General features: G+C 35.2%; 57 protein-coding genes (1 of these 57 running past the window's edge). 30 read left to right on the top strand and 27 right to left on the bottom strand.

Annotated features, from left to right (window positions below):
- Both A0F92_RS14460 and A0F92_RS14455 read left to right on the top strand, forming a co-directional pair.
- Positions 1–1,252 carry the 3' portion of a TonB-dependent receptor gene (locus tag A0F92_RS14460; RefSeq protein ID WP_068247799.1) on the top strand. The gene continues 1,094 nt to the left of window position 1, outside the view, so only the last 1,252 of its 2,346 coding nucleotides appear in the window; the start codon falls outside the window, past its left edge; the stop codon is at positions 1,250–1,252.
- A gap of 4 nt (positions 1,253–1,256) precedes the next feature.
- Positions 1,257–2,033, top strand: a complete 777-nt coding sequence (locus tag A0F92_RS14455; protein WP_068247796.1) for a DUF4249 domain-containing protein — start codon at positions 1,257–1,259, stop codon at positions 2,031–2,033.
- An 11-nt stretch (positions 2,034–2,044) separates the two neighbouring features.
- On the opposite strand, the gene A0F92_RS14450 is transcribed toward A0F92_RS14455, so the two are convergent.
- Positions 2,045–2,749: an SAM-dependent methyltransferase gene (locus A0F92_RS14450; protein WP_068247792.1), complete on the bottom strand. Its 705-nt coding sequence runs from the start codon at positions 2,747–2,749 to the stop codon at positions 2,045–2,047.
- A gap of 23 nt (positions 2,750–2,772) precedes the next feature.
- Positions 2,773–3,591, bottom strand: coding sequence for an EI24 domain-containing protein (locus A0F92_RS14445; protein ID WP_068247790.1), 819 nt, complete (start codon positions 3,589–3,591; stop codon positions 2,773–2,775).
- A 137-nt stretch (positions 3,592–3,728) separates the two neighbouring features.
- Here A0F92_RS14445 and A0F92_RS14440 point away from each other — a divergent pair, with 137 nt between their 5' ends.
- Entirely contained in the window at positions 3,729–4,340 is a 612-nt protein-coding gene (locus A0F92_RS14440; RefSeq protein WP_068247868.1) for a DNA-3-methyladenine glycosylase, read from the top strand.
- Positions 4,341–4,368: 28 nt separating this feature from the next.
- Here A0F92_RS14440 and A0F92_RS14435 read toward each other — a convergent pair whose 3' ends face one another.
- The 3 genes from A0F92_RS14435 to A0F92_RS14420 all read right to left on the bottom strand — a co-directional run bounded on the left by A0F92_RS14435 (position 4,369) and on the right by A0F92_RS14420 (position 7,065).
- Positions 4,369–5,364 carry a PorP/SprF family type IX secretion system membrane protein gene (locus tag A0F92_RS14435; RefSeq protein WP_253810509.1) on the bottom strand — a complete coding sequence of 332 codons (996 nt, stop codon included), beginning with the start codon at positions 5,362–5,364 and terminating at the stop codon, positions 4,369–4,371.
- A gap of 174 nt (positions 5,365–5,538) precedes the next feature.
- Positions 5,539–6,192 carry a uracil phosphoribosyltransferase gene (gene upp, locus A0F92_RS14425; RefSeq protein ID WP_068247781.1) on the bottom strand — a complete coding sequence of 218 codons (654 nt, stop codon included), beginning with the start codon at positions 6,190–6,192 and terminating at the stop codon, positions 5,539–5,541.
- A 189-nt stretch (positions 6,193–6,381) separates the two neighbouring features.
- Positions 6,382–7,065, bottom strand: a complete 684-nt coding sequence (locus tag A0F92_RS14420) for a response regulator transcription factor (protein ID WP_068247778.1) — start codon at positions 7,063–7,065, stop codon at positions 6,382–6,384.
- 328 nt (positions 7,066–7,393) lie between these two features.
- On the opposite strand from A0F92_RS14420, the gene A0F92_RS14415 reads away from it, so the two are divergent.
- The 9 genes from A0F92_RS14415 (at position 7,394) to A0F92_RS14375 (ending at position 15,099) form a co-directional block, all read left to right on the top strand.
- On the top strand, positions 7,394–9,037 hold the full coding sequence (locus A0F92_RS14415; RefSeq protein WP_068247775.1) for a hypothetical protein: 1,644 nt from the start codon (positions 7,394–7,396) through the stop codon (positions 9,035–9,037).
- 10 nt (positions 9,038–9,047) lie between these two features.
- Positions 9,048–9,377 carry a hypothetical protein gene (locus A0F92_RS14410; RefSeq protein ID WP_068247772.1) on the top strand — a complete coding sequence of 110 codons (330 nt, stop codon included), beginning with the start codon at positions 9,048–9,050 and terminating at the stop codon, positions 9,375–9,377.
- A gap of 46 nt (positions 9,378–9,423) precedes the next feature.
- Positions 9,424–9,906: a hypothetical protein gene (locus A0F92_RS14405; protein WP_167517117.1), complete on the top strand. Its 483-nt coding sequence runs from the start codon at positions 9,424–9,426 to the stop codon at positions 9,904–9,906.
- Between the two features lie 21 nt (positions 9,907–9,927).
- Complete coding sequence (locus A0F92_RS14400) at positions 9,928–10,587, top strand: outer membrane beta-barrel protein (RefSeq protein WP_167517116.1); 660 nt, start codon at positions 9,928–9,930, stop codon at positions 10,585–10,587.
- Positions 10,588–10,775: 188 nt separating this feature from the next.
- A complete protein-coding gene (locus A0F92_RS14395) occupies positions 10,776–12,305 on the top strand; it encodes a hypothetical protein (protein ID WP_068247763.1) in 1,530 nt (509 codons plus the stop codon).
- Between the two features lie 11 nt (positions 12,306–12,316).
- Positions 12,317–12,661, top strand: coding sequence for a hypothetical protein (locus tag A0F92_RS14390; protein WP_068247759.1), 345 nt, complete (start codon positions 12,317–12,319; stop codon positions 12,659–12,661).
- 25 nt (positions 12,662–12,686) lie between these two features.
- Positions 12,687–13,199 (top strand): hypothetical protein, encoded by a 513-nt coding sequence (locus A0F92_RS14385; RefSeq protein WP_068247756.1) that lies wholly within the window; start codon positions 12,687–12,689, stop codon positions 13,197–13,199.
- On the top strand, positions 13,180–13,914 hold the full coding sequence (locus A0F92_RS14380; protein WP_068247753.1) for an outer membrane beta-barrel protein: 735 nt from the start codon (positions 13,180–13,182) through the stop codon (positions 13,912–13,914). Before A0F92_RS14385 ends, A0F92_RS14380 begins: the two co-directional genes overlap by 20 nt.
- Before the next feature lie 12 nt (positions 13,915–13,926).
- Positions 13,927–15,099: a S41 family peptidase gene (locus tag A0F92_RS14375; RefSeq protein ID WP_068247750.1), complete on the top strand. Its 1,173-nt coding sequence runs from the start codon at positions 13,927–13,929 to the stop codon at positions 15,097–15,099.
- Positions 15,100–15,105: 6 nt separating this feature from the next.
- On the opposite strand, the gene A0F92_RS14370 is transcribed toward A0F92_RS14375, so the two are convergent.
- Complete coding sequence (locus tag A0F92_RS14370) at positions 15,106–15,330, bottom strand: response regulator (RefSeq protein ID WP_068247747.1); 225 nt, start codon at positions 15,328–15,330, stop codon at positions 15,106–15,108.
- Between the two features lie 304 nt (positions 15,331–15,634).
- Here A0F92_RS14370 and A0F92_RS14365 point away from each other — a divergent pair, with 304 nt between their 5' ends.
- The 8 genes from A0F92_RS14365 to A0F92_RS14325 all read left to right on the top strand — a co-directional run bounded on the left by A0F92_RS14365 (position 15,635) and on the right by A0F92_RS14325 (position 27,112).
- Complete coding sequence (locus A0F92_RS14365; RefSeq protein WP_068247744.1) at positions 15,635–15,820, top strand: hypothetical protein; 186 nt, start codon at positions 15,635–15,637, stop codon at positions 15,818–15,820.
- A gap of 78 nt (positions 15,821–15,898) precedes the next feature.
- Positions 15,899–16,972, top strand: coding sequence for a hypothetical protein (locus tag A0F92_RS14360; RefSeq protein ID WP_068247741.1), 1,074 nt, complete (start codon positions 15,899–15,901; stop codon positions 16,970–16,972).
- Positions 16,950–17,369, top strand: a complete 420-nt coding sequence (locus tag A0F92_RS14355; protein ID WP_068247739.1) for a MauE/DoxX family redox-associated membrane protein — start codon at positions 16,950–16,952, stop codon at positions 17,367–17,369. The genes A0F92_RS14360 and A0F92_RS14355 overlap by 23 nt, the downstream gene beginning before the upstream one ends.
- A 2-nt stretch (positions 17,370–17,371) precedes the next feature.
- On the top strand, positions 17,372–19,825 hold the full coding sequence (locus A0F92_RS14350) for an outer membrane beta-barrel protein (RefSeq protein ID WP_167517115.1): 2,454 nt from the start codon (positions 17,372–17,374) through the stop codon (positions 19,823–19,825).
- A gap of 588 nt (positions 19,826–20,413) precedes the next feature.
- Entirely contained in the window at positions 20,414–20,647 is a 234-nt protein-coding gene (locus tag A0F92_RS14340; RefSeq protein ID WP_068247731.1) for a hypothetical protein, read from the top strand.
- A 64-nt stretch (positions 20,648–20,711) separates the two neighbouring features.
- Positions 20,712–21,533 (top strand): GLPGLI family protein, encoded by an 822-nt coding sequence (locus A0F92_RS14335; RefSeq protein WP_068247728.1) that lies wholly within the window; start codon positions 20,712–20,714, stop codon positions 21,531–21,533.
- Positions 21,534–21,570: 37 nt separating this feature from the next.
- Positions 21,571–24,246: a peptidase associated/transthyretin-like domain-containing protein gene (locus A0F92_RS14330; protein WP_068247725.1), complete on the top strand. Its 2,676-nt coding sequence runs from the start codon at positions 21,571–21,573 to the stop codon at positions 24,244–24,246.
- 430 nt (positions 24,247–24,676) lie between these two features.
- On the top strand, positions 24,677–27,112 hold the full coding sequence (locus A0F92_RS14325) for an outer membrane beta-barrel family protein (RefSeq protein ID WP_167517114.1): 2,436 nt from the start codon (positions 24,677–24,679) through the stop codon (positions 27,110–27,112).
- 437 nt (positions 27,113–27,549) lie between these two features.
- Here A0F92_RS14325 and ade read toward each other — a convergent pair whose 3' ends face one another.
- The 7 genes from ade to A0F92_RS14290 form a co-directional block, all read right to left on the bottom strand.
- A complete protein-coding gene (ade, locus tag A0F92_RS14320; protein WP_068247719.1) occupies positions 27,550–29,211 on the bottom strand; it encodes an adenine deaminase in 1,662 nt (553 codons plus the stop codon).
- Positions 29,212–29,295: 84 nt separating this feature from the next.
- Positions 29,296–29,976 carry a tRNA (guanosine(37)-N1)-methyltransferase TrmD gene (gene trmD / locus A0F92_RS14315; protein ID WP_068247717.1) on the bottom strand — a complete coding sequence of 227 codons (681 nt, stop codon included), beginning with the start codon at positions 29,974–29,976 and terminating at the stop codon, positions 29,296–29,298.
- Positions 29,977–29,988: 12 nt separating this feature from the next.
- Positions 29,989–30,381: an RNA-binding S4 domain-containing protein gene (locus A0F92_RS14310; RefSeq protein WP_068247865.1), complete on the bottom strand. Its 393-nt coding sequence runs from the start codon at positions 30,379–30,381 to the stop codon at positions 29,989–29,991.
- A 126-nt stretch (positions 30,382–30,507) separates the two neighbouring features.
- A complete protein-coding gene (locus A0F92_RS14305) occupies positions 30,508–31,887 on the bottom strand; it encodes a dipeptidase (protein ID WP_068247861.1) in 1,380 nt (459 codons plus the stop codon).
- A gap of 72 nt (positions 31,888–31,959) precedes the next feature.
- Positions 31,960–32,955: a cation diffusion facilitator family transporter gene (locus A0F92_RS14300; protein ID WP_068247714.1), complete on the bottom strand. Its 996-nt coding sequence runs from the start codon at positions 32,953–32,955 to the stop codon at positions 31,960–31,962.
- A gap of 8 nt (positions 32,956–32,963) precedes the next feature.
- Positions 32,964–33,392 carry an OsmC family protein gene (locus A0F92_RS14295; RefSeq protein WP_068247711.1) on the bottom strand — a complete coding sequence of 143 codons (429 nt, stop codon included), beginning with the start codon at positions 33,390–33,392 and terminating at the stop codon, positions 32,964–32,966.
- Positions 33,393–33,500: 108 nt separating this feature from the next.
- Complete coding sequence (locus A0F92_RS14290) at positions 33,501–34,961, bottom strand: LptF/LptG family permease (protein WP_167517113.1); 1,461 nt, start codon at positions 34,959–34,961, stop codon at positions 33,501–33,503.
- Between the two features lie 27 nt (positions 34,962–34,988).
- On the opposite strand from A0F92_RS14290, the gene A0F92_RS14285 reads away from it, so the two are divergent.
- Positions 34,989–35,573 (top strand): hypothetical protein, encoded by a 585-nt coding sequence (locus A0F92_RS14285; RefSeq protein ID WP_068247708.1) that lies wholly within the window; start codon positions 34,989–34,991, stop codon positions 35,571–35,573.
- Here the strand turns inward: A0F92_RS14285 and A0F92_RS14280 are convergent.
- Positions 35,570–35,953, bottom strand: a complete 384-nt coding sequence (locus tag A0F92_RS14280) for an START-like domain-containing protein (RefSeq protein WP_068247705.1) — start codon at positions 35,951–35,953, stop codon at positions 35,570–35,572. The genes A0F92_RS14285 and A0F92_RS14280 overlap by 4 nt on opposite strands.
- A gap of 268 nt (positions 35,954–36,221) precedes the next feature.
- Between A0F92_RS14280 and A0F92_RS14275 the strand changes: the two genes are divergently transcribed.
- The 5 genes from A0F92_RS14275 (at position 36,222) to A0F92_RS14255 (ending at position 40,154) form a co-directional block, all read left to right on the top strand.
- On the top strand, positions 36,222–37,088 hold the full coding sequence (locus A0F92_RS14275; protein ID WP_068247856.1) for a sigma-70 family RNA polymerase sigma factor: 867 nt from the start codon (positions 36,222–36,224) through the stop codon (positions 37,086–37,088).
- 94 nt (positions 37,089–37,182) lie between these two features.
- Positions 37,183–38,505: a signal recognition particle protein gene (gene ffh / locus A0F92_RS14270; protein WP_068247702.1), complete on the top strand. Its 1,323-nt coding sequence runs from the start codon at positions 37,183–37,185 to the stop codon at positions 38,503–38,505.
- Between the two features lie 151 nt (positions 38,506–38,656).
- Positions 38,657–39,106, top strand: a complete 450-nt coding sequence (gene rpsP, locus A0F92_RS15970; RefSeq protein ID WP_068247699.1) for a 30S ribosomal protein S16 — start codon at positions 38,657–38,659, stop codon at positions 39,104–39,106.
- 117 nt (positions 39,107–39,223) lie between these two features.
- Positions 39,224–39,745, top strand: a complete 522-nt coding sequence (rimM, locus tag A0F92_RS14260; protein ID WP_068247696.1) for a ribosome maturation factor RimM — start codon at positions 39,224–39,226, stop codon at positions 39,743–39,745.
- Between the two features lie 4 nt (positions 39,746–39,749).
- Positions 39,750–40,154: an acyl-CoA thioesterase gene (locus A0F92_RS14255; RefSeq protein WP_068247693.1), complete on the top strand. Its 405-nt coding sequence runs from the start codon at positions 39,750–39,752 to the stop codon at positions 40,152–40,154.
- A gap of 886 nt (positions 40,155–41,040) precedes the next feature.
- Here A0F92_RS14255 and A0F92_RS14250 read toward each other — a convergent pair.
- The 3 genes from A0F92_RS14250 to A0F92_RS14240 form a co-directional block, all read right to left on the bottom strand.
- A complete protein-coding gene (locus A0F92_RS14250) occupies positions 41,041–41,490 on the bottom strand; it encodes a hypothetical protein (RefSeq protein ID WP_167517112.1) in 450 nt (149 codons plus the stop codon).
- 239 nt (positions 41,491–41,729) lie between these two features.
- Positions 41,730–42,020: a hypothetical protein gene (locus A0F92_RS14245; RefSeq protein ID WP_068247687.1), complete on the bottom strand. Its 291-nt coding sequence runs from the start codon at positions 42,018–42,020 to the stop codon at positions 41,730–41,732.
- A gap of 94 nt (positions 42,021–42,114) precedes the next feature.
- A complete protein-coding gene (locus A0F92_RS14240; RefSeq protein ID WP_068247684.1) occupies positions 42,115–42,720 on the bottom strand; it encodes a hypothetical protein in 606 nt (201 codons plus the stop codon).
- 488 nt (positions 42,721–43,208) lie between these two features.
- Between A0F92_RS14240 and dinB the strand changes: the two genes are divergently transcribed.
- The 3 genes from dinB (at position 43,209) to A0F92_RS14225 (ending at position 46,488) form a co-directional block, all read left to right on the top strand.
- The gene (gene dinB, locus A0F92_RS14235) at positions 43,209–44,357 is read left to right on the top strand and encodes a DNA polymerase IV (protein WP_068247680.1); all 1,149 of its coding nucleotides are present in this window, start codon (positions 43,209–43,211) and stop codon (positions 44,355–44,357) included.
- Between the two features lie 111 nt (positions 44,358–44,468).
- Entirely contained in the window at positions 44,469–45,107 is a 639-nt protein-coding gene (locus tag A0F92_RS14230) for a peroxiredoxin (RefSeq protein ID WP_068247676.1), read from the top strand.
- Between the two features lie 106 nt (positions 45,108–45,213).
- Entirely contained in the window at positions 45,214–46,488 is a 1,275-nt protein-coding gene (locus tag A0F92_RS14225; protein WP_068247673.1) for a metal-dependent hydrolase family protein, read from the top strand.
- A gap of 57 nt (positions 46,489–46,545) precedes the next feature.
- Here the strand turns inward: A0F92_RS14225 and A0F92_RS14220 are convergent, their stop codons facing one another.
- The 5 genes from A0F92_RS14220 to A0F92_RS14200 form a co-directional block, all read right to left on the bottom strand.
- Positions 46,546–47,277 (bottom strand): LytR/AlgR family response regulator transcription factor, encoded by a 732-nt coding sequence (locus A0F92_RS14220; RefSeq protein ID WP_068247670.1) that lies wholly within the window; start codon positions 47,275–47,277, stop codon positions 46,546–46,548.
- A gap of 1 nt (position 47,278) precedes the next feature.
- Positions 47,279–48,331: a sensor histidine kinase gene (locus tag A0F92_RS14215; protein WP_068247667.1), complete on the bottom strand. Its 1,053-nt coding sequence runs from the start codon at positions 48,329–48,331 to the stop codon at positions 47,279–47,281.
- A gap of 7 nt (positions 48,332–48,338) precedes the next feature.
- Entirely contained in the window at positions 48,339–48,695 is a 357-nt protein-coding gene (locus A0F92_RS14210; RefSeq protein ID WP_068247664.1) for a DUF4288 domain-containing protein, read from the bottom strand.
- Between the two features lie 120 nt (positions 48,696–48,815).
- Entirely contained in the window at positions 48,816–49,760 is a 945-nt protein-coding gene (locus A0F92_RS14205; RefSeq protein ID WP_068247661.1) for an NAD-dependent epimerase/dehydratase family protein, read from the bottom strand.
- Positions 49,761–49,827: 67 nt separating this feature from the next.
- Positions 49,828–50,574 (bottom strand): LiaF transmembrane domain-containing protein, encoded by a 747-nt coding sequence (locus tag A0F92_RS14200; protein WP_068247658.1) that lies wholly within the window; start codon positions 50,572–50,574, stop codon positions 49,828–49,830.
- 156 nt (positions 50,575–50,730) lie between these two features.
- Here A0F92_RS14200 and A0F92_RS14195 point away from each other — a divergent pair, with 156 nt between their 5' ends.
- Positions 50,731–51,141, top strand: coding sequence for a DUF4258 domain-containing protein (locus A0F92_RS14195; RefSeq protein ID WP_167517111.1), 411 nt, complete (start codon positions 50,731–50,733; stop codon positions 51,139–51,141).
- 45 nt (positions 51,142–51,186) lie between these two features.
- On the opposite strand, the gene porZ is transcribed toward A0F92_RS14195, so the two are convergent.
- The 5 genes from porZ to A0F92_RS14170 form a co-directional block, all read right to left on the bottom strand.
- Positions 51,187–53,514 carry a type IX secretion system anionic LPS delivery protein PorZ gene (gene porZ, locus A0F92_RS14190; protein ID WP_068247652.1) on the bottom strand — a complete coding sequence of 776 codons (2,328 nt, stop codon included), beginning with the start codon at positions 53,512–53,514 and terminating at the stop codon, positions 51,187–51,189.
- A gap of 20 nt (positions 53,515–53,534) precedes the next feature.
- Positions 53,535–54,728 (bottom strand): hypothetical protein, encoded by a 1,194-nt coding sequence (locus tag A0F92_RS14185; protein ID WP_068247649.1) that lies wholly within the window; start codon positions 54,726–54,728, stop codon positions 53,535–53,537.
- Positions 54,728–55,378 (bottom strand): ATP-binding cassette domain-containing protein, encoded by a 651-nt coding sequence (locus A0F92_RS14180; RefSeq protein WP_167517110.1) that lies wholly within the window; start codon positions 55,376–55,378, stop codon positions 54,728–54,730. The genes A0F92_RS14185 and A0F92_RS14180 overlap by 1 nt, the downstream gene beginning before the upstream one ends.
- Positions 55,379–55,392: 14 nt before the next feature.
- The gene (locus A0F92_RS14175; protein ID WP_068247647.1) at positions 55,393–57,096 is read right to left on the bottom strand and encodes a DUF4836 family protein; all 1,704 of its coding nucleotides are present in this window, start codon (positions 57,094–57,096) and stop codon (positions 55,393–55,395) included.
- A gap of 87 nt (positions 57,097–57,183) precedes the next feature.
- Positions 57,184–57,671, bottom strand: a 488-nt coding sequence (locus A0F92_RS14170; RefSeq protein WP_167517109.1) for a serine hydrolase domain-containing protein, incomplete at its 5' end; no start/stop codon positions are given.

Genomic DNA, 57,671 nt, shown 5'->3' with positions numbered 1-57,671 from the left:
TGTTATTCGCATTAAATCGGGTACTGATCAATTTAAAATTACCTCTAAAATTCAAGACCTGAATTTGAAACAGGATTTTGATTATTTCATCAACAACAATAATAAAATAAAATTTGGGGGTAATATCATTCATCATACCGTATCACCGGGAGCCATCACCGCTTCTGCTACTTCTAATTTAAAAAGTGCCACCATTCAAAACCGTTACTCTTATGAAAGTGCTTTGTATGTATCACATGAACTGAGTTTTGCCGATAAATTCAATATTGTATATGGGTTACGCCTGTCTAATTTATTGGCAGTTGGCCCGGGTAATTATTATCAGTACGATAGTAATGGGAATACCATTGACACCATTCATGTACCCAAAGGCAAGTCCGTTGCCAGCTATTGGAATCTGGAACCACGTTTTAGTGCCAGCTATTTACTAAATACCTATGCTTCTTTGAAATTTTCCTACAACCGTAATGTGCAAAATTTACATCTGCTCAGCAATTCAACGGTGGGTGCACCTACCGATTTGTGGTTGCCCAGTACCAATAATGTACAACCTGAAATTGCCGACCAGGTTGCGCTTGGCTATTATAAAAATTCAAAAAATCAGGTATATGAATTTTCCGTTGAAACCTATTATAAATGGTTGCAGAACCAGATTGATTATAAAAATGGCGCCGATTTGCAAGCCAATGATAATGTAGAGAATGAGTTGATATATGGGGTAGGAAGGGCTTATGGTATTGAGCTTTTTGCCAAGAAAAATATAGGTAAATTAACGGGATGGATAGGTTATACCCTTTCACGAACCGAAAGAAAATTTGCCGGCATTAATAATGGCAATTATTTCCCGGCCCGACAAGATCAAACACATGCCATTACCATGGTGGGTATTTACCGGCTTAACCAACGGTGGACCCTTTCTGCCAATTGGGTGTATAATACCGGTAATGCAGTTACCTTCCCCAGCGGTAAATACCGCGTTAACAATCAAACCACTTTTTTATATACTGAACGCAATGGTTACCGTATGCCGGCATATCATCGTTTAGATATTGCTGCTACGGTGCAAAACAAAAAAAATCCATACCATAAATACCAAAGCAGTTTTACGTTTGGGGTGTATAATGTGTATGGCCGCGAAAATCCTTATTTTATAACGTTTATTGATGATCCGAATAATCCCAATAAAACAGTAGCACAGCAAACTGCTTTATTTCGGTTTATACCCAGTATAACCTGGAACTTTAAATTTTAAATGTATGCGCATAGTATCACTCAGCATATTATTTTCTTTGATGTTATTTTTTTCCTGTAAAAAAATGATCAATGTCGATTTAAAAAATGCAGCACCTGTATTGGTTATTGAAGGTATGGTTACCAACACTTCACCTGCACAGGTACTTATTTCCAAATCGGTAAGTTTTAGTGCCGATAACGTGTTTCCACCGGTTACCGATGCGGTGGTTTCCATTACCGATATGCGTGGTAACGTATATCAATTGGTGCAAACAAGTCCGGGTACGTATGTAAACAATCAATTGTTAGGCTCACCCGGCGCTACCTATCGGTTACAAGTTGTAGAAAATGGAAATACGTATACTGCCAGTTCTACCATGCCGTTACAGGTTAATTTAGATAGCTTACCTGTGTCTAATATCATTTTTGCAGGAAAAATTATTCCGATTGTACAGCCGCAGTATAATGATCCTGCCGATGTGGCCAATTATTATTGGTTTATAGAATACATTAATCGGGTAGAGAATCAGCGCATTTTTGTGTGGGATGATAACTTAACCAATGGGGGTATTTCAACCCGCCCTTTAATTGAACCCGATAGTACCATTAACCCCGGCGACACCATTACAGTTGAAATGCGTTGTATAGATAAGCCCATTTATCAATATGTACGCGGTTTGCAAGATTTACAAAATAATGCAGCCACGCCGGCCAACCCTACCAGTAATATTAGTGGTGGCGTATTAGGTTATTTTAGCGCCCATACCCGGCAGCGTAAATCGGTTATTATACCCCAATAATGTTTATTGTATTAATTGGCTAACAATAAAAAAACGGCCGGCCTTTTATGCAGTGGTAAGGTTGTTTTTTTCCACTCACCAATAGTTTTGGTATAAATATTTTCTGATGGGGCGGTAATATCAACCCCAATACAAAGCAGGGTATTCTCTTTACAAACCTGTATTATATCCAGCAGCAATGCCTGATTACGGTAAGGTGTTTCAATAAAAATTTGTGTGCTGTTTTGTTGTCGGGATATCTGCTCAAGTGTTTTAATTTTATTTTTTCTTTCAGCAGTATCAATAGGTAAATAGCCTTCAAACGCAAAGCGCTGTCCGTTCATGCCACTTGCCATTAAAGCCAGCAATATTGCATTTGGCCCTACCAGTGGGTGTACCGTTACCTGCATTTGTTGGGCTATGCCTGTTAGTATTTGTCCGGGATCGGCTATGCCCGGGCATCCGGCTTCGCTTACAATGCCTATATTCTTTCCTTCTAACAATATTTTTTTAAACGCGGTAATCACCGATTCCTCGGCTTTATGTATGGTAAACCAGGCGTAATCGTCAATCACCATTTCTTTCCAAATTTGTTTAAAATAACGGCGGGTAGTTTTTTCGTTTTCTACAAAAAAGGCATGGCATTGCTGAATAGCCGGTAAAATATGGGCGGGTAATGCATTCAGAGCATCATCGTATAAAGGAGCCGGAATTAAAAAAACTGTTCCTGGTTTCATGTAAAAAATTATTGCTTATAAAGCTATGATGTGGAATGATTTTTTTTAGAAAGTGGTTTGCCCGGAAGAGGTATAGTAGGTGCTTCTGTTTGATGCAGTGGATATAACGCTAATGTTGCTGCCACTACTGCATAAGCAGGGGCCAATACCCAGCCAACAAAAGGCAACAGGTGCATGATGTAAAATACCAGTCCATTACCAATGGCCAACCCCTTATGTGTACCAATATAATAAGTGCTTTCGCCCATGGTTTTGTTGTGCCGCCCCATACTATAATCCAGCATTGAAAAACCATAGTAATAACCTTCTACAAAAAGCGCAATAATGGGCGTAATTAAACCAAATAATGGAATAATACTAAGTATCAGCAATGCAATTAAATAAACAGTTTGCCATAATGCATTGCGAATGGCTAAGCGAATACCCCGCCACATATCGGTACCCAATTGGCGTAAGCTAAAGGGATAATCCTGCCCATTGATGATGGCTTCTGTTTTTTCGCTTAAATAAGCAAATACCGGTGAGCCTACAATTAAGTAAAAATATTTAAAGAACGAAAAGTAAAACAACATTTGAATGAGCAGTAAACCCAGGCTCGATAAAGTAAATAAAAACCCCAGCCAGGTACTCTGCATTTTATCTAACCAGGTTTTTAATCCGGTTTTTAAGCTCAACCATTCAATTACACCGCTGGTGGAGTGTAAAAAAAAGCCCATGCTGGCAATAAACAGCAGCGCATATAAAATGCCCGGAATAATAATCCATTTCCACAACCGGTGTTGTTGAATGAATTGGTGGGCTTTAAAATAGGCCTGAACCGCTATAATAATTTCTTTGAGCAAATGGCTTTTTGTTACGAAAATAATCGTTTCCTTTTATTTATGGGTGATTTGCTTTTTGAAACGTTGTTTTCAGTAAAGCGATCATACAATTTGTACCCCTCAATTTATAGTAATTTGCAGTGTTGAACCAGGTTACCATGCAGAAATTATCCCTTCATTTTTACCAAAGAAACGATGTGTTACAAATTGCTAAAGATTTATTGGGAAAGTTATTGGTTACCCAATTTGAGCAACAATTAACCATTGGTCGTATTGTTGAAACAGAAGCCTATTACGGCACTACTGATAAAGCTTCGCATGCTTATGGAGGCAGGTACACCCAACGTACCCAAACCATGTATGCAGCGGGCGGATGTGCTTATGTGTATTTGTGTTATGGTATCCATCACCTGTTTAACGTGGTTACCGGTCCGAAAAATATACCACACGCTGTTTTAATCCGCTCCATTGAACCGGTAACCGGTATCAATACTATGTTGCAACGGATGGGCAAATCAATGGCCGATTATTCCATTGGCCGTGGGCCGGGTAATGTTAGTAAAGCATTGGGCATTCACCGTTTACATAATGGATGTTTATTAAACGATAAACAATTGTATATTGCTGAAGATGGATTTGTGTTGAATGAATTAGATTGGATAGCGACTAAACGGATAGGCGTTGACTATGCCGGTCAGGATGCTTTATTACCCTATCGTTTTTTGATAAAGGGAAATCCTTATGTAAGTGGGAAAAAAGAGCTTGATTGAAGCGGCGCTTCTGTTTGGAAAATATTTTTTAAAATTTGGGGCAGTTAATAGGTTTGGCATCACTTTTCTTCTGTATATAAATGAGTGATATTTCAATGCCGCCCACACCCTGTGATGCTGTTTTTAAAGCGGAAGTATTTACATCATAGGATGCCCCCAACCTAAAGTTGCCATATTCTAACCCAACATAGGGAATAAACGCATCTCTTAGCCGCATCCAGGTGCCTACATATACACTAACATCCTGCTCTAAATTTAATGTGGGGGTAAACTGAAAAGCACCACCTATCACTGTTTCAGAGGCGCCGCCCTGAAAACTTTGCAAAGCACTGAGGTGTAAAGTAGTATTATCACTAATAGGAAAATAAGTACCCGCATGTAGGGTGGCACGCGGATTGAGCGTATAGGTAGCCCCCGTAAAAGATTGCTGAGGGCGGGTAATATGATACAGGCTAACGCCAAAATAAAAATTATTTTTATCGGTGGTACTTCCGTTGTATAAAATACCGGCATTCACATCCATGTAATTCGATTTTAAAGTAGCGCCATTAAACACTTCGCTGGTAACACCGGTAAATCCATTGCTGGTTAACTGGTCTTCAAATGTAAGTCCGGCAGTGTTAATTATCATATTAGCATATGTTAATTGCACACCTAAACCAATGGTGTTATTGCCATCTTCATCTAGGCCTTTATGGTAGGCGGTTGAAACGGTAGCATAATTAAATTTGACGGCGCCATTGGCACTGTTATCGTTATAGGCCATAAAACCTAGTCCCCATACATCATTACTGGCAATTTTATTTTGCATAATATGAAAATCAACTGAAGCAGTACCGGTGGTAAAGGCATTGTTAATGGTGGGCCATTGGTTGCGGTAATTACCGGCCACCCGAATATTGCCATCAAATTTACCGGTAAAAGCTGGGCTAAGGGTTAAAGGCGATGAAAAAAATTGAGAGAAATGCGGGTCTTGTGCCCACAAATGTTGGCAAATAGAAAGTAGTAGGGAAAATAGTACCATTTTTTTCATGAGCACCGGTGCAAAGAAGAACAGAAAGCAGCTAAGCCATTCATTGAAGCAAAGCAGAACCCATCCTTTCAAATTTAGATTTACGAAAACAGATATACAAAATACAGGAAATGCTGTTTATCTTTTTCATTTGTTGAGCTATTTAACAAAAAAAAGTAAAAAAAATCAAGATTGGTCTTTGGCACCATAAGCCAAATCGCCTGCATCGCCCAAACCCGGAACAATATAGCCTTTAGCGGTTAACTCATCATCAATATCCCCACACCATAATTGAATATTAGCGCCACATTCTCTTCGCACAAATTCAATGCCTACGGTACAGGCAATAGCAGCCACAATATGAATGGCGGCGGGTTTGTATTCCTGTTGTATGAACTGAATGGTTTTAACCAATGAGGCTCCGGTTGCCAACATGGGATCGCTGATGATAACGGTTTTATTATCCAACGAAGGGCAACTCATGTATTCCAAACAAATTTCAAAACTGCCATCGTGGTGGTGTTTGCGGTAGGCAGAAATAAACGCATTATCAGCTTTGTCAAAATAATTCAGCATACCCTGGTGCATGGGTAAACCTGCCCGTAAAATGGTGGCTAATACCGGCTGCTCTATTAAAACTTTACTATAGTGAATACCCAATGGAGTAGGTGTTTCCACTTCGTGCCAGGGCAATTGTTTACTAATTTCATATGCTGCAACTTCACCTATTCGCTCTAAGTTGCGGCGAAAGCGCATTCTGTCGGTTTGAATGTGGATGTTCCTGATTTCTGCCGTCCAGTTACTCACCAAACTATGTGCATCACTTAAATTAACAATCATATATAATAGGTGCATTTAGGGTACTAAAATGCTGTAAAATAAAGGGAAAAAATTGGAAGTAGCGGCATTTGCATGTGTTGCTTATGCCGTTGTTCTAAAATTGATTGAAGAAATTGCGAATAAGTAGAGAATACAGCCAATATTTTTTGGAAAAAGTGTAGGAAGAACTGAGGTAGCGCAACAAGAAATTTAGCCACGGAATACACGGATAAAAAAATTTTTAATACCATAGGCAATGATTTGTGCCTTATTATGGGTGCCGGCTTTTTCTGCTATTTTTTTTACATGTGTTTCAACAGTACGGTGCGATAAGTGCATGAGTTGGGCAATGGTTTTATATTGATGATGGGTAGCCAGTAATTGTATGATTTTTTGTTCATGTTCAGAGAAATCGGGTGTTTGCCGGTGTTCTTTTTTTTTCTGTAACTGGTTAAATGTATTTTGTACAAGTGTTTCTTCCCAAATAGGGTCAATAAAAATTTTATTGTGTGTAACTGCAGCAATAGCCATTTGTAAGGTATTGTTCTTTGCTATTTGCAATGAACCTTTTGCTACAATGGCACTGGCACCAATATCTAATAATTCTGCTACATCCAATTCTGACAATAAACCGGAAACAACCATTGTTTTTACTTGTGGAAGAAACAAATGCACCAAACGGGTAAGTGCCATGCCATCTATTTCGGGCATTTGGCAATCGGTAATCAGCACATCCGGTATTTGGGTACTTTCCATTAAATGCTCAAAAAATTGCATGGGCCGGGTATGCTTAAGGATAATGGAACAACCATTGATACGTTGCACAGCATGGGTAATGAGTTCCAAATCGCATAAACGATCATCAATGATGGCTATTTTTATCGTACTTGCCATGCATGGATACATTTTATATAGCAATATTATACTATTTAGCTATCATATACAAATTTTGTTTAAGTTTTAAAAAATAGCGTAGAACTACGTACGTTTTTGTGGTTTTGAGTGATTATTTTTACCTTATATGATTGGATGTACACCCATCATACCATTTACCGGTAAAAAACAGGAAATACTGTTTGTTACAAAGGCCATGCAATAAACAGGTATTACCCCTTGCAGCAAAGCAAGTAAAAAATCCGCTGAACATCCGACCCCCATGAACGTTAGGCACGAGGGGGTAATTATTTATTTTTTTTAACATCATACATAAAATTATTTGCTTATGAAAAAAATACGTAATTTTGAATCTATTTATTCAAAATGGTTTATTTTTATTTTAATGTTGAGTTCGCTCATGTTTACAAGTTGTAAAAAACACTTTAATGCTTCAATAGCAGTACAAGGAAAGGACGGGATACAACCTTTTAACTTTAATTGGGAAACAGTTGATTGGATGCCTACTCCCACTGTTGCAGGTCAATCTTTAATAAATCCACCATGGATTGGGCAGGGAAGCATAACTTCTGTTTATGGTATTGATGTAGCAAATGATTACAAGGCTACTGATGGTTGGGTTTTAGTGTATAATAGTTTTGACCCAAATTCCCCCGGGCCGTTAGAGGATCCTTACTTTATTTTGTATAATAGATATCGAGGATTAATGCGTATTTATTTTTTTGTAACTTCCCAAGTTTCTGCTAATTCAGATTATTTAGTTGATGGGCTTACAGCATCAACATCTGGAACTACAAGTATATTAAATTTTTTGGGTAATGATATTGTTGATGTTTCTCAAAATCAATTATCATATTCACAAATAGAACCAGGCCCACCAGATGGCTCAGCTCCCTTAGGAACCAGAAAGTGGTACATGCTACAATATGAAATGGCCTATGACCCCAATTTAGCGAACACAAATTATAACAATATTCAATTGAGTTGGTACACCAATTATAATAGTATTTCCAAAATATCATTGGGAGGGCCATTGATAGGTAGTGTGAATGGTACTGTTGGATCTTCTACGTCTAATATTAGTTCATCTCTTTTAAAAGGATTAGACGTAGTCACAACAGCAGGTCTTTCTTTGGCAGGTAGTTCTGCTGTAAATAATGCCAGCGGTAATTTTTCTGCAGTAATCCCAATAGTAAATCCAGATGGGACAATACAGGGATACACACCTACCACAGTTAACAATAAATTAGGTTTGTCAAATGAAACTTTCACAGCACTTCAGAAGGGACTAAATGGTGCATTTTCTGCTGCAACTGGCAATATTCCAGGAGCAGTTGCAGGATTATTAAGTGCAATAATAGGCGGAAACAGCAATGCTCAAACAATAAGTTTAACGCTCAATGCAAAGCTACAATTGGATGGTACTAGTACAAGTAAAGGTTTTTTTCCCGCAAGTCCCGCTTCTGTATATGTACCTGGGACAATCATAGATCCAATTACTGCACAAGGTTATATTCCATTGTATACAAATAGTTTAGGTATTTTTAATTTATCTTCCAAGCCCATTGTCAATATACATACTAATTCAATTAAAGTAAATCAAAATGGTGGCATCTATTATCAATATGATAATTTATACACAGTTAATGCATCTTCAATTAATTATTTATGGAATCCGTCAGTTATAAATTCTTCATCAACTGGTGCTACAATTAAAAATTTAAAAACTGAAGTAGTATTAATTGACCCAGATTTGTCTGCAAATCCCGTCATTGGTGGAAATCTCGGCATCATTGGAACTCATACAGTTATTACTGGAACATCCGTTGGTACAACGTATACAGTACCTAGAGTGCAGCCTCGTAATAATTATGCTGCTGTTCGAATCACATTTGACGTTGTACCCAACAATGGGATTACTCCAAAATCAACAATCATAAAAACTTTTTTAGCCAATATGGTAAACAATTAAATGTATCAATATGAGCGCTTTTTCAATTAAAATTGTAGTTTTCCTGTTATTGCTGTCTGGATTAAGTATATCTTCTTGCAAAAAGGAAATTGCAGCACCAACTCAAGGGCAAATTACAGCAGCTAAGCTTCAAAAAGTAATGGCTAAGGGAGATATTGTATATGTATACAATGTAGATGGAACATCTGCGCAATCGGAAGGGAGACTCGTTAATATATCAAATGATGGTTACATTATGGTGGCCTATCAGGCTGTTTATGCTACCTACAACTTAAGCTTATTGAAGAAATACTTTAATGTGGTGTTAAGCAATGGCAACAATTGGTTTTTATATTTTTAATTTTCCGCATAACCGGAATATAGGGTTCGGGCTTAAAACAACTTCAATGTTTCGTATTTGTTTGATTACGCTATTTTTATGTCCTTTTTTTTGTTTTTCACAAACAAGAAGTGAAACCATATACCCCAGTACCAGTTATCGTCTAGAAAATGATACGTTAATCACCAATACCGGTTATAAAATTTATGAGGGCTTAACCTTACAAGTTGGCAGTGGTTCAGGTATAAATGGCATTTATCAGCAGATTAGATTTAAAACACAACTAAATGCCTACTTATTGCTATTTCATGATGCAGAAATGAAAACCACTTATTTGAATAGGGTAAATCCTGAATTTGACAGGCAGAATGATATATTAAAAGAGCTATTACATTACGGAGATAGGTTAGTGGTAAAAAGAATAACCAAAAAAGGAAATAAAAAGTTTGGTTATTGGTTTTATTTACTACTTAAAAGAACACAAGCACCACACACTAAAGTGGTTTGTAATATTGAACTGGCGGTTAACAGTAAAGAAATACTCCTTTAATAGTCATTAAAATATAAGAGAATGAGGCAAACATTTATTTTGCTTTCCGTTTTTATGTTAACATGTGTCAATACACAACATGGTATAGGGATATCTGCGGGTTATTCTAACAATCATTTACAAACCAATATTTCTAATCGTTTGTTTATTGAAAATAAGAATGGCAATAGTTTTAGTACAGGGTTAATATTTAACTATGCATATAAAAATAAAATTCAATTACTAACTGAATTAGATGTATTGCAAAAAAATTATTCATTTGTTCGCAAAGGGATTTACGAAGGTATTTTTGCAAATTACAGAAATACATATTTACAATTGCCGGTTATTATTGAATACAAGTTACTACAAAAAACTAAATGGGCATTATCGGCCGATGCCGGATTCTTTGTTTCTTATTGGGTTTTTGGAAGCATAAAGGGAGTAATATCTAATTTGTTTGATAGTTACTATACCATAGATGCTACAGGTTTAGTGACAAATTATTTACGTTTTTCTGATTATTATAAAAAATACACTTTTTCTCATTTAAATGATAATCGATTTGAGGTGGTACCATTAGTGGGTATAACATCAAGGTATCTACTTAATAACAGACATTATTTTTGTCAATACAATATTTTACTTATCTATCATTTCACAACAAAAAAGTTATTCTGTTTGCCAGATTATGCAGTATAATCAAACCAGTGTAATTTCTACAGGCTGTATGTTTAATTTTCATGCAAAAAATAGATAGTAATGCAAAATATTGCTTCAGTTCTTAGGTTTTTAGAGATACCCTTAAATAAATAATACATTATTAACATTTAGGTGATATATTATTAATATTCAAGTTTTTCTTTTGTTATAGATTAGACACTTAGCTTATGAAAAACTCAATTCGACTTTTTCGTTTAGTATTATTATTATTCTTATTTGCAACCTTAGTTTCAACAGGCTGTAAAAAAAATTTAAATTCTTCTATCTCTACAACTGGAACCGACGGCATACAACCATTTCCATTAAGTTGGGAAACAGCCGATTACATGCCAACACCAACTGGTACATCTATTTTAGTGCCTTGGGCAAATGGTTCAGTAAAAGGGTTTTCTCCTGATATTTGGTATGATTATAAAAGTAGTGATGGTTGGACATTAGTATATAATGTTTTCAATACAACTTCTTTACCTGCCAATCCTTGGTTTGCATTGTATAATAAGTATAGAGGATTGTTACGGATTTATGTTTATGTTACTAATAACGGATTTGTTGCATCGGATTATTTAACAAGTGGTCTGAATTTAGCGCCCAACTCCATTTCTTCTTCTATGCTAAATTATATAGGACAAGATGTAGTTGATGTAACAAAAAACCAAACTTCAATCTCAAAAATTGAGCCTACTCAATTGGCTACGGGTACATGGTATGCCTCTCAATATGAAATTGCCTATGACCCTAATATTGTAACAAGCACATACCAGCAATTAGGATTAAATTGGACTTTGAAGTGGACAAGTGTATCAAGTATAGCTTTAGGAGGCACACAACAAGGAACAATTAATGGTACGATATCAACACCTGCTCCTAGCTTTGATATATCAGGGCTCCTCACACAAGGAGCATTAGAGGCAACAGGGTTGGCTATCTTTAGCAACAATGCTGGAGGTGATAAAACGAATTATACACAAAATACATTAGGATTGCCTGGTAACATATTCAAGTCAATTCAAGACGGATTGCAAAGTGGATTATCTGGTGTAGTGAAAAATATTTTCAATGGAATATTTGGTGGAAGTAGTTCTAATACACAAGAAGTAAATTTAACAATGAATACAAAAATTCAATTAACCGGTACTTCATCTCAAAGTGGGGCTTTTATACCAGATCCTGGTTTAGGTATAGGTATTCCCGGTATTTCAAATAGTCAGTCTGCAAGTGGTTACATTCCTGGCTATAATCAACCAATGGGGGTTTTTAGTCTTTCATCAACCCCTATTATTAACAAACATACAACAACGTCTATTGTTTATGTCAATGAAGGTGGAGTTAATGTGCCCTCTACTAAATACACAAATCTGTATACCGTAAATAGTAATATTTTTAATTCTGCTTTTATTACCAACCCTAATGTTATAAATAGTTTGTCTGATGGGGCTATTATAAAAAATTTACAAACACAAGTTGTAATTTTAAATCCAAATACAGCTTATAATTTTCAGGCATTTGGTAATAATGAAACAGTAGGTAGCTATAATGTATATACAGGCACATCCGTAACAACTAATTATACTTTGGAACATGGCTCTCAACCTTCCAATCAGGCAGCGGTACGTGTGATTTTTGATGTTGTTCCCAATAATGGTGCTCCTAAATCGACTATTATAAAAACCTTCTTGGCAAATATCGTAAATAATTAAACTATAGTTTTATGAAAGATATTAGATTATTTACTGTTCTACTTTTATTATTACTTAGTTTTTCTTGTACTAAGCAAACGGTTCAAACTCCTGCCGACCGGATAACAACAGAATTGCAAAAAGTTATTAAGGATAATAACATACATAGGATAATTGCTTGGACAGATAATGGAGGATTCCCGACAAATATTTCACCAACTTTAGGCACAACATGGTCTTTTTCAAATGGATTTATTTCAATTCAGAACCAATTACAAATTTTTAATTTATTATACTTAAATTATTATGATGTGGCTAAAGTAATGGTAAACGATGGCACTAATCCAGTAGCACTCATTTTGCATTTTAAAAATTAGTAATTTTATAAATTCGCTTTCTTAAATGAGTATAAGTAAAAAGTGCATTCTTTCTTTTATTTTGAGCATAGGAGTTAGTTTTTCCTATGCTCAAAGTAATATTTTATCTAGTAATGATTCTATAAAAATTCACTATGTCTCCGAGAATAATGATACTATTATTTTAAGCAATAATAGTATTATTACAATAAATCAGACATTGTATATTGGCAAGGGTTCTGATACTGTATATGGGTGGTATAATTATATAAGTTTTAAAAGTCCATTCAATTGGTCTTTATGGCTCTTCAGAAATAGTGAAGAGGAAAGTTATAGAAGTAACTATCCTTATGGTGCTTCAGTTTCACGAGAACATGATAAATTGTTAGGCTTTATACATAAAGGTGACAGTGTAACGGTGAAAAAAATAAAAGTAAAAAAAACAAAGAAATATGGTACTTGGTATATTTTAACTTTAAAGGATTGCAAATTTCCAAAAACAAAATATGAATGCTTTTTAAAAGAGGCATTAAATACACATGAAATACTTGTTAAGTAAAAGCTATAAAATAGTATTTGCTACTCTTGCATTAGGTTTTTACTTTAAAGGAATATCCCAATTTAGCATAGGATTTTCAGCAGCTTATACTAATAATCATTTACAAACTGACATTTCTAATCGAACATTTACTCAAAACAAAAATGGTAATGGTTTTGGTACTGCCATAATATCAAACTATAAATGTAACAATAAAATAAATTTACAAACAGAAATAGATTTACTGCATAAAGATTACTCATTTGTTCGCACTGTAAATTATACGGGTATATATACGAAATACAGAAACCTTTATTTACAATTACCAATCATTTTTCAGTATAAAATCTTTCAAAAAAACAAATGGCAATTTTTTACTGATGCTGGATTCTTTGTTTCCTATTGGGCTTTTGGTAAAATAAAGGGCGTTATCCCTAATATATATAGCAGTTATGATAGCATAAATACAAACGGACAAATTACACACTATTTACGCTATACAAACTATTCCCAAAAATATCAATTCAATAATACAAAAGATAATCGTTTTGAGTTTGGTGCATTGGCGGGAATAACAACAACCTATCAACTTAATAAAAAGTATTCATTGTTTTGTAATGCAAGATTTTACCAGTCGCTTACTTCACAGCAAAAAAAATATAGCATTAATCAAATTATGCAATACGATCAAACAATTGTAATCTATATAGGCTACATGTTGCATCTACATATTTAAAAATTAAAATCAATGCAAAATAATTTGCTCAAATATTGGTTCGTTATAAGCATATTGAGCTTTATCTTCTGTATTTCATGTAAGAAAATTACTTTTCCAATAAATAACAACACTCCTAAAACCTTTAATGATGTGTTTGAGCAATACTGGAATAAAATGAATGCAAATTACGTTTATTGGGATATTGATACAACCAATTGGAATAAGATGTATCTAAAATATAAGCCTGTATTTGCAAAGTTAGATTTGAATAACACTGCCGATATAAAAAAGAGTGTTTCTTATTTTAAAGAGATGACAAAAACCATAATGGATGGGCATTATTATATTTCATTTATGCAAAATGCTATTATAGATTCATTTATTTATCCTGCTTATGATAAGAAAAAGAATTTATACGGATTTCATAATCCGTATGCTTTTTATAAAGTAGATACAGGTTATTTAGATGCAAATTATCAATTAGGTGTTGAGAATTCTTATTCATACGGAGGGCAGCCTTCAACTGTTTTATACGGAACTATTCAGCATAATATTTTATTTTTTTCTTGTAATTATTTTTCATTGTCAAAAGCATACTATTCAACAACAGCTAATAAAATACAACCCATTTTAAATTCATTTTTCAGTACATTAAATAACTTGTCTGCCAATATAAAAGGATTAATAATTGATGTAAGAAGTAATTATGGAGGTGATTTAAGCGACTTAAATTTTTTAATTGGCAGGTTGATTAATAAACCCTTGATTTTTGGTTATACTCAGTATAAAACTGGCAATGGAAGATTTGATTATAGCTCATGGCTTACAGCTTATATTAAGCCACAACAAAGTGCAAAGCAGTTAAACATTCCGATTATTGTTTTAGCTGATAATGTTTCAGCTTCTTTAGCGGAAGCCACTGTAATGGCAGTTAAAGCATTACCTAATTCTGTTTTTGTTGGTGAAAAAACGTTTGGTGCAACAGGCCCGATTGTTAGTGATAATAATTTATATAATGATGGCAGTTTTACTATACCCGGTTTTATGAGTGTACAAACTTCATCTGCTAAATTTAAATATATTGATGGTAAAATTTATGAGGGAAAGGGGTTTCCTCCAGATTATTCTGTTGTATTTAATCTTTCGGCTCTACAAAATGGAACTGATCCTCAATTAGAAAAAGCGATTGATTTATTGAAATAAAAAAAACTAAGTTAAACTAATAAGTGCCATGCCATCTATTTCGGGCATTTGGCAATCGGTAATCAGCACATCCGGTATTTGGGTACTTTCCATTAAATGCTCAAAAAATTGCATGGGCCGGGTATGCTTAAGGATAATGGAACAACCATTGATACGTTGCACAGCATGGGTAATGAGTTCCAAATCGCATAAACGATCATCAATGATGGCTATTTTTATCGTACTTGCCATGCAGGGATACATTTTATATAGCAATATTATACTATTTAGCTATCATATACAAATTTTGTTTAAGTTTTAAAAAATAGCGTAGAACTACGTACGTTTTTGTGGTTTTGAGTGATTATTTTTACCTTATATGATTGGATGTACACCCATCATACCATTTACCGGTAAAAAACAGGAAATACTGTTTGTTACAAAGGCCATGCAATAAACAGGTATTACCCCTTGCAGCAAAGCAAGTAAAAAATCCGCTGAACATCCGACCCCATGAGCGTTAGGCAGGGGAGGGTAAAACATAAAAATCTTAATAATGCAAAAATTAAAACTATTATCAGTTGTATTGCCAGTACTAGTTGCAGTGGTGCTTGTTTTACTTAGTAATACTGCTAAAGCACAGACTGCTAGTTGTGCCGCTGCTAAACAAACTTGTTACAAAGTTACACTTGGTGGCGTAACTGTTAAATCGGTAAGTGGTCTTGCAACCATAAAACTTTAGTAGTAGAAAATACCCCTATTGTTACTAATTCTAGTAACAATAGGTTTTTTGTTGACTGTTTTCTTAAAAAATTAATTTATGAAGAAGAATATAGTTTTAATTTTTGGCAGTTTTATTGTTGTTTTATTAATAGTGGTTTTTTTAATAAATTTTAAAACTAATCAAAGTAAACATTTTTTACAATACGGTGGATTTGAAAGAAAAAAAATAAATATAGCTGAATTAACTTTAATACAAAACGTAAATTTATTTAATGGTAATTATAAAATATTAGGCTATTATAATAAGCAAATTTATTTACAGAGCTTCACAACAAATACAATTTATAGATTTTCTGAAAGCCGCCCTGCAATTGAAAATTCCACAATTTATATTAATGAAATTTTTAAAACCCCTATTTCTGTCAGCAGTATTTCTATCGACGCAAGGAATGGTATTATTTATATATTTTCAGAAGCTGCACACACTATTTATACATATGATATTGCTTCCCATGCTACAAATGAAATTAAAACAAACTTTTTATTTAATAGAGGATGGAAACTTAATGATGTTGATTTTATTTTTGAAACTGAGTCAAAACAGAATATAAATAAAGATTTTGTGTTTACTTTTTTGAAGTATAAAAAAGATTTGAATCAAAATATTATTTATCAAAAAGTTGATACAAGTAATTTATTTTTGATTGATATGGTCGATGATGGAATATTAAATATTTCTGGGAATAGTAAACTCGTGTATACTTGTTTTTATAAAAATTCAATATTTGTTTTAGATTCAAATCTTAAAGTCTCTCTAAAAGGAAAATTAATTGACACTATTTCTAATGGGCCGATTGTTACTTTTATTGGTACTAATGGTACTGGACGGTTACAGTATGCATCTCCAGTTAGAATGTCTAATCCTAATGCACAAGTTTTAAATAACAAACTTTTTAATCATTCATTAGTAGCTGCTAATAATGATGGTGATTTTAAAGGAAATATAGTACTTGATGTTTATAATATTAGTAATGTGTTAAACTACGATGGTAGTTATTATATTCCCAAACTTGACGGAGATAATTTAAATGATTTTTTTATACTTGAAAATAAAATATTTCTTGTATACTCAAAAAATCTTTTCATTTATGAATCAAAATATAATTTTTAAATTGGTATACATATTTTCTAGTGTACTAATTTTTGTTTTTCTTTATTCAAGTTTACAAAAAATTATTGATTTTGATAATTTTATTTCTACATTATCCAAATCACCTTTTCTTTATAATAAATTTATTAAAGAAACAGGAATATTTATAATTCTCATTGAAATAGCTATTGTTTTACTGCTAATTTCTAATAGACTAAAAGTGTGGGGGTTTTTATTTGCCTTTCTTGTTCTTCTTCTTTTTAACGGTTATATTATACTTATGCTTGTTTATAGTCCATATTTGCCTTGTAGTTGTGGTGGTTTTATTGAAGAACTAACTTGGAGGCAACATATTGTATTTAATTTTGTTTTAATAATATTTTCATTATGTGGTTATTTCATAACAAACGTAAAATAAAAATGAAAATAAAACTTGTAAAATATATTAAAGCAATTGTATTTTATTCTATAAGTATTTGCTCTTATTCCCAGAATATTACAAATGAAAATGTGCAATTTGATAATAATATTGGAGTTTATTTAACAATAAAAGGAAAGGTAATAGACAGTTTAACGAAAGAAGGAATTCCCTTTTTAAAAATTAATCTAACTTATGATTTGCCTTTAAAAAATACTCTTACTTTTTTAACAAATGAAAAAGGTGAATTTGAAGTAAAAGTTCCCAAAGAAAATATTTCATTTATTTTGCAAGTAAATTCTAAATTCTTTAAAGAATCTAAATTTTATTATAACAATTTATTATTAAATAAATCCGGAACATTTAATATAGGTGTAATTAGATTGCAACCATCCATTAAAGAAATTGACGAAGTAATTGTAAAAGAAATAAGAAATAAAATAGACATTAATAAAAAAACATATTATGTAAGTTTGGTTAATAGTGCTATAGCTCCTACTGCAAATTCTTTTATACAAACTATTCCTGGTATTCATTTGAATAATAATGATTACACATTATACAATTATAAAAAAGCAAAATATTTTCTTAATGGGGTAGAAAGTAATAAAGAAGTAATTCTAAATTTACCATTAGAAATTGTTGAAAAGATTGAAATAGTTTTCAACCCTCCTTTATCTGCTGAGTTGAAAGATGATGAATTTATTATAAATCTGGTAACAAAAAAAAATTTCAAATACTCATTTGGTGGTCAACTTTCTGATGGAATAGGATTAATAAGAAATACTTCTGAGTATAAACTTTCAAGTTACCTCTCTTCAAAATTTTTATTTATTAATTTTACAAGCACTAAATATTTTAACGACTACTCTGCTGATAGGAATGCTATTTGGAAATCATTTAGTACTAATATTTTAAATTTTTCAACTTCTGATAGAGAAAATTATTCAGTATCCCCAATGTATAATTCACTAAGTGTACAATACACTCCTAATAAAAAATTCGGTTTTTTTGTATCTCTTAATTATGATAAGCAAAATATTTTGTTTAATAATTTTTCAAATGTATTATCTGCACAGAATGATAGTAGCTATTTTCAAAACAATACTACCAAAAGAACAACAAGTACATATGGAAACCTTACTATAAGATATAAAGTAAAAGATAATTTAGTTTTTTATTTACTTGCTGGCATTAATTGTTCTAAAAATAATGATTATATTGAAAACATGTATAATTATAAAACATTATATAAAATTGATAGTAGTGTTTTAAATAATTCTTCTCATAACTCCAACAATGCTATACAGTTTAAAAATGAATTTACCTTAAAGAATCTAACAATTGAAAGTAGTATACTATATCAAAAATATGAATCAAATTCTATATTTGGAATGATTTATTCAGGTACCGGAATTATATTTCCAAACCTATTAGGTTTTACCTCTTATAAGCAAAATTTAATTTCCTCATCAATTACTTTAACTAAAAACTTTAATATAGGCACCTTTATGTTAGGTGCAAAGCTTGACGATGTTAGGTATATAGTAACTTCTAAAATCGATTCTTCATATAGTAGTGATTCTAAAATTTTGAATTTTTTACCTAAGTTTTCTTTTTTTAAATCAACCTCGAAATCTGGTACATTTGTTTTTTCATATCAGAAAGACTTTGAACTGCCTAATTCATATCAACTTTCTGGTGCACCAGTAAGTTATAGGCCTAATCAACAATCAATGGGTTCGGCTCGTTTACAACCTGAAGTTACAAATTCTTTTACTTTTTATCATATTTATGAAAGACCAAAATCATATTATAATTCTACCTTATATATTATACATACTACTGATTTTATTTCTAAAGGCCCCTATGATTTTGACTCAATTAATTTTTCCAATGTATATTCTAATATTGGAAAAAAATTAAAGGTTGGCTTTGATTTTTCTGTTAACAATAATTGGTCAAAAGCATTTAGCACTATTTCCAATGTTAATATGGAATGTTTAAGATTTAATCTTTATGATGGTGTTTTAAAAAATAATAATTTTAATAGTCATATTCAGAATAATAACTATTTTATTAAGTTGTCCGAAAATATTACATATAATATTTCAAATACTACAAGTGTGGAATTTTTATTTGAATTTCGAAATAAAAATTATGACGTTTTTGAAGTATCTACATTAACAAATCCAAACATGTCGTTAACTCTCAATAAAAATTTATTCAAGAATAAATTGTTTGCTAAATGTGAATGGAATCATATTTTTAATTTAGACAAGAGAATAAAATCGAGTTATTCTTCACCAGATATTTTTGCATCTTATTTTGAAATTACGAAGTTCCAAGATATTCATCTTTCTTTTGTTTATTTTTTTGGTAAATCAAAAAAAGAGGAAGATGATAATTTAAATAAAAAAGTGGATGGTCGAAACATAAAAGGTTTAAATTTTTAATGTGGTAATTATAAAATTTAAAATATTTTTTTCCATAATAATATCAGTAATATTTGTACCCCTCACCACTCATTTTCTTTATTGACAAATTAATAGTATTTGTATCAACATTTTCTACACTTTCTATAAAAATATAAAAAATATAGTATGTTCATTTTTTGATCATAATTTTATAAATGTAGCGCTGCTATCTAAAATGGATGATTAGTTATAATTTGCTAAAATAATTTTTATAACAGCAATTTTTAGCGGTCTTTCCATGCAGCAACACTTTATACTTTACAATATTATGACGTTTGGTTTACATATCATCATTTTGTGGACATTTTTAAAAAATAGCGTAGAACTATGTACAAAATAGCGTAAAACTACGTACGTTTTTATGGTTTGTAGTGAGTATTTTTACCTTATATGATTGGATGTACACCCATCATACCATTTACCGGTAAAAAACAGGAAATACTGTTTATTACAAATGCCATGCAATAAACAGGTATTACCCCTTGCAGCAAAGCAAGTAAAAAATCCGCTGAACATCCGACCCCATGAGCGTTAGGCAGGGGAGGGTAAAATAAAACATTATTTACAATGAAAAAGCTGTTATTAATCATTGGTTTTGTGGGTATGTTGGGTTTTGTAAATGCCAAAACAACAGTAAAGCAAAATCAATATTTAAATTCTATTAGGGTGTCTTTTACAGATGCCTGTGGGCAGGTTTTAAGTTTCACAGTATCTTGTAATGGTTGCTCTTATAGTGATCTTTCTCAAGCAGCAGCCAATTACATGACCAGTAGAGCTGGTGCAAATGGTTGTTTTCGTTAATTTTTTATTACTGTACCAATAGTAGTACTGTTGGTACAGTTTTGTAATTATACAATTCGTTTATATGAAAAAAATAATTTTATATTTTGCTTTTCTGATATTTTGTAATGCACTTTTATCGCAAAAGCATCCGGAAACCATTTTGGGTAAAGTAACCTATGAATTTGTGCATAAAACCGATACTGCCTCCAATTATTTGCACAAAGAAATTATGGTGTTATTGTATGGCAATGAAATGTCTGAATACTTTAGTTTAACCAAACAAATGCAAGATTCAATGATGAAGCAAAAATTGGAAGATGCTATGCGTACAGGAACTAATAATGTTGATTTTGGAAATATGGTGATAACAAACCCACAGATTATTTTTTTTAACAGGTTTAATAAAAAATTGTGGTTGGTTGAAGAGTATCGTAATACCCGCTATATGATGTTTGATATGGGTAATGTACCGCAATGGCAAATACAAAAAGAAACCCGATTAATAGATGGATATACCTGTCAAAGTGCTATTACTAATTTTAGGGGAAGGAAATATACGGCTTGGTTTACTACATCAATTCCTTTGGCATATGGACCTTGGAAACTAAATGGTTTGCCTGGTTTAATTTTAGAGGCCTATGATGCTACAAAAGAGGTGCAGTTTAATTTTAGATGGTTAGTACAGGCTAAAAATTTAGGAACTCTTGTATTACCCAATCATATTATTGCCACTACAATCAAAGATTTTAAAAAAATGCAATTGGCCTATCAACAAGGTGGGGCACAGGATAATAATATACAGATGAATGGCATACAAATTTCTGATATAAAGTTAAGTGGAGGGAATAATCGTTTAAAAAAATGGGACAATGATAATAATCCGATTGAACTGAAAAATAACTAATGTGGTATATTTATTTTAGTACTTTAATGGCTTAAGCATGAAACAACTGATACTTTTATTTATTTGTTGTTTCATTGGTTGTAAGATAGTAATTGCTCAGATAAATACTAAGGGTGTTATTATTGATACATTAACCCAACAACCTATTCGCGGAGCAAGTGTGCTTTTGGTGGATAAAAAAAGCAAAATTATTCTTGCATTTGCTATTACCGATACTTCCGGATACTTTACATTGTCAAATGATTCCATGCAACCACATACTGAATTGGCATATGAAATAAGAGCCATTCAATATATAGATAAAATAGTGCCTTTTACATATTTTTCTGCGTACCGGCATGTTTATTTATGGCCTGTGCAAAATGAATTGCCTTCGGTTACTGTGCATCACCCCCTTCCTTATATAGATAATAAAACAGATACATTAACTTATCGGATAGATGCGTTTAAATCTAATCAGGACAGAACTATTGGCGATGTGATCAAAAAATTACCCGGTATGCAAATAGATGCCTCAGGTAAAATATTTTATAATGGTACTGCCATTAAAAATTTTTATATAGATGGTGATAATTTATTGGAGGGAAGGTATACGATTGCTTCTAATAATATACCCGCCGAAATGGTAAATAAATTGCAAGTAATACAACATGATGAACCCATAAAAGTATTACAACAGCATAATACAAGTAATTGCGTGTCAATTAATGTTGAAATTAAAAAAGGGGCAAAAATAAAACCCATTAAACAGGTAGATGCTGCCTTGGGTATAAACAATTTACATAGCACACAACTAACCATGCTTAGTTTTAAACCTGCTTATAAAGCCATTAATACGCTTCAGGAAAACAATATAGGTATTGATGTTGCCACTGACATTGTAGACCATAATGATAATCTTTGGCTTACAGGAATTAATTATGCCAAAAACAATTATTTATTAGGTTTAAATTATGAACCACCGGCATTAGATAAGTTTCGTTATTTAATGAATAAAGGTGGTATTGTTAATGCCAATAATTTATGGAAAACAAAAAAAGGCATTCAAATTAGAAGCAATATTTATTATTGGCAACAAGATGAAGATCAAAATTATGCCAATGGTACCAGTTATTTTTTGCCCAATGACACCATCAGTTACCTATCACAACAGCAAAATAATTTCAGATATAATAGTTTATTTGGAGCAATTCAAATGGTGGTTAATCAAAAAAAATTTTATTTGAGTAGTATGCTGAATGCTTCTTTTTCCAAAAATAATTTGCTTTCTAATTTTACAATTAACAATAATCCAACATTTCAACAATTACAGCAACAAAAAATAGAAATAACCAACCGCATTAACCTGATTAAACCGGTTTTTAGAAATGATATGTTTGAATTTAATGCATTATTTCAGTATAATTCAGTACAAGAAAATTTAAACTTACACCCGGGTACAATGGATAGTATTTTTCAAATTGGTCAGCAGGCATATCCCATTCAACAAAATACCAATGCACCTAATTTTTTTTCTTATCAAAATATTGCTTATCGCCATTTTAGAAACAATATTTCGCAAAGTTTACAAATTAGTTTTTCAGCACAAACACAGCAATTAAACAGTTTTATTTTGCTATATCCCAATAATTTGCCAGTGGTAAATTTTGATAGTGGTTCTAATGCAATTAAGTGGTATCAATATCAGTATTTCGGAAGTTATCATCTCAACTGGTTAAAAGATAAAATTTCGGTGGATTTTTCATTGCCATTCAATTATCAGCAAATACATTTCAATGCTGATTATTTTTATTCAAAACATATTTTTTATAAAGACCTTTTTTTTAACCCTTTTTTACGCTTGCAATATGCAACAGGAGCAGAAAGTAATATCATTTTACATTTCAATAGCAATAATCAGGCAGCTACCATTCAGGATGTTTTTCCGGGGCTTATTATTCGAAATTATCTTACTATACAAAATAATTTATTGCCTTTTGTTACAAAAAGGCAACAATTACTGCATGTTCAATTTCAAAATAAAAAAAGTATTCAAATTCTATTCTATCATGTTTACCTAGAATACAATAGAAAATACAATAACTTTTTAACGAATACAGTATTATTTCAAAATTTTCAAAAAAACACCAATATACCCTACGCAAATACCATTGAACAGTGGCAAGCAGGTTTTGGACTAAGCAAATATTTTTTTGCTATTAAAACAAATATTTCCATCGAATCTTCATGGCAAACATCTAATTGGTTGCAATTAATAAACTTAGAAATGAATGCATATAAGAATACCTTTTTGCAAACAAAACTTAAATTATTTAAAAAAATACGCCAATTATTTGCAATAGATTATGAGGGTTTATGGGCGATTTCAAGAAGTAGGGGAATAGGCAATTTATCATCATTTATATTTAATCAAAGCAGTATTCAACAAAATGCTTCTGTGCATTGGTTTTTTAAGTATTTGTTTGATTTTACCATTCAAACAGATACCTATTATTACAACCAACATCAACAATCCCAAACCGGTAATTATTTTTTAGATGCCATTATTCAAAAAAATATTTCTAAACTCAATACAAAAATTTCATTAGGCTGCTATAATGTATTGAATACCGGCAGTTTCCTTAATTATAGTATCAATGCAAATATGAAATGGTATAATGATTATACTTTACGGCCCAGAATGTTGCTTTTGAAAGCACAATTTAGTTTTTAGAGTATTTTACTTTACGGCTTGCCTAATTTGAGTTTTGTTAAGTTTTTTTTAAACTGGCATACAACAACATACAATTGCAGGTGATGGTATTTTACAAAATAGCGTAAAACTACGTACGCTTTTAGGATTTTGAATGATTAATTTTGTATTATATGATGCGGTGTATTATCATCCTCTTTAGTAACAGTAATGGTGGTAAGAAGTTGTAGTGCATGACTTATATTGAATGAAGCATGTTACAAGAATGGGATATGAATAAAACCATATTAAGGGCAGTTGCACCATCCTGAAAGATAGCAATGGTGTGTATACTATGGTTGAGGTTGATGTGGGCATGGATACCATGAAGTGGGGATGCTTATTACATGAGTTGTTGTAAGAAAAACTTGTGTTTAGAAGAATAGTTGATAATATAAATATGAATTTTCCAATGAATTTTCCCATCCAAAAAAAATTGTACTTTATTTTTCTATTTTTAATTACTTCAATACAGGCTTGGAGTCAGTTTTCTATTCAGGGTAAAGTGCAAAATGCCGAACATACACCCATTATTTTAGCCACTGTTCTAGTTCAAAAAGATAGTTTATTAATTGGCGCAGCGGTAACTGACAGTTTAGGCAACTTTTTCATACCATCAATTCCTAAAGGCAAGTATTTATTGGTATGTAAAAGCCTTAACTACAATACTTTTACCCAAACTATTGCACTTAATAGCGATGCCCAATTACAAATTACGCTTGCTGATTCTGTACATACATTGAAAGATGTTTCTATTGATGCTAAAAAACCGTTATTTGTAAGAAAGGGTGATCGTTTTGTTTTTACACCCAATAAATGGGTGGCAGCCGGTATTAATGGTTTACAGCTAATGCGGTATGTGCCATTGGTAATTTATAATGAGAATGATGACTTTTTTTCAATTATTAATAAAACTAATACTACTGTTTATATTAACAATCGCAAAAGCAATTTGCCAAGGCAAACCATTGTTGCCATGTTAAAAGCGCTACCCGCTGAAAATATTAAAAATATTGAAATTATCACTAATCCCGGTAGTGAATATAATGCTGATATTACGGGTGGTATCATTAATATAAACATAACCCGAAACGTGAATGAAGGTTGGATGGGCAATATTCAGTTAAATACACAACAAAGTGTTTATAATACTACTCAATTGAATGGTTCTGTTAATTATAATAAACATCAATTGGCTTTACAGTTCATTCCTTTTTTAAGTAGTAATTTTAATTATAATACTGGATATAATAGTTTTGCTTATACAAATCAATCAAAAGATTCTACTACTATTAATCACTACCGGCGTTACACGGTTTTAGGTGGTGGTTTAAATGCAGATTACTATATCAATAATAACAACACTTTAAGTTACAAAGGCTGGTTTTCTTCAGTGAATGGGAATACAATTGATAATAATCTCATTTATCATCAGCCTTCTAATCAGTCGGCTTTTAATAATCCACTACAGACCTATGTTAATGGAACAGATCATTATATTTATAACTTTGGTAATGTATATTTTCATCATCAGTTTGATTCTTTGAATAAACAGAATATTGATGTTAATGTAGATTATAACAAATTTTATCAGGAACAAAATAGTGTAGGCAATTTTAATCAATTAAACCAGCAGGGAAATTTGATTGGCAATATTGGTGCTTATTACAACCATTTGCCTCAAAACTTTTTCAATTTATCGGAACGGGTTGAATATGGCAACCAACTATCTAACCATGTAAGGTGGATTTTGGGTATTCAGTTTAGTCAAACTCAAGTTGACAACAATTTGAAATATTTTAATGGCAATTATAATAATTATACTTTAGATACTGCCCTTAGTAAACATTATGCCTATACAGAAAATTATGGTTCCGGCTATACCTCATTTGCTTATACTATTTCAGATAAATGGCAAATGAATATTGGTGGAAGGATAGAAACTACACAGTATAATACCCAAGAAAAGAATACCGGTATTTCAAAGGATTCTAACTATGTTAATTTCTTTCCCTCTTTTGCCTTAAGTTATGCTGCTAATGCAAAAAACAATTTTGGTTTTTCCTTTGCCAGAAAAATTATGCGCCCATCCATTGAATTACTTTTCCCGGGGCGTACCTACTATAGTCCCACTTTTTTTGCACAGAATAATCCATTTCTTCAGCCGCAATTATATAATAATGCTGAGTTTACCTATGTTTATAATAATGTATTCAGTATAGTGGCCAGCTATTCACATATTCAAAATGCATATAGCAATTTTATTGTGCCAGTTGTTGAGGATAATCAAAATAAATTTAATAGCACTTATTTGAATTATGGTGCCAGTAATACTTATGCTATAGTTTTTAGTTTTTATAAGTCCATTATTAATGATAGATGGCAAAGCTATATTAATACCGCTTTTAATTATACACACTATACAGGAAATACCAATGTAGCCAATATTCAATTGAATAATGCCAATGGTATTATGAATTGGGAAAACTATGTGTACTTAAATAAAAAAAAGGATTGGATGGCTTATATAGCACTTCATTACAACACGCCTCAACAAACACTTGCAGCTAAAACACTTAATGGAATTTCTAATTTAGACGTTATGCTAAAGAAAACATACAAAAACTTTTCATTTTATATTTATTTGGCAGACATTTATAATGGTTCTTCAAAAATTTGGCAAATCCTTTTTGCAAATCCACTTTTTACTGGCAACAATTCTTTTAATAATACATACAATAGAAGTATCAGTTTGAATGTAGCCTATCAATTTGGAAATAGAAATCTAAAAACAGTTAGTGAAAGAAATATTGCCAATCAGGATATTAAAAAACGAACAGGAAATTAATTTTTATCACAAACATTATTGCTCATATGATCAATAAATACCTACAATTTGTTTGCTTGTTTTGTATTTTGTTAGTAATTCATCAACTAATTACACATTTCTACAACCCGAATATAGCATTCTGGTTTTCTTTAGTACTTGTTGTAATCATAAAATATTTTCGTGCTGGTTTAAAAAAAATAAATAAGCATCATCATTGACTGATGGTTTCAAGCTATTGAATTCGTTATTAAACAGTTTCACCCAATTTTTCTTAATTCCAATTTGTATGATGCATAATTTATTTTCTAGGTTATTTTCTTAGTATCCTTTTTTTGTACCGAAAGTTAAGGTTCTCCTCCTCATGGATAAATTAGATGCCTGAATGGAATTGGAAATCATATGCTTCACTTTTTCTACCTTAGTTTTTATGTAAAAATTTTACAGGTAGCAACACATTATAATTGCAGTGGCCAAAGGTTAAAACAATCACCATCAAACAAACCCTTATCACTTAATTTAAGATGAGGTATTACCAATAAAGCCATAAAACTGAGTGTCATAAAAGGTGCAGCGAGTGCACTGCCTAACTCATTTTTTACCATGGCATCAATGGCGGTATAAGCGGATGCAACCGTATAACCATCATTGGCACTCATTAATCCGGCTACGGGCAATGGCAGTATTTGTTGGTGGTTTTCATGCACGGCACTAACACCGCCTTTGGCTTCAATCACTGCATTTATAGCTTTGGCTAAATCGGCATCATTGGTACCTACTGCTACTATGTTATGGCTATCGTGTGCAACGGTTGAGGCAATAGCTCCTTTCTTCAAACCAAAATTTTTAATGAATGCTTTGGCAATAGGGGCAGGATGATATCGGTTCACTACTACCATTTTCAATACATCGTTTGCTACATCGGATAAAAGGTAGTTGTTATTTACATTGGGTGTTACCCATAATTTATCGGTAATTAATTGCCCTTCTAATGCTGCAATTACCGGAACTTTTCCATCTTGTAAAGGGTATTCCGTTATTGGCATGGCAAGTGCAGCTTCAGTAACAGGTAAACAATGAAACTGATTGATGGGGGTAACAGGAACAGATTGTATCAACGTTTGTCCATCTTCTGCTACCAATATACCTTTAATGTAAGTTTGTTTCACTTTAAATTCAGTGAGGTTTTCTACCACAATACAATCGGCCGGATCGCCAGTGCGCAATAAACCAATGTTTAATTGGTAATGTTGTACCGGGTTAACGCAGGCGGATTGGAGTACTTTAAATACATCTATACCTTTGGCTACTGCTCTGGCGCACAATTGATTGATGTGGCCAACTACTAAACTATCGGGATGTTTATCATCACTGCAAAACATCATTTGTTCAAAATGATTATGCATTAAATCAATCAGCGCGTCAAAGTTTTTGGCAGCGCTGCCTTCCCGTATTAATATTTTCATGCCGTAGTTTAGTTTGTTCAATGCTTCTTCGGCTGTAAAACATTCATGGTCGGTACTGATGCCGGCAGCAATATATTGTTGCGCCTGTGTGCCCATTAATCCCGGTGCATGCCCATCTACCGGCTTTCCTGCTGCTTTGGCTGCTGCAATTTTTTTTAACACTTCCGCATCGCCATACAACACACCGGGAAAATTCATCATTTCGCTCAGGTATTTAATATCTTCTCTTTGCAGCAAGGCGGCTACGTTAGTACTATTGAGTGCAGCACCTGCAGTTTCAAAGGTGGTGGCGGGCACACAACTGGGGGCACCAAAGTTGAAAGAAAAATTAACCTGTTTGCCATTGGCCAACATAAATTCAACCCCTTCCATACCGCATACATTGGCTATTTCATGTGGGTCGCTAATGGTGCCTACAGTACCATGCACAACAGCTAATCGGGCAAATTCACTGGGTACCAGCATACTGCTTTCTACATGCACATGGCTATCAATAAAGCCGGGTAAAATATATTGATTGGGAACGGTTTTATCGTTGGGCAATGCTTCTATGGCAGCAATACGGCCTGCTTTAATATGAATGGTAGCGGGATAAATTTGTTGTTTCCAAACATCTACTAATTGTCCGCAGATACTGAATTTATTTTGTTCCATCTTGATTATTATCTTATTTCAAAAATGTTGTGTACGAAGTGATACACAATACATAAGGATGTTTTAAAGCTAATAGAAAAACAATTATTCTTCTTTCAGCAAATCGGGGCGTTTGGCTTTGGTAATGGCTAATGCTGTATCATAACGCCATGCTTCTACTTTTTTGGGATCGCCCTGCAATAAAATATCAGGCACTTTCCATCCATTAAAATCTGCCGGTCGGGTGTATACCGGGGGCGCCAAAAGGTTATCCTGAAAAGAATCGAATAAGGCAGAAGTTTCATCATTCAACACACCGGGTATTAAACGCCCAATGGCATCAACAATTACGGCTGCTGCCAATTCTCCGCCGCTAAGCACATAATCGCCAATGGATATTTCTTTGGTAACAAAATGATCACGAATGCGCTGGTCAATGCCTTTGTAATGCCCACAAATAAACAGCAGATTTTGTTGCAATGACAAACGGTTAGCCATTGACTGATTAAAAGTTTCTCCGTCGGGCGTTAAATAAATAATCTCATTGTAGGTAGTTGTTTTTTGTAAATGGGTAATGGCTTCAAAAAGCGGTTCGCACATCATTACCATACCGGCACCTCCACCGTACTGGTAATCGTCTACCTGGCCATGTTTGTTGATGGCCCATTGGCGCAGATTGTGCGTACGCACCTGCAACAAGCCTTTTTCCTGAGCCCGTTTCATGATGCTATGATTCAACGGACTTTCTAATAATTCAGGTACAACAGAAATAATATCAATTATCATTTTGCAAAGATGCTATTCACTTTCCATAAAATTGTCTAAATCTCTTCTTTCTCTTTTAGTTGGGCGGCCAATTTTACTCAAACGCTTGCCTGTATGGAATGAGGGAGGCAGAAAAGCCGGTTTCTCCAAAGCTTCAACCGGTGTTATATCTATATAATGTTTTATTGCTTCTGCATACGCAACCCGGTGGTTTAACAGTGCTGTAACTTTTATTATCCATTTACGGGTTTCGGTTTTAATTTCATATTCATCGCCAACAGCTACTGTTTTTGAGGGTTTAACATTATTGCCCAAGTATTTTACTTTACCTTTTTCGCAGGCTTCACTTGCCAGCGAACGGGTTTTAAAAATGCGTATACACCACAGGTATTTATCAATTCTTATTTTTTCTTTTACGGCATCCATGCAACATTTATTTACTGTAAGTAAGGTTGAAGGTAATATTTTTTGAAGTAAAATAAACCGGGTAGCATAACATAAAAAGCGCAGCATTTCGGCGCTGCGCTTTTACACAAAGAAGGTTTAATGCAATTAATGTTTTGCCAGGTACAATTCTGTAAAATATTGAAAGAAATAAGGAATGGTTTCAATGCCTTTATAAAAATTAGCCAAATCAAATTTTTCATTAGGACTGTGCAGGTTATCACTATCCAATCCAAAGCCTAAAAACACAATTTTTTTATGTAATGTTTTTTCAAATAAATCGCAAATGGGTATGCTGCCACCGCCACGAACCGGAACAGGTTCTTTTCCCAGTGTTGTTAGCATTGCTTTTGACGCAGCTAAGTACTCAATAGAATCGATGGGGGTTTGATAGGGTTCGCCGCCATGATGTTCGGTAGCTTTTACGGTAATACCTGCCGGTGCAGCGTTTTCAAAATAGCGGATAAGTGCTGCTGTAATTTTTTTGGAAGATTGGTTGGGCACCAAACGAGCCGAAATTTTAGCATAGGCTTTAGAGGGTAATACGGTTTTAGCACCTTCGCCGGTATAGCCACTCCATATACCATTTACTTCCAAAGTAGGACGAATGCCGGTACGTTCAATGATTGAATAACCTTTTTCGCCCCAAACAGCTGAAATACCTAATTCTTTTTTATAGGCTTCTTCATCGAATGGTGCTTTTGCCATTTCGGTTCTTTCTTCCTGACTAATTTCCAATACATCATCATAAAAACCGGGAATGGTAATATGATTATTTTCATCGTGGCAGGAGGCAATTAATTTAGCCAATATAGTAGCAGGGTTGGCAACGGCGCCACCATATACACCACTATGCAAATCCCGATTGGGGCCGGTTACTTCTACTTCAATATAACTTAGTCCGCGAACGCCAACATCAATTGAGGGTGTATCTAAAGCAATCATTGAAGTATCGCTAATGAGTATTACATCGCAGGCCAATAAATCCTGATGTGTTTCTACAAAAGTTGCCAGATTCGGGCTGCCCACTTCTTCTTCCCCTTCAATAATTAATTTCATATTGCAGGGCATTGAATGGGTTTGCAGCATGGTTTCTAATGCTTTTACGTGCATGTAAAACTGGCCTTTATCATCCGCCGAACCCCGTGCATAAATTTTGCCATCTTTTATTATCGGTTCAAAAGGCGGACTGTTCCAAAGGTTCAATGGGTCGGCTGGCTGCACATCATAATGGCCATATACCAAAATAGTGGGTTTGGCGGTGTCGATTATTTTTTCTGCATACACAATTGGGTGTCCGTTAGTATTGTATATGTTAACTTTGTCTGCACCTGCTTCTTTTAATTTATTTTCAACTAAAGTAGCGCAATGCAGCATATCGGGTTTATTTTCGCTTCTGGCGCTAATGCTGGGTATTTTTAATAACTCAATCAATTCATTTAAAAAGCGTTGTTGATGGCTTTCAATGTAATTTTTCCATGTTTCCATATGTGCATTTTTTAATTTTTTAAGCATTGAATGAAGAAGACAAAGGTAATCAGTTCACACTACAACAATTTGTTAAGTGATGGCGGGGGCATTGTGTTTTTGATTAGAGAGAATATTATCCAATGTCCATGTTACCTTTTGCGTGAAAGCGTGTTGCCTTACGTGGCAATCGGTTTTAATACATACCTGGCAGCTAAAAGGCAGGCAGCCATCGGTATGAACAAAGAGTTCAATATCATCTCCAAAGGTTTTAATAACCAATGCTTCCAATTCATCTACTTCAGTATGTGCTTCATGTAAATTCATGTACCAGGGCAGGGTTAAATGGCAATCAACATGCAGGGTGGCGCCATATTTAATTACCCGCAGGTTGTGTAAATCAATCCAATTATTTCTTCTGTTCTGGTTAAGTGTGGTTACTAATTTTTTAAGTAGTTCCATATCTGCTTCATCCATAATGCCTGCTAATGATGCCCGTACAATTTTGTAGCCATTTACCATAATTACGGCACTAATACCTAATGCCAGTAGTTTATCTAACCAAAATAAGTTGGTTATTTTTATAATAAATAAACCAACAATAATAACAATGGTTGAATAAGTATCTAATTGTAAATGTTTGCCACTGGCTTTTAAGGCTAATGAATTGTTTTTTTGGCCAATATGTAAACACCACCAGCCTGCAACAAAATTTACAATGGCTGTAATGGCAACCAGTATAATACCCTTATCTAATTCCTGTACCGGTTTTTGTACAAAGAAACTTTGTATAGTTTGAAAAATAATATAAATACCTGCTGTAATAATCAGTGAGCCTTCTACTGCAGCAGAAATAAATTCTGCTTTGCCATGGCCGTAAGGATGTTCTTTGTCTTTTGGTTTTGCGGTAATATATAATGAGTACAAGCCAATTAAACCTGCCAGCATGTTTACCGTACTTTCTAAAGCATCGGTTAGAACAGCAATAGAGTTGGTGAGATAAAACGCAATAATTTTTACAGCAAACAGCACTACACTTAAAAGCGTAATAAACAACTGCAAACGATAATTTTGTTTTTCTTTCTGCAAAGTATGGGTTATTTATTTTTGGTAGAGGGAGGCAAAGCAATGCTATACTCAATTTTACAATGCTTTTGCAACATGGCAGCTATACCGCAGTAGGTATTTAGCGAAAGTTCAATGGCTTTTTTAAATTGATGGGATGCTTCCGGTGCAATATCTGCTTTATAGGTTAAATGGATGCGGGTAAATACTTTTGGATGTGTGGTGGTTTGTTCGGCATTGGCTTCTATTTCAAAGGTGGTGAAATGTACTTTCATTTTTTGTAAAATACCTACCACATCCATTCCACTACAAGTATTTAAAGCACCCAATAACATTTTTTTTGGGCTCATGCCACTGTTTAAGCTTCCATCAGCAGCGTTGGTATCTAAACGAACAGTATGGTTATTTTCGTCGCTGCTATTAAAAGCCAGGTGGGTTACCCATTTGGTAATTGTTTTCATGAGCAGTAATTGTTTTGAATGATTTGTAATATGGAATGAAAACTGTTTTACTGAATATTTGTAGTTATGCCGGTAATTACATCAGTTATTCATTCTAAACCTATCACATTATGCCGCACTATGGCGCTTGTTTTCGTATTCTGTTTTCTTTCTATGAATAAATTTTCTGACTATCTTGAAAGTTCTGTAATAAAATTCCTGATTAAACAACTGCGAATCACGCATGGCTTTATAAGTAAGAAAAAATCCAATAGGTATTAATACCAATGTTGAAAGCCACATACCGGCCAGCGGACTCATTACGTTGCTTTTGGCAAATTTTTCGCCAAAGGTATTCAGTAAGTGAAACAATACAAAAAACACAATGGCAAATACTAATGGTGTACCCAATCCCCCTTTGCGAATAATAGAACCAAGCGGTGCGCCAATTAAAAACAATACAATACAGGCTACACTTAACGTAAACTTTCTATGCCATTCAATTTCATGTTTTAATAAAGAATCCTGCCGGGTTTTATAATCGTCATAAATTAAAGAAACATTATTGGTAATAGTACCCAACTGGCTCAAACTGCGTTCCTGAATATAATGCCTTTCTGAATCGGGAATAAGTTGTTGAATAGAAGCAACCGATTTTAAAAAGCCGGTATCGGTTTTAGGCCAGGTAGAATCCATGTATTTGGCAAATGATAAATAGGGGTTAATTTCTATTTTAGAACGTTTTAAATAATAAGCCTGTAAATTTTCCAAAGAATCGATGGTGGTATTTAATTGCCGAACGCTTAACATTTTAGGATCGTAAATAAAGGCACTGTCTTTGGTACGGTTCATTTGAAAGGTGCTTAAATCAAATAGTTTGGTATAAGTTGCAAAATGCGTTCGGGTAAAATCGGTTTGAATGGTTTGGCGGGGCCCTTTTTCTTCATAGCTGTAACCATCCTTCAATTCAAATTCCAGGAATTTTTTATCGGGTGTAACTTTCATTACACCACTTTCGGCAGTAATTAAATTATCCTGCAGTCCATAGGTTTTTTTGAAAATTACAATTTTTTTAATGGTGCTGTCATCAGTTTCTTTCTTCCCCAATTTAATCACATTGCCTTCAATTTTATTGTAAAAAACACCTTCTTTAATGTCGAAGGCAGGTTTAGCAACAATAATATCGTATTGCAATGATGCTAATTTTAATTGTGCTACCGGAATAATATTATTGGCGAACAAAAAAGCAATGCCACTAATGATGATGGTAACAATTAATAAAGGCCGCATGAAACGCAATAAAGGAATGCCGGCAGCTTTAATGGCTACAATTTCAAATGATTCGCCCAGGTTTCCGAAAGTCATGATAGAGGAAAGCAGCAAAGCCAGCGGTAATGCCAGCGGTACCCAGGTAATGGCCACTAATCCTGTTAAGTATGCCAATGTGCCAAAGTCAATACCTTTACCCACCAAATCATCAATATATAACCAAAAAAACTGCATTACCAGTACAAATAATGCAATTAAAAAAGTGGCCAGAAAGGGGCCAATAAATGCACGTACTACTAAAATGTCTAATTTTTTTATCACAAATTCCTTTCTTACTATTGTTGCGTTATGGCAAATGTAAAACTTTCGGCCGCAGAATTAGAACTGGTTACTAACATACCGGTTATTTTAACAAAGAACCGCATTATTGCTGCAGCCAATACGGTATTGGGTGAGGCATGCAGTTGCTATCAAATTTTATTGCAACAGGCGAAAGATATACCCGATGCGGTAAAACAAATTTCGCCTAAAATATATAAAGGAGAAAATTATCAGGGTTTACCCTGGGTAATGCTCGATTATCCGCGCTATTTTACCCGGCATGATGAATTGGCCATTCGCAGTTATTTTTGGTGGGGCCATTATTTCAGTATCACTTTGCAATTGAGTGGAAAATTTATTCAGGCTTATGCCCACAAATTACAACAATTGCCTGTAGCGCAACCGGGTTGGTTTTTATTGACAGATGAAGATAAATGGCAGCATGTTATTGATTACAACAATGCTATTCCGTTGGCCGATGTTGCATTAAGCACTTTAATGGAGAGGCCTTTTATAAAAGTAGTTAGAAAAATACCCCTGCAACAGTGGGCAGATGCCCCTGCTTTTTTTCAGGATGCTTTTGAAGCATTGATGAAAAATGTATTGAATTAGCTGCCTAAGCGGTGAAATAACTCTTTAATCTGGTATTCCCAAAGGCGGCTCTGGTCTTTAATTTCATTTTTTTCCGCAAAATCTTTTACCACCAAAATGGTTTGGTTAGAAATTTCTGTTTTTTCAATCCTGAATTCAAAATATTCATTCTTCTCGCTATGCAGCCAGTGAAAACGGATAAATTTATCCTGCTCTTTGTCCACAATTTTGGCCTTATCGGGTGTTCCGCCGTTCCAGCTAAAACTATATACGCCATCCCATTCATCCACTTTATCTGCAAACCATTCTTGCAAACCGGCCGGGGTACTTAAAAACTCATATAAAATACCTGGCGAGCATCTTACGGGGAATTCAATTGTAAATAACTGTTTTTTGCTCATTATAAATGCTTTACTAAACTACTTTGTGGGCTGCAATAATATTAAATTATACATACCCTCCAAATGTTTTTTTTAAAACAGTAAGTTTATTGGGTTTGTATTCCGGTTTAAACCTACTGAAATGGGGCTTTTAGCGGTTTAAACCCTTCAAAATATATTTTTTGGGAGATATGCTTTAAATAAATTAAATTGCTATTTGAAAAAATTATCATCTCCTCCACCAAAACCAACTTATTCCATCTAACACAAAACAACCGCTGCTATGAGTATGCGTCAACTCAAAATCGCTAAATCCATCACCAATCGGGAGAGCCAGAGTTTAGAGAAGTACTTGCAGGAAATTGGGAAGGTAGAATTAATTTCACCCGAAGAAGAGGTGAAATTAGCTATTCGCATCAAAAACAATGATCAGGCTGCTTTAGAAAAATTAGTCAAAGCCAACCTGCGTTTTGTTGTATCGGTAGCCAAGCAATATCAAAATCAGGGCTTAACCCTGCCCGATTTAATTAATGAGGGCAATTTGGGTTTAATGAAAGCGGCCCTTCGTTTTGATGAAACCCGGGGGTTTAAATTTATTTCATATGCCGTTTGGTGGATACGCCAAAGCATTCTACAGGCATTGGCCGAACAAAGCCGTATTGTGCGTTTGCCGCTGAATAAAGTTGGCCTTACCAACCGCATTGGGCGTGCCATTCAACAATTAGAACAGGAAAATGAAAGAGAACCTACTTTAGAAGAATTGGCTGAATTATTAGAAACCGACCTTTCTGAAATTAATGCCGCCATGCAGGTAAATGCCCGCCACATTAGTGTAGATACGCCTTTGGGCGATGGAGAAGATAATACCCTGCTCGATATTATGTGCAACCCCAATGCTGAACGAACTGATATGGCGGTTGAGCATTATGAATCATTAAAAAAAGAAGTACAGCGCAGCCTTAAAACGTTAACCGAAAGGCAGAAAGAAGTGGTTTGTTACTTTTTTGGCATAGGTACGGAAGAATCGTTGAGCCTGGAAGATATTGGCGAAAGGTTTAATTTAACCCGTGAAAGAGTACGGCAAATAAAAGATAAAGCCATTAATAAGTTAAGAAGTACCAGCCGCTGCAAGCATTTAAAGGTTTACCTGGGTTAAAAACACAGTTGCCATTATATTTGCAGCATCAAATTAAAAAGTGAACTTACCGGTTCACTTTTTTAATGATAAACAGACCATTAATTGATGCATTATGTTTAATTCACTGAGTGAAAAATTAGAATCCGCATTTAAAAATCTAAAAGGCCAGGCACGCATTAACGAGCTGAATGTAGCCAATACCGTGAAAGATATTCGCAGGGCATTGATTGATGCAGATGTGAACTTTAAAATTGCCAAAGAGTTTACCGATAAAGTAAAAGATAAAGCCATTGGCGAAAAGGTAATCAATGCTGTAAGTCCGGGCCAGTTAATGGTAAAGATTGTACAGGATGAATTAACAGCGTTAATGGGGGGTACAGCGGCTGAATTTTCAGTAACCGGCAATCCTGCCATCATTTTAATTGCAGGCTTACAGGGTAGTGGTAAAACAACGTTTACGGGCAAGCTGGCCCATTATCTAAAAAACCAAAAAGGCAAATCGCCCATGGTGGTAGCTGCCGATATTTATCGCCCAGCGGCTATTGACCAGTTAACCGTTTTGGCAGAACAGGTTGGTGTGCCCGTTTATGCAGAACGCGATAACAAAGATGCGGTGAGCATAGTGCAGCATGCACTGAAAGCAGCCAAAGCCCAGAACAAAAATGTGGTGATTATAGATACGGCAGGCCGTTTGGCCATTGATGAAGTAATGATGACCGAAGTGGCCAACATTAAACAAGCCGTAAACCCTTCCGAAATTTTATTTGTGGTAGATGCCATGACCGGACAGGATGCGGTAAACACCGCCAAAGCTTTTAACGACCGGCTCGATTTTACCGGCGTGGTATTAACCAAATTAGATGGCGATACACGTGGTGGAGCGGCGCTATCCATTCAATACACGGTGCAGAAGCCCATCAAATTTATGAGTAGCGGCGAAAAAATGGATACACTCGATGTGTTTTATCCCGACCGTATGGCGCAGCGTATTTTGGGTATGGGTGATATTGCTTCATTAGTAGAAAAAGCGCAGGAGCAGTTTGATGAAGAACGTGCCAGAAAGCTGGAGAAAAAAATCAGGAAAAATCAATTCGATTTTCAGGATTTTTTAGAGCAACTGCAGCAAATTAAAAAAATGGGAAACCTGAAAGATTTAATGGGCATGATACCCGGTGTAGGTAAAGCCATTAAAGATGTAGATATTAATGATGATGCGTTTAAAGGCATAGAAGCCATTATTCATTCCATGACACCCGAAGAAAGAGCCAATCCGGATGTGATTGACCAGAAAAGAAAGTTACGCATTGCCAAAGGCAGCGGAAAAGATATTCAGGAAGTAAATGCCTTTATGAAACAATTTGAACAAATGAAAAAAATGATGGGTGCCATGAATAAATTACCTATGGGTGGCAGAATGCCCGGGTTAAGGCGATAAATGTCAAAAAAATACGAGCAATGCTCATAATTTTGTATTAAATAACAAAAACTAAACAGGTAAAGTTGGAAGGAAAGCAATCCTTTATTATTTTCGCCGTCCAAATAAAATTGAAACCCTATTTATTAACGCCTTTAAATGTCTATTTAACATGGCAGTAAAAATGAGATTACAAAGACACGGCAGTAAAAAACGCCCATTCTACTTTATCGTAGTGGCCGATGCCCGTGCACCCAGAGATGGTAAATTCATCCAAAAACTGGGCACTTACAATCCTTTAACCGTACCGGCAACCATTCAACTAGATCGTCAGAAAGCTTTAGACTGGTTACATAAAGGTGCACAACCTACCGACACAGTAAGAAGGATTCTTTCCTTTAAAGGTGTATTGTACCTGAAGCATTTGCTTCGTGGTGTTTCACTGGGATTATTTGATGACGCAACGGCTATGACCAAATTTCAGGCATGGCACGATGAGCATGAAGCCCAGTTAAAACGCAGAAGCGACTCGCATAAGCAACAAAAACGCCAGCGTCAGGAGTACAAACCTGTTGTTAAAAAGGTAGAAGAACAACCTGCTGAAGGCGGTTCCGAAGCGTAGTAAGCCTGCACAAAAAAATGTAGCCCCGTTAACCATAATACCGTTAACAGGGCTTTTTAATTTTCTGACCATTCTTTCTTTGAACAGTATAGTTTTGCTTAAATTATTTGTGAACATATGGCCATTCAACAATATATTCATATAGGCCGTATAGTAGCCACTTTTGGCACTAACGGGCAGGTAATTGTGCAGCATGTGCTGGGAAAAAAAACGGCGCTGAAAGGCATTCAGGCCATTTTCATAGAACAAAATAAAAACAGTTACCTGCCTTACTTTGTAGAAACAGCCAAGCCCAAAAACTCCGAAGAAACCTTTGTGCAATTAGAAGGTGTAGGTAGTAAAGAAGCCGCACACCGATTTTTAAACAAAAATGTATGGTTACCGGAAACCGAGGCTATTGCGTTAATGGATACCCATGCGCCCATTGCTTTATTGGGGTATACCATTGTAGAACAACAAAAAACATTGGGTACCATAGAGGAAGTGATTACACAACCCCATCAGGTACTGGTGCGTATTACCTTAGAAGGAAAAGAAGTACTGATACCCTTGCATGAAGAAACTCTGTTGAAAATAGACCGCAAAAGAAAAGAAGTTTGGGTAAACCTGCCTGAAGGTTTGTTAGATATCTATTTGTAAACACATGGAAAATAATACCTATCCTCCATTTCGATTTACTATTACGGTAACCGAAGCACATTTAGACCATTTAAAACATGTAAATAATGTGGTGTATGTGCAATGGTTACAGGATGCTGCCTATCACCACTGGATGCAAAAAGTACCTGAAGCCCTTCACCGGGAAGTATTATGGGTAGTACGCCGCCATGAAATAGATTATTTGTCCGGCGCTTTTTTGGGTGATGTATTAGAAATAACTACCTGGCCCGGCGAACATACCGGTGTAACCTGGCAACGCCATTATACCATTGTGCGGTTGCGCGATAACCAAACCATTGTTAAAGCCACCAGTATTTGGGCATTGGTACACCGCACTAATTTTCGCCCAAGGCGGATAGATGATACTATTTTGCAGGTATTGCGATAGGAAAATATATTTAAGTTAATCTGCATACAAAAGGGTGGCTGACTTTTTGTGCCACCCATACAAAACTTCATGAAAGGGTTTAATATTTTATTGTTATTTTATTTGTTACTGTGATTTTACATTGTAAATAACTTTTTGTTTCGGTGCTATAATTATAGTATTGCAAATCATTACTTCATCTGTGCTCATTAAATCCCTCATTTGAAACTTTATTTTGTTCCCAGGCAATTTAAATTGCGTAGGTAATGTTAAAGTAAATAAACTGTCTTACGTTTTATTTTGATTTATGTATTTTATTATAAATACAAAGCCTGTACTTCCTGTGTAATTGTTCGTTCATCGATCTACTGAACCCAAAAAAATTCGCGAAAATTTTTTGACACGAAAAATATGAAAGCAAAATTGTAATAATCAGAAAGCGAATTCGTTTCATAAATTGAATTTTATTGTTTCGAGATCATTCCATGTGGTTGTAGGCTAAAGAAGGACTAAGTTCTTTTAGCAAATGATGTGTTTGACATTTCATTTCAGTTTAGTATAGTGTTTTAGTGGCTTTTACAGTTTTTAATTTTTATAATAAAATAAAATTTCTTTTTATAATACGTAATAAAATTAATTTTTTTAATATAATTAGAATATTGCCTGTATTCTCAATTTAGGAAATGGAAAATTGCTGTCAGGTAATGCCGCGGGGGGGGTTACAGCATTCAAATCGGATGTTTGGGAATGCATAGAATTGTTGAACATGGTAAGTGTAAATATTACCATCGAAAGCGTTCGTAACTTTTTCATATCTTGCATTGATTTTAATTGTAAATAATCGGGTTGATTGTTTTTAATTATGATTGAAGGAGGCGGATGGCAGTCTGCCTCCTGTTTTTATTGATTAAGGAAATTTTTTATCTGCTACGGTTTTCCAATTAATATCAAATCTTCCATTGGTAATTGTAATTGTATCGTTACCAAAACGTTGTTTTAACTTCCCATTAAATGTTCCAGAAATGATAGTATTTACAGTATCGAATTTTATTATAGAAGTTGAACCCGAACCAACGTAAGAACCATACCATTCATATTTGTTTGTTTTTGGGTTAATAAAAACACCGTATAATTGGCTATTATATAATGGAAATGCTTCACTTCCGTATTCTGTTTGCTTCCATTCATAATTGGTTACTCCATTACTAAAAAGATTAAATAGATACAAGCAAATAAAAGTAGTGGGAGAGTTGGATCCGCCTCCCGTTTTTATCCTAACCTCCTCCCTAAATTCAGTATAAAGTGCAGGAAGTGGAAAAGGATTACTCCAAGTTGGCACCCCACTTTTAGGTAACATGGCTACACCATTTACTAAACACCCAAAAGTATTAGCCCCGGTATCGGTTATTGGTGGTAATAAGCTGAACGGGTTTACACTTTTTTTGCAGCTAATTATTGCAAAACAGGTAATTGCAATGAAAAGAATTTGTATAGTTTTCATAAGAAAATATTGAAAGCATGGGTTAAAAATAAAATTTATTTTCAGTAATACATAACAATTTTAAATGTTTTTTAATAATTTTAATATAGGCTACCCTATTGCATCCGCCAACATAAAGTGGCAAAAGGCATAAATTTTTGCTGATTACCGGCACGATATAATTCGCTTAGAGCTTGTTCAAAATAAAGGATATCGGCAGTATCACGTGTTTGATTGTACTTATATAAATTAGCAAATGCAGCAACCCTTTCATAAATAATTCCACTGGTTACAGAAGACTGATTTACATTGGTAAGCATGGCATCCATATCTGAGGTTTGGGATAAAATAGGGTTGAACATGGTAAGTATAAACATTACCATAGATACCGGTAGCAGTTTTTTCATAACTTGCGTAAGTTTTAATTTAAAATAATCGGGTTGATTGTTTTTAATTATTATCGAAGGCGGCGGATGGCAGTCTGCCTCCTGTTTTTATTGATTAACGAAATTTTTTATCTGCTACGGTTTTCCAATTAATATCAAATCTTCCATTGTCAATAGATATTTCCATTGTACCATTTTTTTCTCTCAGTTTTCCGCTAAAAGTGACTGATATAATATGGTTTGTAGCATCAAACCGATTAACAGTTATTTTACCTGAACTATCATAGGACCCAAACCATGAATAATTGTTTGTTGTAGAATTATAGAATGAGCCATACACATGATTATAATAGTATGGAAATGCTTCTGTGCCGAAAGAAGATTGTTTCCATTCGTAATCGCCTGGTTGTAAAAGAGAAAAATTAGAGAAATGAAATCGTAAAAAAAATCCTGATGACGCACCATCTCTTGCATTATAAATGCTTATATCAACTATATCATAAGGGCTGAATAAAACCTCTACTCCTTTATTCGGATAAGGATTGAAAAAAGTTGCTACCCCATCTCTTGGTAACATGGCTACACCATTTACTAAACACCCAAAAGTATTAGCCCCGGTATCGGTTATTGGTGGTAATAAGCTGAACGGGTTTACACTTTTTTTGCAGCTAATTATTGCAAAACAGGTAATTGCAATGAAAAGAATTTGTATAGTTTTCATAAGAAAATATTTAAAGTATGGGTTAAAAATAAAATTTATTTTTGGTAATACATAACAATTTTAAATGTTTTTTAATCATTCAATCTAAGTCGGAAAATTGTGCACTTTATTTATCTAAAATGGCCAAATTACTGTCATGTAATGCTGTGCCGGTATAGTTGTATAAGTTTAAACAATCAATACCATCATCACACAACATGCCAGTAGTAAAAGGGGGATTTATATCGGTAAATACATAATTTATTTTTACCTGCTGCTATGTCGTGATTAAAGTTTGTGTATACGAACTGTAATTAAAAACTAAAGAAAATTTAGCGGAAATGATATTCTTGTACATTTTAGTGCTTCAATTTCTTGCATTGTTAAACCATCTGTTTTTTCTTTGGTTTTTATTAAGATACCTATACTGTTTACTTCAATAGTGTGGGCTTCAATAATCCAATCCCACATTCTCCTGCCATCTCTGTAATTTAGCTGCTGATATTTTTATGCATCAGCCGCAGCGTTATATTGCCCATTTTGATTTAGACTCATTTTTTGTGAGTGTGGAGGTCATTAAAAATCCGGCACTGCAACATCGGCCTGTTTTGGTAGGGGGTAGCAGCGAAAGGGGTGTGGTAGCTGCCTGCAGTTATGCGGCACGTAAATTTGGTATACACAGTGCCATGCCCATGAAGCGTGCTTTGCAGCTATGCCCGCACGCTATTGTATTGCCCGGTTCTTATAAAGATTATACCCGTTTTTCTAACAGGGTTACTGATATCATTGCCCATGCTGCACCTGCTTTTCAAAAAGCCAGTATCGATGAATTTTATATTGATTTAACCGGCATGGATGTTTTTTTTAATCCTTTACAATGGACCATTGATTTGCGGCAACAAATTATGGCTGCCACAGGCTTGCCAATTTCTTTCGGGCTGGCTTCCACCAAATTGATTGCCAAAATTGCTACCGATGAGGCTAAACCTAACGGGTACCTGTTTGTGCAGCCCGGTAAGGAAATAGATTTTTTAGCGCCATTGCCCATTCAAAAAATTCCGGGTGTGGGTAAACATACTTTGCCTGTTTTGCAACAAATGGGTATTCATACTATTCAGGATATATTGCAATTTACGCCACAACATTTAGAACAAAAGCTGGGTAAATGGGGGCAAACCTTACACAGCATTGCTACCGGCAGTTATGATATGCCTTTGGAAAACAGTCATGAAACCAAATCTATTTCTACTGAACAAACCTTTGCTGCCAATACCACCGAAAGGGTTTTTTTAGAACAAAAACTGGTACAAATGACCGAAAAAGTGGCTTATGAATTAAGACAAGAGGGGCTTTTTACCGCTTGTATAGCCATAAAAATACGCTATGCCGATTTTACTACCACCTCTAAACAAGCCACTATACCCCTTACGTTTTGTGATGATGAATTAATACCCGTGGCCCAACAATTGCTGCAGCAGTTGTTGAAACCTCATCAACCTGTTCGCCTGCTGGGCGTGCGATTAAGTGCTTTAAGTAAACACGGACAAGTGCCTGATTTGTTCAATCAAATCAATACTAAGGCCAACTTGTACAAAGCAATTGATGCCGTAAAAAACAAATATGGTACCTTTGCACTGCAAAAAGGAAGAAGTGTATAAAGTTAAATTTTCATGAAGAATAGCATTATTAATCTACTGAATTAGTAGAGTAATTATCTTTGCTACTTCTTTCCTGTTCAATGATTTTTTAACCGTTAAAAATATAGTTTTATGAGCTTACGTTTAGGCGACACAGTACCCAATTTCAAGGCAAAAACTTCTATTGGCGACATTGATTTTTATGAATATCTGGGCGATAGCTGGGGTATTTTATTTTCACATCCTGCCGATTATACACCCGTTTGTACTACCGAATTAGGGAAAACGGCGTTATTGAAAGCTGAATTTGATAAGCGCAATACCAAAGTATTGGCTTTAAGTGTAGATGATGTAGAAAGCCACAAAAAATGGATAAGCGATATTGACGAAACCCAACATACCCATGTAGATTTTCCGATTATTGCAGATGAAGATAAAAAAGTGGCTACTTTATTTGATATGATTCATCCCAATGCTTCTGAAACTCATACCGTTCGTTCGTTATTTATTATTGGGCCTGATAAAAAATTAAAGTTATTCATTACTTATCCGGCTTCTACCGGCCGCAACTTTAATGAAGTTTTGCGTGTGTTGGATTCATTGCAATTAAGTGCCAAATACCCGGTAGCAACACCTGCTAACTGGAATCCCGGTGAAGATGTTATTATTGGACTTGGCGTAAGTACGGAAGAGGCTCCGGCTAAATTTCCTAAAGGGATAAAAGTGGTAAAACCTTATTTACGTTATACCCCACAGCCTGATAAAGATTAATCTCTTTTTACATTACACTTTTAATATGGCCTCGTTTCTTCGGGGCTTTTTTGTGGGGGTACTATTTTAATTCCTTATCTTAACCCCTTTAACCAAACAAATTGATATGAAAAAACTGTTACTTCTGGCCCTGTTGTTTTATCAAACAACGTTTGCTCAAAAAACTATTATTTATTGCGGCCATTTAATTGATGTAAATAAATTATCGGTACAGCAAGACATGTCCGTTATTATACAGGCCGATACCGTTGCCGATATTCAAAAAGGTTTTGTGAATGCAAGCCCTAACGATAAAGTAATTGATTTAAAAAAGTATACTGTTATGCCGGGTTTAATTGATGCGCATGTGCACCTGGAAAGCCAAACCAGTCCCGATGCCATGATGAAACGGTTAACCCAAAATCCTGCTGATATTGCCTTTCAGGCAGCCGTTTATGCTAAAACAACCTTAATGGCCGGCTTTACCACTGTGCGTGATGTAGGAGGCAGCGGGGTAAATATTGCACTCCGTAATGCAGTGAATAAAGGGTTGGTGATGGGGCCCAGGATTTTTACCGCAGGTTCCATTATATCCACCACCGGCGGACATGGAGATCCTACGAATGGGTTGAGAGAAGATATTATGATGGTTCCGCAATTGAATGAAAATGTAGTAAATGGCGATAATGAATGTAGAAAGGCAGTTCGGCAGCATTATAAAGATGGTGCCGATTTAATTAAAATTACTGCTACCGGTGGTGTATTAAGTTTAGAGAAAGATGGTGCCGGAGCACAATTTACCGAAGATGAAATTAAAACCATTGTAGCTACTGCCAAAGATTATGGTATGCGAGTAGCTGCACATGCACATGGCCCGGAGGGCATGAAGCGCGCTGTATTAGCCGGCGTAACTTCTATTGAGCATGGCACATATATGACCCCCGAAATTATGGAACTGATGAAGGAAAGAGGTACCTATTTAGTGCCTACCATTATTGCGGGTAAATCGGTAGCCGATTCTGCAACAAAAATGCCGGGTTATTTTCCACCGATTATTCGGGCAAAAGCCATTCAAATAGGTTCTGTTATTCAGGCCACTTTTGCAAAAGCATACAAAGCCGGCGTAAAAATTGCTTTTGGTACTGATGCAGGTGTGTACAACCACGGAAAAAACTGGATGGAATTTGGCTATATGCACCAGGCAGGAATGCCTGTTTTAGAATGCATTAAAGCCGCTACCGTTAGTGCCGCCGATTTAATTGGCGATACGAAAATTGGTAGCCTTGAAAAAGGAAAAATGGCCGATGTTGTGGCAGTGGATGGCGATCCGGTGCAGGATGTAAATGTAATGGGTAAAGTAGTGTTTGTGATGAAGGCCGGGAAAGTGTACAAATCAGAATAATCTGCTAACATTTTTTTGAAACGGAATGCTGCAATACATCAACGGCATTCCGTTTTTTTAAATACCTAAAACTGATTTTAAACGCGTATAGCCACTTTTGCTAACCGGTAATTGCAGCCCTGTACTTAATACGGCGATGTAATTTTCTTTTTCCAATAATTCAATTTTAGTAATGAGTTGCAGGTTGATGATATAAGAGCGATGTATTCTTGCAAATTGTTGCTGTGAGAGTGTTTGCTCAAAATACTGCATAGTTTTTTTCTTTAAATAATGTCCTTCTTTGGTAAATATTTTTACATAATCATCGGCCGCTTCTAAATATTGTACCTGTGCTACGGGTATAATTTTAATTTTTGTACCATCTTTTACTACAATACGGTTGGTTTCTTGTGGCGTTGCAGCTATGGTATCTAATAATGCTGCTGTGGTAGTAGTTGACTGATTATTGAGTACTTTTTGAATGGCTCTGTCAAAGCGTTCGCGGCTGAAAGGTTTCAGCAAGTAATCTATAGCATTTTGTTCAAATGCTTTGATGGCATATTCTTCAAACGCAGTGGTAAAGATAATGACTGCTGTGGTTTCTACTAATTCTAGTAACTCAAAGCCATTAATTTTCGGCATTTGAATATCTAAGAACAATAAGTGGGGCTGATGTTGTGGTATTAACTTTGCTGCCTCAAATCCGTCACTGCACTCTGCCTGCAAATGAATGTTGGGGTATTGTTGCAGGTATTCTTTAATAATACTGCGTGCCAGTGGTTCATCATCTATAATCATACAATTCATCATATTAAGCAATTATATTGGGTTTATGTTGTGGAATAAGGAGTGTGGTAATAAATTCAGTATCTGTTTTTTCAATGGTTATTAAATCATTTCTTCCGAATAATAACCAAAGCCGGCGTTTTACGGCTGTTAATCCAAATCCGGTTCCCGGTAAGGTTACAGCAGTTGATGCATCATAAGGGTTTTGAATGGTGATTATTAGTGCACCATCTCGGTTGGTGGCTTTAATACCAATGGTTACTTCCCCTATGGTATCGTACAAGCCAAATTTGATGGCATTTTCAACTAAAGGTTGTAATAACATAGAGGGTAGTATTAACGGTAATGCATTGCTGTCGGTATTTATTTCGGTAAACATTCTATGTCCAAAACGTACTTGTTCTATCGATAAATATAAACCAATATAGGAAAGTTCTTCTTCTAATGTATTCCAGTTATCTTCTTTACGCAGTGTGCCTCTCAAAAATTCAGAAAGTTGTTGTATCATTTGCCTGGCTTTTTCAGGTTGTACTGTAGTTAATGCGCTGATGGAATTTAGGCTGTTGAATAAAAAATGCGGTTGTAGTTGTTGCCGTAATTTAGATAGTTCAGCTTCTTTAGCCAATTCGCTAATACTATGTTGTTGTGCTTGTGTTTTCATCCAATCTATTTGTGTATACCAATTTAAACTTACCAGGGTAATACAGCCTATCATTAAAAATCCAAAAGCAAAACGCAGCAATAGTGTTGTTTTTAATAATTGGATGTATGGAACATTATTAGCAAAAATGAAACCCAAGCCCCATCTTAACACCATAACCCACACCAGGCTTAATACTAAACTAACTGCAATACTGTACCAGTATTTTTCTTTTTTGGGTAAATAATAACGCATGTTATTGATTACTAGCAGGCAACAGGCAAACAATAAAATAATAGTAACATAACTATCGGTAACAGCTATCAATTCTGTAATGCCGGCATGTTTTAATATGTATTGTTGCAAAAATATCCAGGCTAACCACCAAATAATGAGTGCTGCTAAATTTCTCTTGCCCTGTAAAAATGATTTGGTCACCTGATTACTAAATGGTTTGTGTTTGTAATGAATTGGCTGCTGTTACCTGTGCTGCTTTTTCGTAAGTAATATATAAATAGTTGTCGGCATCATCAACTTCTTTAATGCGGGAGGCAATTTCAATACCATCTGCTGGAGATGGTATACTATACAAGGCTGTTATAGCAATAAATTTCCATTGTACAGGCTGTTGGTGAATGTTCATGAAACAATCTTCTTCTGCTTTGCCAATGGTTTCTGCTTTTTGAAAAGCTGCTTGTTGATTGTGGGCATAAAACAATCTGATTTGTTCATCAAATTGGGGTGTATGGTTTCCATCGCCACAAATAATTCTGAAAACCATTTTTGTAACATAGCAGTTCATGGTTTGTTGTTTGAAATGAGGTTAAGTAAAATAATTCGCTTTTGATAGAACTATTTTGTTGCTGTTTTGGTAGGGTATGTTATTCTATTCAATGTTTCCTGATTCGTGTTTCGTTCACTTTTATGGATTAGCCTGCTTCATTACTATAGCTGCTATGGTTTGTTTTACTGCTTCGCGATTGGTAGTGGGTGTAAAGTTGAAATGCCTGTTAAATTTTGTGCTATCAAAATAATAATCTCTGTCATATTGATAACACATTTCACCCAATTCTTTCAATATAGGCATAAAAATGCCCAGTGTTCGAATGCCCCATTTGGGTAATAGCTGGTATTGATTCTTTGCATGCATTTCTTCTGCAAATAATTCAATCCATTCTTCTCCGGTAATTTTTTGAGGATCGGTGGGCAGGTTCCAAATTTGATTGTAGGCAGAATGGGTATTGCCGAGTAAAGCTGTTCCTTTTCCTAAATCCGGTGTATAACCCATGCTGTGTATAGTTTTTGTATTGCAAATCCATTGTGCTTTTTTGCCATTTTTAAATTTTTTATATACCATTGTCATGAGTATACTTTTATTGATTACACTGCCAAAAAAATCAGGAGCACGTGCAATAATGGCATGTAAGTTTTTATTTTCTATGCTGTTCAGTATAAGTCGGTCTACTTCAGCCCTCACTTCGCCTTTTTTACTGGTAGGGCTAATGGGTGATGATTCCGTGATGTGGTTTACATTGTCTCCGCCAATAGCATATACGTTATCAAAAAAAACTAACTTACAGTGGTGTTGTATACAGGCATCTATTACGTTTTTAGTCAGAGTAGGCCATATTTGTTGCCAAACTTTTGTATTGTATTCAAGGCCAATTAACAAATAAACAATTGCACTGCCTTCTACGGCTTTAAATACTTCTTCCCGGTTAAAAAGATTAGCTGCTAACAATTCATCTGTTTCATTTACTTTTTTGGGGTTTCGTGCAACTAAACGAATGTTCGATGTATAATTTGGCAATTCTTTTGCCAGTTCTATACCAATAGCGCCACCGGCACCTAAAATTGTTTGTTTCATTTTTCTGATTTGTTGTATGCATTTATTGATGGATGTTATTTGTAAAAGTTACCCAAATGCACCACTGCTAGTAACTCCTGATTTCTACACCTGCAAATACAGCAGAGCCTTTTAAAATGAGTACTTTATTAGGAGTATCTATGTTAATGGTGTTTTGATTGCGTTTGTCATCTACCCCATGAAATACGCCATCCATTTCATTTTTAATGGTCCAGCTTTTTGGCACTACCAGTTTCACACCACCAAAAACTGCTTCTATTTGCAGGCAGGCAGGTTGTTGCATGTCGGCTTGTGTAGCATCTATTTCCACACCACCAAATACACAGTTGATTTTACCACCTGCAAAGTTTTTTGAAATAACACTGCGTTGTACACCGCTAAAAATGGAATTAATTTCTAAGAAGTCTTCCTCACTGGTTATGGGTGTTGGGGTATTGGCGATTGTGCTTTTGTAATTTTGCTCATACCAAAATCTTTTACCACATCCGCGATTAGTTTTTTTAGGTTTTAAAATAAAAACAATACCTAATCCAATTAAAAAGCCAGGCCACAAAAATTGATGAAATGCAGCATTAGCTAGTTGCTGATCAATTAAAAAGAAGCTACCAATTCCAATTAATATAATCCAGGAAAAATTTTGGAATCGGTGTTTAATACCCGATAAGATACCAATAGCAATCAATAACATTTGCCAGGAAAAGATCCAGCCAGGGATAGGATAACCCATTTTGTAAGCTAATAATAATAACCCACCAATAATTAAAAAAATACCGGTGAAAACTCGGTTGTTGGTGCGTTCGTATGAAGGATTCATGTTCTTATAATTTTAATGAGGCAAAACTAAAGCTGCTATTTCCATCTGAGAATAGCAGTTAGGCAGATGACGGCAACCGGGCGGTAAATGCCCGAAAATAGCAGGTGAACGAAGAATGGAAGGGAATGAATCAGCCAAAAGCAATTATTTTTGTTTATGCCATTACCTAAATTCCCAATAGTACTTTTGTTTCTTTTGTCGGTGCTATTTTCCTGTCAGCATCAGCAGAACAGGAATGCCGGCAAAACCATAACGGGCATTTTACAGCCATTGAATCATGGTCATTTCAATCCCAATCCATCTGTTATTCGTTATTCCCGCCATGCCCGATGCCGGATGGAATGCAGGCATATTACAGAAAATGAAATAGCTGAAATAATACATAATGGTAAAATTGATTACCGTAAAAGTCAGTTGCAGGCAGATGATTGCCATAAACGGTATGCTTTAGAAGGGAATACAGACGAAAACCAATATTTGCGGGTAATAGTGGCCGAATGTGGTGATGTGTTAACTGTTATTACCTGTATTGATTTAAAGCAGGATTGGCCCTGCAGTTGCCACTAACGGTATTGCATTGAAGTTGTATATAAAAATATGTGTAGCTTATCTTTATCTGCCACTTATAATTACAATTTTAGTAGCTAATTTTTCCTGCCCGGTTACCCGGTCCCGAATCAATATTAGGTACATTCCACTGGCTACTTTTTCGCCTTTATAGTTTAAGCCATTCCATACTGCTTGTCCGCCCAGTGCCTGCGTCTGAAACACCAATCTGCCCGATAAATCAGCAATTTTTACCAAAGCATTTTCGGCAATCCCTCTTATGGCAATGGTTCCGGAATAGTCCGGAGGAACAGGATTGGGAAACACCAATACACTATTGTTGGTGGCTGTTCCTTCAGTTGCTGTGCTACGGTAGCTGATAATACCTGTAAATGTGCTGATGAATACCTCACCGGTAATGGGATCAATAGCTAATTTTTGAACATTATTATCGGGCAAAGGCGAGTTGGCTGCTGTAAAATGCTGTATTATTTTATTGCCTTCGGCTGAAACCAGCCACAAACCATTGTTGGTGCCTACCCATTTTCTGTTGGCGCCATCTACGGCCATACATTTTACCTGCTGACCCTGAAATAAATAACCGGCAAACTGGTCTTGTTGAATAACCGGCCACACCGCATCGCAGGGTTGTTGAAAATAATTAGTGGCACATTGTATTACACCTATACCATTGTCGGTGCCAATCCAGATAAACCCATTTTTATCTTTTGCTATACAAAACACATTATTGCTGGGTAAATTGCCTTTGCCAACACCAGTTTGCAACAACAGCCATTGATCATCATTGGTGGCATCAATGCTGTTGCCATAATTGTAACAAAGCAGGCCATTGTTTTTGGGGCTTACCATCCATAACTGACCGGCATCATCTATTACAATTTGGCTCAATGCATTTTCTGTTAATGGAAAAGGAACCGAGAAGCCTTTAAAACTGCCATCTGCCTTTAAAACCTGTAAATTTTGTGCAGCACCATAGTTGGCAATCCATAAATTATGTTGTGCATCAAAGGCCAAACCACTAATGCGGTAACTGCCGGGGTCTCCGATAGCAGGTTGAAGTGTAGAATTATTTTGCTTAAATATTTGAAAGTTACCTTCAATCATGTGCACCAACCCGCCACCGTAACTGCCTGCCCAAATACTTCCATCCCTATTATCGGCGGCTAAGGTAATAAAATCGAGTGTAGTATCTAATGCCGTATTGGTGTATGCACCTACATTACTCCAAATGCCCTCTTTTAATATATAAATGCCATTTCGGTTGTATTGGTAATTCCAGGCATTGTTTACACTGCCAGCAGCTATATACAATGTATGTTGGGTAAAAACCATATCGCCACTGGCTGTACCTAACGGGCCATTGGGTATATAACGCTGATAACTGTTATTGCTAAAAGCAGATAATCCACCATAATAATCGGCAACCCAGGTAGTATTATTAACTATAATGGCATCCTTCGGAAAGGATACTACGTTAGGTACTGCAATGGTTGATTGAATTGTTGCATTGGCTGCTAAGGTTATAACACGGCTGTTTCCGGAAATTGTTCGTTCACAAAGTAACAGGTTGTTGCCCGATGCTTCTATTTTGGTGATAGGCCAGTTGTTATCGGCATACCACAATAACCAGCTGTTATTCTTCCATACATAAATGGTATTTTGTAATTGCGCATAGAGTAAACCATTGGCAGCAACAATATTGTTAACGGTACCGGCTGGCAGGCCATTGGTGCCACTCAGGTTAGTCCAGTTGCTGTAATTGGCCAGGTTGGTACCGGTAACTGGTGCCGTTTTTAACCCTTCATCGGTTGCAGCATACAACTGGTTGTTGAATTGAATACAGGCATTGATGTTAATCTGATTTCCATTGCTGCCAATAATCCAGGTATCTTTTATATCATAGCTTTGCAGGTTAACCACAATAATACCCAGACCGGTTGATAAATAGGCAAAACCGGCATTACAGTATATGGAACGAATGGTTTTATTGCCGCTAATAGTGTTTCTTTCAATATCGCTGATGTTGGTAACGATACTGCCTTTTAGTACATCTATATTACTGCTGTTGTAGGCAATTACCAATTGTTTTGTCAGGTCATCCCATCCAATGGTACTTACACCCATATCGTTGAGGCCGGTAACTTTACTATATCTTTCAATGTCCTGATTGGCATCAATACTAAATACATTATTAACGGTAGCACAATACAACTTATCGCCCTGAACTACCGTGTTGGTGCTTTGGTAATTTAAATGCTCACGCCAATAGCCAATAGGTTGCAGATTGCTTTGTGCAATACTTTGAGTGCAGCAGAAATAAAACAGCCAACACCATTGTAAACGTTTTATGAAAAATGCGTATTGATATAACATGCTTTAAAAGTAAATGGATATCAGTTGTTTTCTTTTTGTATATAGTATTGAATTGTAAAGAAATTAACAGCCCACAAAATTCCTGAAAATAAAAGTGCTGTACCCAAAGTATACACCGAAATTATATGGCTAACGAACATATATTGCTGTTCCAGCCAAGCAGCAAGGGCATATTGCAATATGCCAACAATTAATACAGCAGCAGTAATAATAAAAATATTGGGTGGAAAAAAACGCTGCATTAAAAACTGTTGTAACTGTTTTGGCGCAGCACCCAATATAATGAGCAGTTGAATTTCATCTTTGCAGGATGCAATGGTTAATTGTATGAATAAGGAAAATATAAGCAGTGCAAACAACAATAAAATGGTGCCGGTAATCCAACTAATGCGTACCACCATATTTACAATTTGCCGGTATTTACTAAACCGGGTTTTGTCGGCATCGGTAGTTAGTTGGTGTGCTTTTAAATATTGTACCAATGCCGGATTTCCGGGGTCTTTGGTACGAATTACCACTCGGGATGGTTGCAATGTATTGTCGGTTGCATATTGCGTATTGGCCCATTGCATAAATGATTCCGGAATCAGTAAAGAAGTAATTCTATCGCTAAAGCCAACTACTTTCCCTTTTAATGAAACCATGCCGGCAGGCGTTTGAATATTCACTTTAAATACAATCATTTTTACAATTTCCTGTGTTAGCTGCGGTAGATTTTGCGACAGCGAAAATTGAAAATTATAAAAGTCAAGAAATAAGTTGGGCGCAATCATAGGTATAATATCTTCTCCAGGTGCCCAATGCCATTGGGTACTGTCTACATCAATAAATGCAGCAGGTACACTTTCAAACGAAATATCAGTATAAAATGGAAACTGACTGCTATAGCTTTGTATAGAAGCTTTGAAGCGGCTGGGGGTTAAAATACCTACTGCATCTACAAAGGGTTGTTTTTTTAAATCTTCAATAGCGGTATTGGATAAAGTGGTATTTCCATAATTGGCATTGGTAAGCTGTTTATTTACTACCAAAAAGTTGGCTACACTATCCTGGTTGCTTTTGCTATGCAATAAATCGTTGTAATTGGCCTGTAATTGTACGGCACTCAGAATGAGTAACAGCGCAGCCGAGAGCCCGATAATAGCCAGCAACAAACGTAACCTGCCCGAAGCGGTTGTAATAATTTGCTTTAATATGTTATTCCACTCTTTCACTACAGCTGTAAAGTTTGGTGGTAAGTAAAATGGGTATCCTCATCTAAATCAGTTAAAATAAAACCTGCCTTCCTTTTATTGCATTCTTCCGCAATAAGTGCTGTTGCTTTTGCTGTATTGTCGTGGTCTAAATGGCTAAAAGGTTCATCCATCAATAACCAGTTAAATGGTTGCATTAAAGCCCGAATAATGGCAATGCGTTGCTGTTCGCCATAACTGCAAATGCCTGTCCGTTGGTTTAAAATTTTAGCGATGCCTAATTGTTCTGCCATATCATCTATAACTGAAGAGGGGTAGTAAGGCTGTTGCATAACACGTTTCAGTTCAATGTTTTCACGGGCTGTAATGTTTTGAAATAGGCGCAGGTCCTGAAATATAATACTGATGTTTTGCTGGCGCAGAATGGCTAATTGCGCTGCATGGTATTGTTTTTGTTCCTGATTGTTCCAGTAAATACTTCCTTCATAATCGTTACGCAGGTGGTACAATAAATGAATAAAAGTGGTTTTGCCTGAACCACTGGGTGCTTTTATTTTAATAAAATGACCGGATGTAAATTCCACATCTTGTAACCAAATATCGCTGTTACGCGTTTGCAGATTTGGTTTTAATGGAACAGGAACCAGGTTTTCAATATGTAAGTGCATCATGTTGTTGCTTCAAATTATAAGCTGCCTAATCTGGAAGAGAAAGGCACATTGAAAATGGACTCATTGGCATCGTCCGGGTTTTTCAATTTAGCATTCCTGTTTTTTTGCATTTGCTCTGCAATGTAGGGGAACAACTGTAAAATGCTTACCAAGCTGTTTTGTTGTGCATTCTGCATTCTAATTAAATAAGTGCCTTTTGATGCTGTTCCATCAAATCCTTCGCCTTTTATTATCATATCTTTGAATGTATGTTGAATGGCTACATTAGTTTGGGTGCTGTCATCATTCAATGCACGTATCACTTTGTCAATATCGCCGTAAAAGAAGGTTTGGCCGCCTTTCATTTGTTTTAAAATATCATCATTAAAAGCAATGGGAGCGTTGCCGGCTTTATAAGTTTTCAGTAAGGCAGTATCGTTAGTAATTATCATATTTTTATCATCACAGGTTAGTGTAATGTTCATGGCTTCCATTAATTTCCCGGCTGTATAGGTATTGTTTTGTTTTACTACCCAACCCGATTCGGCAGTTTTATCCATTATTTTGTGAAAACTGGCGGTATTACCAATACACAGATTCATGAATAATTTACCCCAGTTATTTTTAGATGGATTGTTTTTTTTCAAATTCAGGTCAGATAATACCACTGCAACATCGCCAGTAAACGCTTCATATATTGCCGAAGCCGGAATGCCTGCTTTATCTAAAAAGCCATCTACCAACGGAGCCACATCTAACTGCTGCAATATGCCATCTATTATTTTCGGGTTAAATGAAAACAGCATGGCCATATCAATATTTTTAGAAGGGTAGTGTTCAATAAGGCCGGTTTTTATTTTTCCGCTCTTATATGTTTCCAAAATGGCCTTCATGAGTCTGTTGGGATAGAAGTTGGTATTGGCCGCAATTTGCCCGGCATCAAAATTAAAGGTAGCAGTAGTAATATTATTGTTCAGCAAATCGGCCAATTTAGGAAGTTGCAACATGCCGGTATTAAATGTATTTAATGCATTGGTGGTGGTGTTATAAAAATAGCCGTCTGCCGCTGTTTTAAACAACGATTGTACCAATGGTATGGCACCCAATGATGCACTGCTGCTTAGGTTGTAAAAACGGTTTACTTCTTTGTGCAGTTCATCTACCTTACTAATGGCATCAGGCTGATTTACATGCATGATACTATCGGGAAATAAGCCTAAAGGTTGTTCTGTGTATTGTTGTACGGTTAATATTACATCCTGTTTATTCCAGGAAATAATACCATCCCCATCCATTTGTATATAGGCATAATTTTTTTCCTGATGAATATCTCTTCCTTTCAGGTAATCTATTTTGGAGAGATAAGCAGAAAGTTTGGCACTGTCGGTAATACCTATAATAACATTGGTAAAATTACTGAATGATTTGTTGGGGTACACTTTAGTGGTTCTAAATATGGTAACCGAATTTTTCCAGTCAATGCCTGCTTTTAACAAGTCATTATATTGTTGCATTAAATTGGCATGGGTAGTATCTATGTGTATCAATTTGCGTACAATTGAATCGGCAGAAATACCCGCTTTAGATAATTTAGTTTGCACCAGTCCGGTGTTGATTGATACCATTACCGAGGCATTATTGGGAATCAGGTTCAGCTCTTTGGGTGTTTTAGAAGCGCAGGCAGCCAGCAAACTAATAGCCAGCAGCAGTAAACAATATGAAAAAATATTACGTTGCATGTAGCATATTTTATAATGATGTAAAAAGAAAGCTGCGAATTTTATTCGCAATTTCTTTGAAAATCACATAAATATATAAAATTCCTTTCACTTCTCCACTGCATGATACAATACCTCCTGAATATTGGGGCGGATGTGTAAACTGAACAATAAATTATTGTTGCGGGTAGGGTTTACATGGTTGCTTAAAAATATATACACCAAATTTTCTTTTGGGTCAACCCATACACAGGTGCCGGTAAAGCCGGTATGCCCAAAAGTAAGGGGCGATGCATCTTTACAAGGGTAGGGGTCATTGGCGGTGGCATTGTTTTTTTCCGGTTTATCAAAACCTAATCCCCGCCTGCTTTCAGCGCTGTTATAGGCAGTAAATTCATCAATCACCTGCTCCGACAAATAGCGCTTACCATTCATCACGCCTTTGTTCAATAACATTTGGTATAGTTGGGCTAAATCGTACGCATCACTAAACAAACCGGCATGGCCGGCAACGCCCCCCAGCATGGCGGCGCCTTCATCATGCACATCGCCCCACATTAGCTGGTTTCGGAAATGCGTTTCTACCTCTGTGGGTG

Origin of the sequence: Hydrotalea flava (genome assembly GCF_001623405.1) — a bacterium.
In the GTDB taxonomy this organism is placed as follows: Bacteria; Bacteroidota; Bacteroidia; order Chitinophagales; family Chitinophagaceae; genus Hydrotalea; species Hydrotalea flava.
This window is presented reverse-complemented; position numbering and strand designations above follow the sequence as displayed.

What these genes read in the sequence shown, in the direction of transcription:
- porZ (WP_068247652.1), bottom strand. Translation starts at nt 53,514, where the DNA reads ATGTTATATCAATACGCATTTTTCATAAAACGTTTACAATGGTGTTGG.
- A0F92_RS14310 (WP_068247865.1), bottom strand. Translation starts at nt 30,381, where the DNA reads ATGGATGCCGTAAAAGAAAAAATAAGAATTGATAAATACCTGTGGTGT.
- A0F92_RS14385 (WP_068247756.1), top strand. Translation starts at nt 12,687, where the DNA reads ATGAGTATAAGTAAAAAGTGCATTCTTTCTTTTATTTTGAGCATAGGA.
- rpsP (WP_068247699.1), top strand. Translation starts at nt 38,657, where the DNA reads ATGGCAGTAAAAATGAGATTACAAAGACACGGCAGTAAAAAACGCCCA.
- A0F92_RS14295 (WP_068247711.1), bottom strand. Translation starts at nt 33,392, where the DNA reads ATGAAAACAATTACCAAATGGGTAACCCACCTGGCTTTTAATAGCAGC.
- A0F92_RS14195 (WP_167517111.1), top strand. Translation starts at nt 50,731, where the DNA reads ATGCCATTACCTAAATTCCCAATAGTACTTTTGTTTCTTTTGTCGGTG.
- A0F92_RS14240 (WP_068247684.1), bottom strand. Translation starts at nt 42,720, where the DNA reads ATGAAAACTATACAAATTCTTTTCATTGCAATTACCTGTTTTGCAATA.
- A0F92_RS14225 (WP_068247673.1), top strand. Translation starts at nt 45,214, where the DNA reads ATGAAAAAACTGTTACTTCTGGCCCTGTTGTTTTATCAAACAACGTTT.
- A0F92_RS14245 (WP_068247687.1), bottom strand. Translation starts at nt 42,020, where the DNA reads ATGAAAAAACTGCTACCGGTATCTATGGTAATGTTTATACTTACCATG.
- A0F92_RS14230 (WP_068247676.1), top strand. Translation starts at nt 44,469, where the DNA reads ATGAGCTTACGTTTAGGCGACACAGTACCCAATTTCAAGGCAAAAACT.
- A0F92_RS14390 (WP_068247759.1), top strand. Translation starts at nt 12,317, where the DNA reads ATGAAAGATATTAGATTATTTACTGTTCTACTTTTATTATTACTTAGT.
- A0F92_RS14350 (WP_167517115.1), top strand. Translation starts at nt 17,372, where the DNA reads ATGAAAATAAAACTTGTAAAATATATTAAAGCAATTGTATTTTATTCT.
- A0F92_RS14355 (WP_068247739.1), top strand. Translation starts at nt 16,950, where the DNA reads ATGAATCAAAATATAATTTTTAAATTGGTATACATATTTTCTAGTGTA.
- ffh (WP_068247702.1), top strand. Translation starts at nt 37,183, where the DNA reads ATGTTTAATTCACTGAGTGAAAAATTAGAATCCGCATTTAAAAATCTA.
- A0F92_RS14440 (WP_068247868.1), top strand. Translation starts at nt 3,729, where the DNA reads ATGCAGAAATTATCCCTTCATTTTTACCAAAGAAACGATGTGTTACAA.
- A0F92_RS14200 (WP_068247658.1), bottom strand. Translation starts at nt 50,574, where the DNA reads ATGAATCCTTCATACGAACGCACCAACAACCGAGTTTTCACCGGTATT.
- rimM (WP_068247696.1), top strand. Translation starts at nt 39,224, where the DNA reads ATGGCCATTCAACAATATATTCATATAGGCCGTATAGTAGCCACTTTT.
- A0F92_RS14420 (WP_068247778.1), bottom strand. Translation starts at nt 7,065, where the DNA reads ATGGCAAGTACGATAAAAATAGCCATCATTGATGATCGTTTATGCGAT.
- A0F92_RS14180 (WP_167517110.1), bottom strand. Translation starts at nt 55,378, where the DNA reads ATGATGCACTTACATATTGAAAACCTGGTTCCTGTTCCATTAAAACCA.
- A0F92_RS14335 (WP_068247728.1), top strand. Translation starts at nt 20,712, where the DNA reads ATGAAAAAAATAATTTTATATTTTGCTTTTCTGATATTTTGTAATGCA.
- dinB (WP_068247680.1), top strand. Translation starts at nt 43,209, where the DNA reads ATGCATCAGCCGCAGCGTTATATTGCCCATTTTGATTTAGACTCATTT.
- A0F92_RS14330 (WP_068247725.1), top strand. Translation starts at nt 21,571, where the DNA reads ATGAAACAACTGATACTTTTATTTATTTGTTGTTTCATTGGTTGTAAG.
- ade (WP_068247719.1), bottom strand. Translation starts at nt 29,211, where the DNA reads ATGGAACAAAATAAATTCAGTATCTGCGGACAATTAGTAGATGTTTGG.
- A0F92_RS14370 (WP_068247747.1), bottom strand. Translation starts at nt 15,330, where the DNA reads ATGGCAAGTACGATAAAAATAGCCATCATTGATGATCGTTTATGCGAT.
- A0F92_RS14210 (WP_068247664.1), bottom strand. Translation starts at nt 48,695, where the DNA reads ATGAACTGCTATGTTACAAAAATGGTTTTCAGAATTATTTGTGGCGAT.
- A0F92_RS14205 (WP_068247661.1), bottom strand. Translation starts at nt 49,760, where the DNA reads ATGAAACAAACAATTTTAGGTGCCGGTGGCGCTATTGGTATAGAACTG.
- A0F92_RS14340 (WP_068247731.1), top strand. Translation starts at nt 20,414, where the DNA reads ATGAAAAAGCTGTTATTAATCATTGGTTTTGTGGGTATGTTGGGTTTT.
- A0F92_RS14305 (WP_068247861.1), bottom strand. Translation starts at nt 31,887, where the DNA reads ATGGAAACATGGAAAAATTACATTGAAAGCCATCAACAACGCTTTTTA.
- A0F92_RS14380 (WP_068247753.1), top strand. Translation starts at nt 13,180, where the DNA reads ATGAAATACTTGTTAAGTAAAAGCTATAAAATAGTATTTGCTACTCTT.
- A0F92_RS14375 (WP_068247750.1), top strand. Translation starts at nt 13,927, where the DNA reads ATGCAAAATAATTTGCTCAAATATTGGTTCGTTATAAGCATATTGAGC.
- A0F92_RS14415 (WP_068247775.1), top strand. Translation starts at nt 7,394, where the DNA reads ATGAAAAAAATACGTAATTTTGAATCTATTTATTCAAAATGGTTTATT.
- A0F92_RS14405 (WP_167517117.1), top strand. Translation starts at nt 9,424, where the DNA reads ATGTTTCGTATTTGTTTGATTACGCTATTTTTATGTCCTTTTTTTTGT.
- A0F92_RS14255 (WP_068247693.1), top strand. Translation starts at nt 39,750, where the DNA reads ATGGAAAATAATACCTATCCTCCATTTCGATTTACTATTACGGTAACC.
- A0F92_RS14410 (WP_068247772.1), top strand. Translation starts at nt 9,048, where the DNA reads ATGAGCGCTTTTTCAATTAAAATTGTAGTTTTCCTGTTATTGCTGTCT.
- A0F92_RS14285 (WP_068247708.1), top strand. Translation starts at nt 34,989, where the DNA reads ATGGCAAATGTAAAACTTTCGGCCGCAGAATTAGAACTGGTTACTAAC.
- trmD (WP_068247717.1), bottom strand. Translation starts at nt 29,976, where the DNA reads ATGATAATTGATATTATTTCTGTTGTACCTGAATTATTAGAAAGTCCG.
- A0F92_RS14250 (WP_167517112.1), bottom strand. Translation starts at nt 41,490, where the DNA reads ATGTTACCTAAAAGTGGGGTGCCAACTTGGAGTAATCCTTTTCCACTT.
- A0F92_RS14450 (WP_068247792.1), bottom strand. Translation starts at nt 2,749, where the DNA reads ATGAAACCAGGAACAGTTTTTTTAATTCCGGCTCCTTTATACGATGAT.
- A0F92_RS14455 (WP_068247796.1), top strand. Translation starts at nt 1,257, where the DNA reads ATGCGCATAGTATCACTCAGCATATTATTTTCTTTGATGTTATTTTTT.
- A0F92_RS14395 (WP_068247763.1), top strand. Translation starts at nt 10,776, where the DNA reads ATGAAAAACTCAATTCGACTTTTTCGTTTAGTATTATTATTATTCTTA.
- A0F92_RS14365 (WP_068247744.1), top strand. Translation starts at nt 15,635, where the DNA reads ATGCAAAAATTAAAACTATTATCAGTTGTATTGCCAGTACTAGTTGCA.
- A0F92_RS14400 (WP_167517116.1), top strand. Translation starts at nt 9,928, where the DNA reads ATGAGGCAAACATTTATTTTGCTTTCCGTTTTTATGTTAACATGTGTC.
- upp (WP_068247781.1), bottom strand. Translation starts at nt 6,192, where the DNA reads ATGATTGTTAATTTAAGTGATGCACATAGTTTGGTGAGTAACTGGACG.
- A0F92_RS14435 (WP_253810509.1), bottom strand. Translation starts at nt 5,364, where the DNA reads ATGGTACTATTTTCCCTACTACTTTCTATTTGCCAACATTTGTGGGCA.
- A0F92_RS14220 (WP_068247670.1), bottom strand. Translation starts at nt 47,277, where the DNA reads ATGATGAATTGTATGATTATAGATGATGAACCACTGGCACGCAGTATT.
- A0F92_RS14360 (WP_068247741.1), top strand. Translation starts at nt 15,899, where the DNA reads ATGAAGAAGAATATAGTTTTAATTTTTGGCAGTTTTATTGTTGTTTTA.
- A0F92_RS14175 (WP_068247647.1), bottom strand. Translation starts at nt 57,096, where the DNA reads ATGCAACGTAATATTTTTTCATATTGTTTACTGCTGCTGGCTATTAGT.
- A0F92_RS14275 (WP_068247856.1), top strand. Translation starts at nt 36,222, where the DNA reads ATGCGTCAACTCAAAATCGCTAAATCCATCACCAATCGGGAGAGCCAG.
- A0F92_RS14280 (WP_068247705.1), bottom strand. Translation starts at nt 35,953, where the DNA reads ATGAGCAAAAAACAGTTATTTACAATTGAATTCCCCGTAAGATGCTCG.
- A0F92_RS14325 (WP_167517114.1), top strand. Translation starts at nt 24,677, where the DNA reads ATGAATTTTCCCATCCAAAAAAAATTGTACTTTATTTTTCTATTTTTA.